This window comes from Enterobacter sp. NFIX58 (genome assembly GCF_900110475.1).
Classification (GTDB): domain Bacteria; phylum Pseudomonadota; class Gammaproteobacteria; order Enterobacterales; family Enterobacteriaceae; genus Enterobacter; species Enterobacter quasiroggenkampii.
Genome location: NZ_FODW01000001.1, coordinates 1,667,081 through 1,724,751 on the forward strand (window position 1 = coordinate 1,667,081; position 57,671 = coordinate 1,724,751).

At 59.1% G+C, this 57,671-nt stretch carries 50 protein-coding genes (2 of these 50 running past the window's edge); 31 read left to right on the forward strand and 19 right to left on the reverse strand.

All coding sequences use genetic code 11. From position 1 onward, the window contains the following. Positions 1 to 801 carry the 5' portion of an ABC transporter permease gene (locus BMW97_RS08215; protein WP_045909610.1) on the reverse strand. 195 nt of this gene lie to the left of the window's left edge, so 801 of the gene's 996 nt are visible here — the first part of the coding sequence; its start codon is at positions 799 to 801; its stop codon lies beyond the left edge, outside the window. Further along, positions 798 to 2,300, reverse strand: coding sequence for a sugar ABC transporter ATP-binding protein (locus BMW97_RS08220; RefSeq protein WP_063621119.1), 1,503 nt, complete (start codon positions 2,298 to 2,300; stop codon positions 798 to 800). Before BMW97_RS08220 ends, BMW97_RS08215 begins: the two co-directional genes overlap by 4 nt. A gap of 159 nt (positions 2,301 to 2,459) precedes the next feature. On the opposite strand from BMW97_RS08220, the gene BMW97_RS08225 reads away from it, so the two are divergent. The 4 genes from BMW97_RS08225 to BMW97_RS08240 all read left to right on the forward strand — a co-directional run bounded on the left by BMW97_RS08225 (position 2,460) and on the right by BMW97_RS08240 (position 5,213). After that, complete coding sequence (locus BMW97_RS08225; RefSeq protein ID WP_045909612.1) at positions 2,460 to 3,548, forward strand: oxidoreductase; 1,089 nt, start codon at positions 2,460 to 2,462, stop codon at positions 3,546 to 3,548. 57 nt (positions 3,549 to 3,605) lie between these two features. Then, complete coding sequence (locus BMW97_RS08230) at positions 3,606 to 4,349, forward strand: SDR family NAD(P)-dependent oxidoreductase (RefSeq protein WP_045909613.1); 744 nt, start codon at positions 3,606 to 3,608, stop codon at positions 4,347 to 4,349. Positions 4,350 to 4,531: 182 nt separating this feature from the next. Next, a complete protein-coding gene (locus BMW97_RS08235; protein WP_045909614.1) occupies positions 4,532 to 4,837 on the forward strand; it encodes a type II toxin-antitoxin system RelE family toxin in 306 nt (101 codons plus the stop codon). After that, positions 4,809 to 5,213 (forward strand): helix-turn-helix domain-containing protein, encoded by a 405-nt coding sequence (locus BMW97_RS08240; RefSeq protein WP_045909615.1) that lies wholly within the window; start codon positions 4,809 to 4,811, stop codon positions 5,211 to 5,213. Before BMW97_RS08235 ends, BMW97_RS08240 begins: the two co-directional genes overlap by 29 nt. Here BMW97_RS08240 and BMW97_RS08245 read toward each other — a convergent pair. The 7 genes from BMW97_RS08245 to entC all read right to left on the reverse strand — a co-directional run bounded on the left by BMW97_RS08245 (position 5,210) and on the right by entC (position 12,549). Then, positions 5,210 to 5,407: a YbdD/YjiX family protein gene (locus BMW97_RS08245; RefSeq protein ID WP_006809671.1), complete on the reverse strand. Its 198-nt coding sequence runs from the start codon at positions 5,405 to 5,407 to the stop codon at positions 5,210 to 5,212. The genes BMW97_RS08240 and BMW97_RS08245 overlap by 4 nt on opposite strands. 60 nt (positions 5,408 to 5,467) lie before the next feature. Then, positions 5,468 to 7,573 carry a pyruvate/proton symporter CstA gene (gene cstA / locus BMW97_RS08250; protein ID WP_045909616.1) on the reverse strand — a complete coding sequence of 702 codons (2,106 nt, stop codon included), beginning with the start codon at positions 7,571 to 7,573 and terminating at the stop codon, positions 5,468 to 5,470. Positions 7,574 to 7,722: 149 nt separating this feature from the next. After that, entirely contained in the window at positions 7,723 to 8,136 is a 414-nt protein-coding gene (entH, locus tag BMW97_RS08255) for a proofreading thioesterase EntH (RefSeq protein WP_045909617.1), read from the reverse strand. Then, positions 8,137 to 8,889: a 2,3-dihydro-2,3-dihydroxybenzoate dehydrogenase EntA gene (gene entA / locus BMW97_RS08260; RefSeq protein ID WP_090392637.1), complete on the reverse strand. Its 753-nt coding sequence runs from the start codon at positions 8,887 to 8,889 to the stop codon at positions 8,137 to 8,139. It lies immediately after the preceding gene. After that, positions 8,889 to 9,743, reverse strand: a complete 855-nt coding sequence (locus tag BMW97_RS08265; RefSeq protein ID WP_045909619.1) for an isochorismatase — start codon at positions 9,741 to 9,743, stop codon at positions 8,889 to 8,891. The genes entA and BMW97_RS08265 overlap by 1 nt, the downstream gene beginning before the upstream one ends. A gap of 10 nt (positions 9,744 to 9,753) precedes the next feature. Then, the gene (gene entE / locus BMW97_RS08270) at positions 9,754 to 11,364 is read right to left on the reverse strand and encodes a (2,3-dihydroxybenzoyl)adenylate synthase EntE (protein ID WP_045909620.1); all 1,611 of its coding nucleotides are present in this window, start codon (positions 11,362 to 11,364) and stop codon (positions 9,754 to 9,756) included. A gap of 9 nt (positions 11,365 to 11,373) precedes the next feature. After that, positions 11,374 to 12,549 carry an isochorismate synthase EntC gene (gene entC / locus BMW97_RS08275; RefSeq protein ID WP_045909621.1) on the reverse strand — a complete coding sequence of 392 codons (1,176 nt, stop codon included), beginning with the start codon at positions 12,547 to 12,549 and terminating at the stop codon, positions 11,374 to 11,376. A gap of 188 nt (positions 12,550 to 12,737) precedes the next feature. On the opposite strand from entC, the gene fepB reads away from it, so the two are divergent. Then, positions 12,738 to 13,697: a Fe2+-enterobactin ABC transporter substrate-binding protein gene (gene fepB / locus BMW97_RS08280; RefSeq protein ID WP_045909622.1), complete on the forward strand. Its 960-nt coding sequence runs from the start codon at positions 12,738 to 12,740 to the stop codon at positions 13,695 to 13,697. 83 nt (positions 13,698 to 13,780) lie between these two features. Here the strand turns inward: fepB and entS are convergent, their stop codons facing one another. Further along, complete coding sequence (entS, locus tag BMW97_RS08285) at positions 13,781 to 15,016, reverse strand: enterobactin transporter EntS (RefSeq protein WP_045909623.1); 1,236 nt, start codon at positions 15,014 to 15,016, stop codon at positions 13,781 to 13,783. Positions 15,017 to 15,124: 108 nt separating this feature from the next. Between entS and fepD the strand changes: the two genes are divergently transcribed. Genes fepD through fepC form a run of 3 tightly spaced genes read left to right on the forward strand, consistent with a single transcriptional unit; the run spans position 15,125 to position 17,909 of the window. Next, positions 15,125 to 16,129: a Fe(3+)-siderophore ABC transporter permease gene (fepD, locus tag BMW97_RS08290; RefSeq protein ID WP_045909624.1), complete on the forward strand. Its 1,005-nt coding sequence runs from the start codon at positions 15,125 to 15,127 to the stop codon at positions 16,127 to 16,129. After that, entirely contained in the window at positions 16,126 to 17,118 is a 993-nt protein-coding gene (gene fepG / locus BMW97_RS08295) for an iron-enterobactin ABC transporter permease (protein ID WP_045909625.1), read from the forward strand. The genes fepD and fepG overlap by 4 nt, the downstream gene beginning before the upstream one ends. Further along, positions 17,115 to 17,909, forward strand: a complete 795-nt coding sequence (fepC, locus tag BMW97_RS08300) for an iron-enterobactin ABC transporter ATP-binding protein (protein ID WP_045909626.1) — start codon at positions 17,115 to 17,117, stop codon at positions 17,907 to 17,909. The genes fepG and fepC overlap by 4 nt, the downstream gene beginning before the upstream one ends. Before the next feature lie 87 nt (positions 17,910 to 17,996). Here the strand turns inward: fepC and entF are convergent, their stop codons facing one another. The 3 genes from entF to fes are packed head-to-tail and all read right to left on the reverse strand — an operon-like array spanning position 17,997 to position 23,273. Next, positions 17,997 to 21,854, reverse strand: coding sequence for an enterobactin non-ribosomal peptide synthetase EntF (entF, locus tag BMW97_RS08305; protein ID WP_045909627.1), 3,858 nt, complete (start codon positions 21,852 to 21,854; stop codon positions 17,997 to 17,999). Then, the gene (locus BMW97_RS08310) at positions 21,851 to 22,063 is read right to left on the reverse strand and encodes an MbtH family protein (protein WP_045909628.1); all 213 of its coding nucleotides are present in this window, start codon (positions 22,061 to 22,063) and stop codon (positions 21,851 to 21,853) included. Before BMW97_RS08310 ends, entF begins: the two co-directional genes overlap by 4 nt. Before the next feature lie 10 nt (positions 22,064 to 22,073). Continuing rightward, positions 22,074 to 23,273, reverse strand: coding sequence for an enterochelin esterase (gene fes, locus BMW97_RS08315; RefSeq protein ID WP_090392639.1), 1,200 nt, complete (start codon positions 23,271 to 23,273; stop codon positions 22,074 to 22,076). Between the two features lie 144 nt (positions 23,274 to 23,417). Here fes and BMW97_RS08320 point away from each other — a divergent pair, with 144 nt between their 5' ends. The 7 genes from BMW97_RS08320 (at position 23,418) to BMW97_RS08350 (ending at position 33,068) form a co-directional block, all read left to right on the forward strand. After that, entirely contained in the window at positions 23,418 to 25,667 is a 2,250-nt protein-coding gene (locus tag BMW97_RS08320) for a TonB-dependent siderophore receptor (RefSeq protein WP_090392641.1), read from the forward strand. Between the two features lie 162 nt (positions 25,668 to 25,829). Continuing rightward, positions 25,830 to 26,483, forward strand: a complete 654-nt coding sequence (entD, locus tag BMW97_RS08325; protein ID WP_045909631.1) for an enterobactin synthase subunit EntD — start codon at positions 25,830 to 25,832, stop codon at positions 26,481 to 26,483. 349 nt (positions 26,484 to 26,832) lie between these two features. Further along, complete coding sequence (locus tag BMW97_RS08330; RefSeq protein ID WP_045909632.1) at positions 26,833 to 27,051, forward strand: hypothetical protein; 219 nt, start codon at positions 26,833 to 26,835, stop codon at positions 27,049 to 27,051. A 140-nt stretch (positions 27,052 to 27,191) separates the two neighbouring features. Further along, a complete protein-coding gene (locus BMW97_RS08335; protein ID WP_052714374.1) occupies positions 27,192 to 27,434 on the forward strand; it encodes a hypothetical protein in 243 nt (80 codons plus the stop codon). Between the two features lie 132 nt (positions 27,435 to 27,566). Further along, entirely contained in the window at positions 27,567 to 28,841 is a 1,275-nt protein-coding gene (locus tag BMW97_RS08340; RefSeq protein WP_045909633.1) for an HlyD family secretion protein, read from the forward strand. Beyond that, the gene (locus BMW97_RS08345; RefSeq protein ID WP_045909634.1) at positions 28,834 to 30,966 is read left to right on the forward strand and encodes a peptidase domain-containing ABC transporter; all 2,133 of its coding nucleotides are present in this window, start codon (positions 28,834 to 28,836) and stop codon (positions 30,964 to 30,966) included. Before BMW97_RS08340 ends, BMW97_RS08345 begins: the two co-directional genes overlap by 8 nt. Then, positions 30,963 to 33,068: a prolyl oligopeptidase family serine peptidase gene (locus BMW97_RS08350; RefSeq protein WP_082087752.1), complete on the forward strand. Its 2,106-nt coding sequence runs from the start codon at positions 30,963 to 30,965 to the stop codon at positions 33,066 to 33,068. The genes BMW97_RS08345 and BMW97_RS08350 overlap by 4 nt, the downstream gene beginning before the upstream one ends. 46 nt (positions 33,069 to 33,114) lie before the next feature. Here BMW97_RS08350 and betT read toward each other — a convergent pair whose 3' ends face one another. Continuing rightward, positions 33,115 to 35,148 (reverse strand): choline BCCT transporter BetT, encoded by a 2,034-nt coding sequence (gene betT / locus BMW97_RS08355; RefSeq protein ID WP_024906970.1) that lies wholly within the window; start codon positions 35,146 to 35,148, stop codon positions 33,115 to 33,117. 128 nt (positions 35,149 to 35,276) lie between these two features. On the opposite strand from betT, the gene betI reads away from it, so the two are divergent. From betI to BMW97_RS08400, 8 genes are all read left to right on the forward strand, one after another. After that, positions 35,277 to 35,864: a transcriptional regulator BetI gene (betI, locus tag BMW97_RS08365; protein WP_023343550.1), complete on the forward strand. Its 588-nt coding sequence runs from the start codon at positions 35,277 to 35,279 to the stop codon at positions 35,862 to 35,864. Between the two features lie 13 nt (positions 35,865 to 35,877). Next, on the forward strand, positions 35,878 to 37,350 hold the full coding sequence (gene betB / locus BMW97_RS08370; RefSeq protein ID WP_045909636.1) for a betaine-aldehyde dehydrogenase: 1,473 nt from the start codon (positions 35,878 to 35,880) through the stop codon (positions 37,348 to 37,350). 13 nt (positions 37,351 to 37,363) lie between these two features. Continuing rightward, positions 37,364 to 39,028, forward strand: a complete 1,665-nt coding sequence (betA, locus tag BMW97_RS08375; protein ID WP_090392642.1) for a choline dehydrogenase — start codon at positions 37,364 to 37,366, stop codon at positions 39,026 to 39,028. Between the two features lie 589 nt (positions 39,029 to 39,617). Further along, on the forward strand, positions 39,618 to 40,181 hold the full coding sequence (locus BMW97_RS08380) for a fasciclin domain-containing protein (RefSeq protein ID WP_024906966.1): 564 nt from the start codon (positions 39,618 to 39,620) through the stop codon (positions 40,179 to 40,181). A gap of 43 nt (positions 40,182 to 40,224) precedes the next feature. Further along, entirely contained in the window at positions 40,225 to 40,779 is a 555-nt protein-coding gene (locus tag BMW97_RS08385) for an RNA polymerase sigma factor (RefSeq protein WP_045909638.1), read from the forward strand. Continuing rightward, entirely contained in the window at positions 40,776 to 41,423 is a 648-nt protein-coding gene (locus tag BMW97_RS08390) for an anti-sigma factor (protein WP_045909639.1), read from the forward strand. Before BMW97_RS08385 ends, BMW97_RS08390 begins: the two co-directional genes overlap by 4 nt. A 273-nt stretch (positions 41,424 to 41,696) precedes the next feature. After that, entirely contained in the window at positions 41,697 to 42,437 is a 741-nt protein-coding gene (locus BMW97_RS08395; protein ID WP_045909640.1) for an SDR family oxidoreductase, read from the forward strand. A 33-nt stretch (positions 42,438 to 42,470) separates the two neighbouring features. Next, positions 42,471 to 44,165: a thiamine pyrophosphate-binding protein gene (locus BMW97_RS08400; RefSeq protein WP_045909641.1), complete on the forward strand. Its 1,695-nt coding sequence runs from the start codon at positions 42,471 to 42,473 to the stop codon at positions 44,163 to 44,165. Positions 44,166 to 44,198: 33 nt separating this feature from the next. Here the strand turns inward: BMW97_RS08400 and BMW97_RS08405 are convergent, their stop codons facing one another. Continuing rightward, positions 44,199 to 44,897, reverse strand: a complete 699-nt coding sequence (locus BMW97_RS08405; RefSeq protein ID WP_045909642.1) for a GNAT family N-acetyltransferase — start codon at positions 44,895 to 44,897, stop codon at positions 44,199 to 44,201. A 201-nt stretch (positions 44,898 to 45,098) separates the two neighbouring features. On the opposite strand from BMW97_RS08405, the gene BMW97_RS08410 reads away from it, so the two are divergent. The 5 genes from BMW97_RS08410 (at position 45,099) to BMW97_RS08430 (ending at position 50,131) form a co-directional block, all read left to right on the forward strand. Further along, positions 45,099 to 46,667 carry an ABC transporter substrate-binding protein gene (locus tag BMW97_RS08410; protein WP_045909643.1) on the forward strand — a complete coding sequence of 523 codons (1,569 nt, stop codon included), beginning with the start codon at positions 45,099 to 45,101 and terminating at the stop codon, positions 46,665 to 46,667. A 97-nt stretch (positions 46,668 to 46,764) separates the two neighbouring features. After that, entirely contained in the window at positions 46,765 to 47,778 is a 1,014-nt protein-coding gene (locus BMW97_RS08415) for an ABC transporter permease (RefSeq protein WP_045909644.1), read from the forward strand. After that, positions 47,778 to 48,611: an ABC transporter permease gene (locus BMW97_RS08420; RefSeq protein ID WP_045909645.1), complete on the forward strand. Its 834-nt coding sequence runs from the start codon at positions 47,778 to 47,780 to the stop codon at positions 48,609 to 48,611. Before BMW97_RS08415 ends, BMW97_RS08420 begins: the two co-directional genes overlap by 1 nt. Further along, positions 48,604 to 49,440 carry an ABC transporter ATP-binding protein gene (locus BMW97_RS08425; RefSeq protein WP_045909646.1) on the forward strand — a complete coding sequence of 279 codons (837 nt, stop codon included), beginning with the start codon at positions 48,604 to 48,606 and terminating at the stop codon, positions 49,438 to 49,440. Before BMW97_RS08420 ends, BMW97_RS08425 begins: the two co-directional genes overlap by 8 nt. Continuing rightward, the gene (locus BMW97_RS08430; RefSeq protein WP_045909647.1) at positions 49,427 to 50,131 is read left to right on the forward strand and encodes an ABC transporter ATP-binding protein; all 705 of its coding nucleotides are present in this window, start codon (positions 49,427 to 49,429) and stop codon (positions 50,129 to 50,131) included. Before BMW97_RS08425 ends, BMW97_RS08430 begins: the two co-directional genes overlap by 14 nt. Positions 50,132 to 50,209: 78 nt before the next feature. Here BMW97_RS08430 and BMW97_RS08435 read toward each other — a convergent pair whose 3' ends face one another. The 4 genes from BMW97_RS08435 to budA form a co-directional block, all read right to left on the reverse strand. After that, complete coding sequence (locus BMW97_RS08435) at positions 50,210 to 50,683, reverse strand: cold-shock protein (RefSeq protein WP_045909648.1); 474 nt, start codon at positions 50,681 to 50,683, stop codon at positions 50,210 to 50,212. A gap of 138 nt (positions 50,684 to 50,821) precedes the next feature. Beyond that, positions 50,822 to 51,592 (reverse strand): (S)-acetoin forming diacetyl reductase, encoded by a 771-nt coding sequence (locus BMW97_RS08440; protein ID WP_045909649.1) that lies wholly within the window; start codon positions 51,590 to 51,592, stop codon positions 50,822 to 50,824. Positions 51,593 to 51,612: 20 nt separating this feature from the next. Then, positions 51,613 to 53,292: an acetolactate synthase AlsS gene (gene alsS, locus BMW97_RS08445; RefSeq protein WP_024906953.1), complete on the reverse strand. Its 1,680-nt coding sequence runs from the start codon at positions 53,290 to 53,292 to the stop codon at positions 51,613 to 51,615. Positions 53,293 to 53,305: 13 nt separating this feature from the next. Beyond that, positions 53,306 to 54,085 carry an acetolactate decarboxylase gene (gene budA, locus BMW97_RS08450; protein ID WP_086374961.1) on the reverse strand — a complete coding sequence of 260 codons (780 nt, stop codon included), beginning with the start codon at positions 54,083 to 54,085 and terminating at the stop codon, positions 53,306 to 53,308. Between the two features lie 105 nt (positions 54,086 to 54,190). Between budA and BMW97_RS08455 the strand changes: the two genes are divergently transcribed. From BMW97_RS08455 to BMW97_RS08465, 3 genes are all read left to right on the forward strand, one after another. Then, positions 54,191 to 55,072, forward strand: coding sequence for a LysR family transcriptional regulator (locus BMW97_RS08455; RefSeq protein ID WP_045909651.1), 882 nt, complete (start codon positions 54,191 to 54,193; stop codon positions 55,070 to 55,072). 332 nt (positions 55,073 to 55,404) lie between these two features. Beyond that, a complete protein-coding gene (locus BMW97_RS08460; protein ID WP_045909652.1) occupies positions 55,405 to 56,262 on the forward strand; it encodes a MurR/RpiR family transcriptional regulator in 858 nt (285 codons plus the stop codon). Between the two features lie 127 nt (positions 56,263 to 56,389). Further along, positions 56,390 to 57,671, forward strand: the 5' portion of a protein-coding gene (locus BMW97_RS08465) for an aspartate aminotransferase family protein (protein WP_090392643.1). It continues 47 nt past the right edge of the window; 1,282 of the gene's 1,329 nt are visible here — the first part of the coding sequence; the start codon lies at positions 56,390 to 56,392; its stop codon lies off the right edge, out of view.

Consider the following 57,671-nt stretch of genomic DNA (forward strand, 5'->3'; position numbering starts at 1 on the left):
CACCGCATCCATCAGGTAACCGCCGCCCGCGTTTACCTGCGACGAGCCAATGCGCGAGGCTAGCAAAATCCCGCCTAGGCCCGCCAGCAGGGAGGCAATCACGTAGGCCGCCACCTTGTAGCGGGTGGTGCGAATCCCTGAGAGGCGCGCCGCTTCCGGGTTACCGCCAATGGCGTACATCCGACGACCGTGAGTGGTGAGCGACAGCCCCAGCTGCGCCAGAACTGTCACCACCAGCATGATGATCACAATCGTCGGCACCTGCCCCAGCAGGCTGAACGTCGCCGGAATGGTACCTTCCGCCATGTCACCGCTCGGCAGCACCATGTTCTCGGTAATCGACCCGCCGTAGCTGTAGGTCATCGCCACGCCCTGGATCACAAACAGGCTGGCCAGCGTCGCGAGCATGTCCGGAATGCGCAGGATGACGATCAGAAAGGCGTTAAACAGACCCACCAGCGTGCAGAGCGCGAGGGTGATCAGAATCGACTCGGTGGTGCCGAAGCCGTGCCAGACGAAAAGGGAAATCACCAGCGCGTTCGCCAGCGACGCGGTCGATCCTACGGAGAGATCGAACCCGCCGATGGTCAGCGATATCGACACGCCGATGGCTATCACCGTCACGATGGCAATCGAACGCAGAATATTGATGATGTTGTTTGGATCGAGGAAGCTGTCCGACGCCAGGCCAAAGACGGCCACCAGCGCGACGACGGTTAACAGCATGCCCCACTTGTAGAGAAAATCGAAAATCTGCTGACGGCCAGACGCCGTCGCGTTTACTGAAAGGGCCTTGCTCACGACGCCGTTCCTCCGGTTGAATAATAAAGTAGTGTCTCTTCACGGGCCTCGGCCCCGGCGATTTCCGCCACGATGCGCCCGTCCCACAGCACGCAGATGCGGTCGCACAGCCCGACCAGCTCGGCAAACTCGCCGGAGGCGTAAATCACCCCTTTGCCCTCACGCGCCAGGCCGTCGATCAACTGGAACAGATCGGTTTTGGCCTTCACGTCCACGCCTTTGGTCGGCTCGTCGAAGATCAGCACACTCGCGTCATTGCGCAGCCACTTGCCGATGGCGACCTTCTGCTGGTTGCCGCCGGACAAACGTCGCAAAACCTGTCCGGGACCGCGGGCGCGCACGCCGACGCGGGCGATCACCTCCTCCGCCCAGCGCCACGCCTGACGATGGCCGAACAGGCTCCAGCGCGAGAAGCTGTTATCGGCGCACACGGCAAGGTTCATGCTCACCGGCTCGTCGATAAAAATGCCCTCTTTACGCCGCTCTTCCGGCACCAGCGCCAGGCCGCGCAGCACCGAGTCCGCCGGATCGCGCGGCTGCCAGGGCTGTTGATTCAACTCACCGCGCGACACGCGGCTTTTGCTGGCGCCAAACAGCGCCTTACAGAGTTCGGTTTTGCCCGCGCCCGCCAGCCCGGCAATACCGAGAATTTCGCCCTTACGCAGGTGCAAGGAGATATCTTTCAGCAGCGCGTCGTCGTGCAGCCCTTCTACCCGCAGCAACGTTTCGTCGCCGTGCGGCGGCCGCGCGGGCGGGTAGATATCGCTCAGCACGTGGCCGAGCATCTTCTCGACGATCGCTTCGCCGCTGAGATTGGCCATCGGGCCGGACTCGATCAGCTTGCCGTCGCGCAGCACCGTCAGGGTGTCGCAGATGGCCTTCAGCTCGTGAATGCGGTGGGAGATAAACACCACGCCGATGCCCTGCTGCTTTAACCGTCTCACCACCGCAAACAGGCGCTCGCTCTCGTGCGCGTCCAGCGGCGCGGTGGGCTCATCAAGAATGAGAAAACGGCAGTGGTGTGACAGGGCGCGCGCCAGCAAAATCTGCTGCTTTTCGGCAAGCGTGCAGCTGTCGATGGAACGGCGGACGTCCAGCGTAACGTCAAGCTGCGCCAGCGCCTGTCTCGCCTGCTGGCGGACGGCGCGCCAGCGGAAGCGATGCCCCGGCTGCGCCAGCTGGTCGAGCATGATGTTCTCGGCGATGCTTAACCCCGGGATCAGCGCCACGTCCACTTCCTGCTGCACGAGGTGGATCCCCAGCCGTTTGGCATCGAGCGGCTCGCGGATGCTTACCGGCTGGTTATTAATGGAGATTTCGCCTTCATAGTGGTCGTGCGTCCCGCACAGCACCGCCATCAGCGTCGATTTCCCCGCGCCGTTGGCGCCGGTCAGCGCATGTACCGATCCGCCGGTTAAGGTGAAGTTCACGCGCGACAGCGCCTGAAAGCCGGAAAAGGCCAGGCTGATACCGCGCATCTCAAGGCGACTGGAAACCATCCGCGTAAATCCTTCATAACTCTTCTGATTTATCGAATTTTTCACAGCTCCGGTTGACTGACAACGACGGAAAAGGCATAAGTTAAAGCGAAATATTATTAGCCATCCGGATGTCCAGACATAACATCGGGTTAGCGCTTGCTAAAAAAGGACAACACCATGAGCAACACCGATATCCGCGTCGTGCCTGGCCCGGCGAACTACTTCTCCCATCCCGGAAGCCTTGCGCATCTGAATGACTTCTTTACCCCGGAACAGCTTTCCCGCGCGGTGTGGATCTACGGCGAGCGCGCTATCGACGGCGCACGCCCGTTCCTGCCGGAGAGCTTTCACGCGCCGGGGGCGAAACACCTGCTGTTTAAAGGCCACTGCAGCGAGCGCGACGTCATCCATCTGGTGAACGAATCCGGCAGTGACGCCAGCGTGGTGATTGGCGTCGGCGGCGGCGCGGTGCTGGATACCGTCAAGGCCGTGGCGCGTCGTCTGGGCGTGCCGTTCGTGGGTATCCCCACCATTGCCGCTACCTGCGCGGCATGGACCCCGCTCTCCGTCTGGTACAACGATGCCGGGCAGGCGCTGCATTTTGAGATCTTCGATGACGCCAACTTCCTGGTGCTGGTAGAGCCACAGATCATTCTTAACGCACCCGCGGAATACCTGCTGGCGGGTATCGGCGATACGCTGGCGAAGTGGTACGAAGCGGTAGTGCTTGCTCCGCAGCCTGAAAACCTGCCGCTGACCGTGCGGCTGGGCATCAACGGCGCGCTGGCAATCCGCGACGGGCTGCTGGAGCACAGTGAGGAAGCGCTGGCCGACCAGCAGCGCGGCGAACAGACGCAGGCGTTCCGGGACGTGGTGGACGCGATTATCGCCGGCGGCGGGATGGTTGGCGGTCTGGGCGAGCGCTATACCCGCGTGGCGGCGGCGCATGCGGTACACAACGGTTTAACCGTGCTGCCGCAGACGGAAAAATACCTCCACGGCACCAAGGTGGCCTACGGCATTCTGGTGCAGAGCGCCCTGCTCGGCCAGGACGACGTGCTGGCGCAGCTGGTGGCGGCGTACCGGCGCTTTAACCTGCCGACCACGCTTCGCGCGCTGGAGGTCGATATTCACAACCGAGACGAGCTGGATAAAGTGATTGCCCACACTCTGCGTCCGGTGGAGTCAATTCATTATCTGCCGGTGACGTTAACGCCTGAGGTTCTGCACGCGGCGTTTGAGAAGGTGGAATACTTCAGCCGTTAATCTCCCTGACCGTCTATACCTAATGATGATTCTTACCACTCTCGTAACGAGGTCATCATGCAGATCGATTTAACAGGTAAAAAGGCGCTGGTTACCGGTGCCAGCCGCGGGTTGGGTCGGGCTATTGCACTGTCGCTGGCGCGCGCCGGTGCGGATGTGATTATTACGTATGAAAAATCTGCCGATAAAGCCCAGGCGGTCGCTGAGGAGATTAAGGCGCTGGGACGACACAGCGAAGCTGTGCAGGCCGACAGCGCCAGCGCGCAGGCGATTCAGGATGCCGTTACCCATGCGGCGCGTTCCCTTGGCGGGCTGGATATTCTGGTCAACAACGCGGGTATCGCGCGCGGCGGCCCGCTGGAGTCCATGACCCTGGCGGACATCGACGCGCTCATCAACGTCAACATTCGCGGCGTGGTGATCGCCATTCAGGAAGCACTGGTGCACATGTCCGACGGCGGGCGCATTATCAACATCGGCAGCTGTCTGGCCAACCGCGTGGCGATGCCGGGTATTGCCGTTTACTCGATGACCAAGTCTGCCCTTAACTCCCTCACCCGCGGCCTCGCGCGCGATCTGGGCCCGCGCGGTATTACCGTTAACCTTGTCCACCCCGGCCCCACCAACAGCGATATGAACCCGGAAGACGGCGAACAGGCGGAAGCCCAGCGCCAGATGATCGCAGTTGGTCACTACGGCCAGCCGGAAGACATCGCGGCGGCGGTCACCTTCCTCGCCAGCCCGGCTGCGGGGCAGATCTCCGGCACAGGGCTGGATGTCGACGGCGGGTTGAACGCCTGATCGCATATTTCCTGCAAGCCTCTGTCACCCGGCAGAGGCCTTCTCGAGCCGCCTCGACGGTTTGCGTTTTGCCTCTTACCTGTATTTTTTCTCCGCTCTACAGTACCCATAAGAAATTCGGAATTTATCTAATAGTCTTATTATTTCCTTATAGTTTGTGTGGGCGTACAGTGGAGGTACGGATGAAGATTGTCTGGTCCAATGGTGCAAAGAAGGCGTTTTCAAAGATTGACGAGCGGTATCAGCACCGCATTGAGGTAAAGCTTAATGAGCTGGATGACCGTTCAGCTCCCCGGCCCGATATCAAAAAAATATCGGCGACCGAAAATCATTTCCGGCTACGCGTTGGCGATTACCGCATCATCTATACGCTTCGGGACGATCCCGATAACCATTGTTATGTTTTAGCCGTCAAGCGCAGAACTTCAACGACTTACCTGCATGAGGAGAGTGCCACCTATGGCTGTACAGCTAATCAAGGACGATAACGGGAAAACGCAGTACGCCGTTATTCCCTATCACGAATATTTTCGTATGCTCTTACAGATGTCAGAAATTGACGACGAAACCGATGACGATCTGGAGGATATTGAGGTCGAACACGATAGTCTGGATGACGTGGAATTGCCCGGAGAAGTGTGCAGCATCATGACCTGGCAGAACGTCAGCCTGCAGGCCGCGTGGCGTATCCTGCGCGGGCTATCCCAGCAGGAGGTGGCGGAGAAACTCGGCATCAGCCAGTCCGCCGTGTCACAGCTGGAAGCGCTGGACTCCCGTCCGCAAAAGCGCACCCGTGAAAAGCTGGCAGCGATCTACGGCTGCAAGCAGGAGCAGATCAGCCTCTATTTACCGAAAGAGGGTTAACAGCACTTCGCCCCGCCCTTGCCGCCGTAACGGGCGTCCTGGCGGTCACGGAAAAATTCTTCGTAGGTCATTGGCGTCTGGTCCGGATGATTGACGCGCATATGCTCGACGTAGTTGTCGTAGTCCGGCACGCCAATCATCATTTTGGCGGCCTGGCCCAGGTACTTACCGGCTTTGGAAAGGGTGTCGAACATAGTTTTGATCTCACAGGGAATGTAGGCCGGGTAAGGCGAAGCCGCCACCCGGCACACAGGTTAATGCGCCCCTTTCGCCTGGGTCACAATCTCTTCCAGGTTTTCAGGCATTGGCTCATACGGCGTCTCTTTCGCCGTTGGCGTGTCGACTTTCAATGCCGCCAGCGCGGTCTTGAGAGAATACAACGCCAGCACCACGACCACCACCATAAAGAAGATGGTCAGCCCGGCGTCCAGACGGTTGTTAAACACCAGCTGCGACAGCTGCGATTCGGTGTACTGTGCCGGGATCTTGCCGCTGTCGATCATCGCCTGGAACTTGTTGGCGATTGCCAGGAAGCCCACCTTGTTATCCGGACTGAAGGCCTTCTGCCAGCCCGCCGTCAGGGTACAGATCAGCAGCCACGCAGTAGGCACCAGCGCCACCCACGCATAGCGCTGGCGCTTCATCTTGAACAGCACCACCGCGCAGAGCATCAGCGCCATGCCCGCCAGCATCTGGTTGGCGATACCGAACAGCGGCCACAGGGTGTTAATCCCGCCCAGCGGATCGACCACGCCCTGATGCAGGAAATAGCCCCACGCCAGCACGCACAGCGCCGTCGCCAGCAGGTTAGCCGGGAGCGAGTCGGTCCGCTTCAGGTTCGGGGAGATGACGCCAAGCAAATCCTGCAGCATAAAGCGCGCCGCACGGGTTCCCGCATCCACCGCCGTCAGGATAAACAGCGCTTCAAACAGAATGGCGAAGTGATACCAGAACGAGACGTCCATCAGCCCGCCCAGCGCGCCGTGGAGAATATACGCCATGCCCACCGCCAGCGTCGGCGCCCCGCCCGCGCGGGAGATAATGGACTGCTCGCCCACTTCGCTGGCGATGCTCGTCAACGTATCAGGGGTAATCGCGAAGCCCCAGCCGCTCACCACCTGCGCGGCAGAGGCCACCACGTCAACGGTACCGGCCGGAGCCAGGACTGCCATCGGGCTGTTCATCGCGAAGTAGACGCCCGGGTCGATAATGCAGGCGGAGACCAGGGCCATGATGGCCACGAAGGACTCCATCAGCATGCCGCCGTAGCCAATCAGGCAGGCCTGATTTTCATTCGCCAGCATCTTTGGCGTCGTCCCGGAGGCGATCAGCGCGTGGAAGCCCGACACCGCACCGCAGGCGATGGTGATAAACAGGAACGGGAACAGGTTGCCGGTCCAGACCGGGCCGGTACCGTCGATAAATTTGGTTAATGCCGGCATGGTCAGGGTCGGGCGCATAATCAGAATGCCGATCGCCAGCCCGACGATAGTGCCGATTTTCAGGAACGTTGAAAGGTAGTCGCGCGGGGCCAGCAGCAGCCACACCGGCAACACCGCCGCCACAAAGCCGTAGCCCACCAGCATCCAGGTCAGCTGTACGCCGGTAAAGTCGAAGAACGGTGCCCAGGTCGGGCTTTCCGCCACCCAGCCGCCGGAGATAATGGCGAACACGAGCAACACCAGACCAATCACCGACACTTCACCAATGCGGCCCGGACGCAGGTAGCGGATGTAGATCCCCATGAACAGCGCCAGCGGAATGGTAAAGGCTACGGTATACGTTCCCCACGGGCTGTGGGTCAACGCTTTCACTACGATCATCGCCAGCACCGCGAGGATGATCACCATGATCATAAAGGTCGCCACCAGCGCAATCACCCCGGCAGTGGCCCCCATCTCCTCTTTCACCAGCTCACCCAGCGAACGTCCGTCGCGGCGGGTGGAGACGAACAGTACCATAAAGTCCTGCACCGCCCCCGCCAGCACCACCCCGGCGAGGATCCAGATCATCCCCGGCAGGTAGCCCATCTGCGCCGCCAGCACCGGGCCCACCAGCGGGCCTGCCCCGGCGATAGCCGCAAAATGGTGACCGAACAGCACTTTCTTGTCGGTCGGCACGTAGTCCAGACCGTCGTTATGGCGGACGGCAGGCGTCATGCGGGTGCTATCGACCGCCAGAACATTTTTAGCGATATAGCGGCCATAAAAACGATAGGCGATCAGGTAAACGCAGACCGAGGCAACGACGATCCAGAGCGCGTTGATCTGCTCCCCCCGGTTGAGGGCGATGTAGCCCAGGGCAAAGGCTCCCACAACGGAGAGCCCTGCCCATGTAAGGTATTTCCCTGAGTTGTTCATAGTTGTTGTCCGTTGTTGTGAAACAGTGAGATGTTACATTTTGTTTCTAGAACAACCGGAAAAATTTAACAACTTTGAAACGCAATAATGCGTGGTCAAACCAGAGATTTACACCACAGTGTTAAGCCGATCACTTTGATCTGCCTGGGCTAGCCCAGCACCATCGTACTCAACCGGCAGGTACAGCACCGCCGCCCCTGCTCGTCGAAAACCCCAATCTCCCAGCTCTGGCTCGAACACCCAAGATGCAGCGGCTGACACACGCCGCGAACCGTGCCGTGGGATACCGCCCGATGATGCGTGGCGTTCAGCTCCGTTCCCACCACGCTCTGCCCGTCGCGGGTCATCAGAAATCCGGCCATTGAGCCGAGCGTTTCCGCCAGCGCCGCCGAGGCCCCGCCGTGGAGCAGGCCAAACGGCTGATGGGTACGCGCATCCACCGGCATCTCCGCTTCCAGCGTGTCGTCCCCGAGGCGGGTATAGACGATGCCCAGGTTCGCCACCAGGGTATTCACGCTGGTCGCGTTCAGTTCCTCAAGCGATAAATGACGTTTCCAGATCATTTACGCCCCCAGCGTGGAGCCGCCGTCCACCACGATATCCTGCAGGGTGATATGGCTGGCGGCATCGGAGGCAAGGAACAACACCGTGCTGGCGATCTCCTGTGGACGGGCAATTTTGCCCAGCGGAATACCGAGCTTAAACTGCTCGCCGAAGCCGCGGATGCGCTGCTGCTCCGCATCGTCGCTTTTCCACAGAGTGCGCTGCATATCGGTGTCCGTTGAGCCCGGCGACACCAGATTGCAGCGCACGCCGCTGCCTGCCAGCTCCAGCCCGACGGTCAGGGCCAGGCTTTTCAGCGCTGCTTTCGATGCGCCATAGGCGCTCATGCCGATGCGCGGCGCGTGCGCCGCGTCGGACGCCACGGTCACAATCGCCCCGCCCTGCTGACGGCGGAACTGCCCCATGGTCTGCTGGAACAGATTGAACGCGCCGCCAACGTTGACCGCAAAGGTGTCCTGCCAGTCCTTGTGCGAGAGCTGGTCCGTCGCCCCCATGCGCAGAATGCCCGCCGCGTTGACCAGCACGTCCAGCCGTTCGAGCGAAGCCAGCACGCGCCCGCACACCTCATGCACCTGCGCGGCATCCGCCACGTCCAGCGTTTCGGTGGCAAACGGATAGTGATCCTGCGGGAAGGCCAAATCGAACCCGGTCACCTGCGCGCCGGCTTCGGCAAATGCCTGTGCGGTCGCGTAGCCAATCCCCTTCCCCGCGCCCGTCACCCAGACGGTTTTACCGGTGAAATCCCATCCCATCACTTCACCTCGCGGGAAAGCAGCGCCCACCAGGCGTCGAGGGTCGGATTTTTCGCCAGCATCACGAAGTCGATATCGCCGTGTACTTTGCGCCAGCGGGCGGCCAGCGCCATCATGCGCACTGAATCCAGGCCGTAGTCGATCAGGTTTTCGTCATCCATCGGCTCGTCGGACTCGTCCAGCAGCGGCAGAATAAGCTCGCGCAGTGCGGCCTTCGAGGCCGGAACGGACGGCAGCAGTTCGTCAGTCATCACTACGCGGCCCGAGCGTCCGGCCACATAGTTCAGCGACATCAGGTGCTCGTCGCGGGTGAAATCCGCCAGCGCGTCGGCAATGAAGAACGGCTTAATGTCGCGCATAAAGGCGTCGGTGGCGGTGGTCATGCAGCCGATGTGGGCGTACACGCCGGTAATCAGCAACTGGTTGCGGCCCGTCTCTTTCAGCATCTGCTCCAGCGGCGAGCGGTGGAACGCGCTGTAGCGCCACTTCACCAGCACCGTGTCCGCTTCGTCCGGCGCCAGCTCGGCGACGATGCGCTGCTGCTCCGGCGAACGGGTCAGGCCCGGGCCCCACATGTCGTTCAGCAGGGCGCGATCGTCATCGCTCTGCTCTTTTGGCTGCGCGGTGTAGTACACCGGGATATTGTGTTCTTTGCACCAGGCGCGCAGTCTGGCGATGTTCGCCACCACCTGCTGCATCATCTCGCTGTTTTCGCCCCAGAAGTTCAGGAAATACTCCTGCATATCGTGGATCAGCAGCGCTGCGCGCTCGGGCTCAAACGCCCAGTTCACCTTGCTGGTCGGCAGCTCTGCGGCGGTCGGCAGCGCGTAAGCGGTTAATTTTGGAATGGCCATACTCTGTTCCTCAGCCCCGGGCGCGTTCAGCAAGCCGCAGGCGCAACTGTTTCTTATCGACTTTGCCGACCGGCGTCAGCGGGAGCGCATCCACGCTCTCCACGCGGTCCGGCAGCTTGAATTCGGCGACGCCCTGCTCGCGCAGGAAGCGACGCACCTCGACCGCGCGCAGGGGCTGTTTCACCACCAGATACGCGCAGCTCTTCTCACCCAGCAGGCTATCCTCCATGCTCACCAGCGCGGCGTGGATCACCGACTCATGGCGCAGCAGCAAGTTCTCGATCTCTTCAGCAGCAATCTTCTCGCCGCCGCGGTTGATCTGATCTTTCTCGCGCCCCTGCACGGTGATGTAGCCCTGATCGTCAATGGCGATCAGATCCCCGGAGCAGTAAAAGCCGTTGGCGTCGAAGGCGCTGGCGTTGTGTTCCGGGCTGTTGAAATAGCCGCGGAAGGTGTACGGGCCGCGCGTCATCAGGCGCCCGACTTCCCCGCGCGGCAGCGGGTTGCCGTGCTCGTCCGCCACCCACACTTCGTCGTCCGGGCACATCGGTCGGCCCTGGGTGTTGATGATGCGTTCCGGCGCGTCGTCGAGCGCGGTGTAGTTCACCAGCCCTTCTGCCATGCCGAACACTTGCTGCAGCTGGCAGCCGATTTCTGCCGGAATGCGCGCCGCGAGCGTGGCGGAGAGGCGTGCGCCACCCACCTGGAGCAGCTTCAGCGACGCAAGCTGGGCGTTGCCCGCGCCGTCGGCAATCGCCTGTAGCCAGAGGCTTACCGCCGGGGGCACCAGCGAAGTGACGTTAATCTTATGCCGTTCAATCAGCGGGAAGCAGAGCGTGGCGCTCGGATCGTTCGCCAGCACCACGCAGCCACCCACGGTAAAGACGCCTAACGATCCCGGCGAGCTCATGGCGTAGTTGTGCGCCGCGGGCAGCGCGTTCAGATACCGGGTATGCGCAGTGATACCGCAGATCTCGTTGCTGCGGCGAATGCTGTAGTCGTAATCGTTGTGCGTCCGCGGGATCAGCTTCGGCGTGCCGGTGCTGCCGCCGGAGAGCTGGAAGAACGCCACTTCGTCGGCGGGCGTCGGGTTAGGGATAAAATTGTCCGCCGGGCGCGCAGTCGCCGCGTCCAGGGCATATTCACCCTTATCGCCGCGCAGGAGCACGACGCGCACCGAGCGATGTTCATCCACAAAGGCATGAAGAAAATCATCGCCCGCAAACAGCACATGGTCGCGATCGGCGATCAGCACGGCGGGGTTGATCTGCGCCGCGTAGGCGTTCAGCTCGCTGCGCTGGTGGCTAAAGAGCGCGTTGACCGGCGCGACGCCAATTTGCAGCAACGCGAAGAAGGTCATGTAGAACTCGGCCACGTTGCCAAGCTGCACCAGCGCCGTCTCGCCACGCTGCAGCCCACGCGCCTGAAGGGCTGAGGCCAGGTTGTTCACGGCCTGATTCAGCGCGCGGTAGGTAATGTGGCGATCGCCATCGATAATCGCCACCGCATCGCTGTCCGCCCGATCCGTCAGGATGTGGGTCAACGGCAGATCCTGCCAGTAGCCTTTTTCACGGTAGCGGCGGGCAAATACCTCAGGCCAGCGGGTAAAGGGAATGGTCATGAGTCTTCCTTAGTGCAAACCAAACACGTTGAGCATGGTAGAGAGCTTCACGCCCGTCTCGCGCCACTCGCCCACCGGGGAGGAGGCAGGCACAATGCCCGCACCGGCAAACAGGCGAACGGTATTTTCACGAAGACGCGCGCAGCGGATGGTTACCACCCACTCGCCGTTGCCTTCGCTGTCGCACCAGCCAACGATGCCGCCAAACAGCTCGCGGTCGAACGGCTCCAGCTCGGCAATCAGCTCTTTCGCCGCCTGATGCGGGAAGCCGCTCAGCGCCGGGGTCGGGTGCAGCAGGCAGGCCAGGGTCAGGGCGTTCTCGTTTTCACGCGCCTCGCCTTCCACCGGCGTCGCCAGATGCCACAGCGTCGGCGTGGTAATCAACTGAGGAGAATCAGGCATGCTGAGATGATGGCTGCGCGGTGTCAGAATGGCCCTCATCGCCTGGGTGACCAGGTCGTGCTCGTGACGGTCCTTTTCGGAGGCCAGCAGCTTATTGCCCGCTTCGCGATCCAGCACGTCGTCCGGCTGACGGCGCGCGGAGCCTGCCAGCGGCAGCGAGCTAAAGTGCGCCCCCTCTTTACGCAGCAGCAGCTCCGGGCTGGCGCCCAGCAGCACGCCGCCGTCTTCCAGCGGCACGTGGAAGTTGAAGCTCGCCGGGTTCTGGGCGATCAGGCGCTCCATCAGGGCGCCGCTGTCCATGCGTTTGTCGGTCGCGATATCAATCAGGCGCGACAGCACCACCTTGTTCACCTGCGGCGTGGCGGTCAGCGACGCGGCGCGAGCAACCATCTCTTCGAAGACGGGCTGCGGCGGGATCTCGGTGCGTTGTGCCACCTTCAGCGCCTGCGCGCCGGAAAAATAGCGTGCGGACTGCTGACGTGCGGGACGGGAAAAGGTTTCCCAGCGTTGCGGAATAAACAGCGACGAGGGCTTGCGGGTGTCGAACGGGATCGCCCCCACCATCACCGGGTGAGCAATACCGCTGGCTTTTGCCGTGCGGAAGGCCTGGGCTAATTTTTGCTGGAAGCGACCCGCCGGATCGTCACCGCCGACGGCGGGTTCACTGAAGCGGGCAAAGCAGCCGGACGTGGTAAAGCTGCGGTAAGGCGACATAAAGAAAAAACGGTCTGATTCCAGCGTGGTTGCGGCGTGCTGAACTTCCTCAGCCAGGGACGTATCCATATCATCCTCCTCAAAATGATAAAAGAAGCAATAATGATTATCATTTATATTTTCGTCGGCTAACCTAATCCCACATCGCTTCGCTGTCAACCGTCGGGCAAATAACTTGTGCGACAAAAGCTTGCATCCCGATGCGGCAACCATGAAAATGAGAAGCATTATCTTCAACGAAAACAGGATCCCGCGCTGTGAAATTCCCTGCCGTTTTCCGTAATCCCCTGCTTTTATTATCACTTTTTGTTTTAGGACTTACCTCAGCCGCTGCCGCCGACTGGCCACGTCAGGTGACTGACAGCCGCGGGGTACATACCCTTGAGCACAAACCGACGCGCATTGTCTCCACCAGCGTGACCTTAACCGGCTCCCTGCTGGCGATTGACGCACCGGTCGTCGCCAGCGGCGCGACCACGCCGAACAACCGCGTGGCGGATGGACAGGGTTTCCTGCGCCAGTGGGGCGATATCGCGAAGCAGCGCAAGGTAGCGCGGCTGTACATTGGCGAGCCGAGCGCCGAAGCGGTAGCCGCGCAAATGCCGGACCTGATTTTGATCAGCGCCACCGGCGGGGATTCCGCACTGGCGCTGTACGATCAGCTCTCAGCTATCGCGCCGACGCTTATCATCAACTACGACGACAAGAGCTGGCAGGCGCTGCTGACTCAGCTGGGCGCGATCACCGGACACGAAAAGCAGGCCGCCGGGCGCATAGCCGCGTTTGATACACAGCTCGCGCAGGTGAAACAGCAAATGACGCTGCCGCCGCAGCCGGTGAACGCCATCGTCTACACCGCCGCCGCGCATTCCGCCAACCTGTGGACCGCCGAATCGGCGCAGGGCAAGCTGCTGCACCAGCTGGGCTTTACGCTGGCGGATCTGCCAGCCGGGTTGCAGACCTCAACAAGCCAGGGCAAGCGCCACGACATTATCCAGCTGGGCGGCGAAAACCTGGCGACGGGACTGAACGGCGAAGGGCTGTTTGTGTTTGCCGGTGACGAGAAAGACGTGGCGGCGATTTACGCTAACCCGCTGCTGGCGCACCTACCGTCGGTGAAAAACAAGCGCGTGTGGGCGTTAGGAACTGAGACGTTCCGCCTGGATTATTACAGCGCGATGTTGGTGTTGCAGCGTTTAGAGGCAATTTTCGGGTAATGCATGCGCCCGGTGGCGCTTCGCTTACCGGGCCTACAGGTGCAAAATGTAGGCCGGGTAAGGCGCAGCCGCCACCCGGCAAATCACACAGGGGCACTCTCCTGCCTGAACCGCCGCAATTCCACCAGCGCCACTAACAAAATCACGCCAACCATCGCTAACACAAACCCGCTGCTGCTCGCCGACGCCACCGGGCTCATTATCGCCCCCAGCCCGCCGAGGATCGCCGCGCCGATGGCATCGCCCGTGACGTTCTGCGCGGTCCACAGGCCGTTGATACGCCCGAGCATCCCTTCCGGCGTCTGAGTCTGGATCAGGGTGTACTGCAAGAGCGAGCTGATGGCGCTCAGCCAGCCAAAGATCACCAGACACATCACCCCGAGCGCCCAGACCGGCATCAGGCTAAAGAAGCCAATGGCGATAAACGAGGCCAGCGTGGCAAGCAGTATAATCAACCCCGGTCGCGCGCTCTGCGCCAGGTTACCGCTGGTCAGCGCCCCGCAGGCCGCACCGAGCGGAATCGCGGCGTACAGCAGGCCAATCTCCGAGGCGCTCATCCGCCACTCTCCCGCTAACGCCGGATACAGCACGCGCACGGCGCTCGCCATGGTCAGCAGGCCGCCAAGCAGCGCAATGCCGCCAATCAGCGGGTTACTGAACAGAAAACGAATAGCGGCCATCAGTGATGTCAGCGGATGCTCGCGCGGCTGCGGCGGAGGTGGCAGCAGCGGCAGGCGCAGCAGCGTCAGCGTGGTGATAAACGTCCCCGCCGCGGCCAGGCCGTAGTTCCACGCCACGTTGCCGGTTGCCAGCAGCAGGCCGCCGACCATCGGCGAAATCACCGAGCCGAGGCGCACGGTGAGCATGGTGATCGCCCCCGCCTGCATCAGATTTTCTCGCCCGACCAGCGCGGGCGTCGCCGCCAGCAGCGCTGTCACGCCTAAGGAGGCAAAGAAACCGTCCCACAGCCCGAGGGCATAAATGGCGATCAGCGACGGTTCTGGCAGCATGGCGTTCAGACACAGCCCGATAAAGCCCACACCGCAGGTGCCGCGCGCCAGCAGGATCAGCTTTTTACGCTCGTAGCGGTCCGCCAGCACGCCGCCGACCATCAGACCGATGAACATCGCCCCGCCGGTTAACGTCACCGATAACCCCACCAGCCAGCTGGAGTGCGTCATAGTCTGGATCTGGACCGGTACGGCCACGCCGAGCAGGCCGAGGGATAAAATGGAGATAAAACGAGCGATAAAGACGGCGCGATACGCCGGGTGCGTTTTGAGCAGGCTGAGGTTGAGCAGCCAGGATTTTTGATTCATGACAAAGCCTTGAGTGTAATTCTACCCATTCCATGGGCGCACATGCTAACATAGCCAAATAAGATAGATAACGATAATCACTATCATTATCAAATCATGGATGTTGCTATGTCGTTTTCCTCTTCTTCGGTGCGCGCCATTGCCGTGCCCGTTTTATTGCTGCTATTGAGCCTGGCGATTGCACTCAGCCTGCTGGTCGGCGCGAAGTCGCTGCCCGCCTCCGTTATCGTTGATGCGCTCTCCGGCACCTGTCAGAGCGCCGATTGCGTCATCGTGCTCGACGCCCGCCTGCCCCGCACCCTTGCCGGACTGCTGGCCGGTGGCGCGCTCGGCCTTGCCGGTGCGTTGATGCAAACCCTTACCCGTAACCCACTGGCGGACCCTGGCATTCTCGGCGTGAACTCCGGTGCCAGCTTTGCCATCGTGCTCGGCGCGGCGCTGTTCGGGTTGACGTCGCCCTCTGAACAGCTGGTGATGGCCTTTTGCGGCGCGCTGGCCGCCTCGCTGGTGGTGGCGTTTACCGGCAGCCAGGGCGGCGGACAGCTGAGCCCGGTACGCCTGACGCTGGCGGGCGTGGCACTTGCCGCGGTGCTGGAAGGCTTGTCCAACGGCATCGCCCTGCTCAACCCGGACGTTTACGACCAGCTGCGCTTCTGGCAGGCCGGCTCGCTGGATATCCGCACCCTTGAAACCCTGAAAGTGGTGGCGATCCCGGTGATGATTGCCACCGCCGTAGCGCTGTCGTTAAGCCGGGCGCTGAACAGCCTGAGCCTCGGCAGCGACACCGCCACCGCCCTCGGCAACCGCGTGGCGCGCACGCAGCTGACGGGCCTGCTGGCCATCACCGTACTGTGCGGCAGCGCGACCGCCGTGGTTGGCCCGATTGCCTTTATTGGCCTGATGATGCCCCATATGGCGCGCTGGCTGGTGGGGGCGGATCACCGCTGGTCCCTGCCCGTCACGCTGCTGGCGACCCCTGCCCTGCTGCTGTTTGCCGACGTGCTGGGCCGCCTGCTGGTTCCCGGCGAGCTGCGCGTCTCGGTGGTCAGCGCCTTTATCGGTGCGCCGGTGCTGATCTTCCTGGTACGACGCAGACGCGGAGGTGGCGCATGATGGCTCCCTCCCGGCGTTTAGTCGCCTGCGTCTCCCTGCTGGTTATCGCCATTCTGCTGCTGGCAACGTGGAGCCTGCGCAGCGGCGCGGTGACGCTTGATTTCACCCAGGTGCTTAACGCCCTGCTCGGCAGCGCGCCGCGCAATATCACCCTGGTTGTCACCGAATGGCGACTGCCGCGCGTGGCGATGGCGATCCTGGTGGGCGCGGCGCTCGGCGTCAGCGGCGCGATCTTCCAGTCGCTGATGCGCAACCCACTCGGCAGCCCGGACGTGATGGGCCTCAATACCGGGGCCTGGAGCGGCGTGCTGGTGGCGATGGTGCTGTTCGGCCAGCACCTGACGGCCATCACCTTTACGGCGATGGCGGGCGGCATTCTGACGTCGCTGGTTATCTGGCTGTTGGCCTGGCGCAACGGCATCGATACCTTCCGGCTGATCATTATCGGTATTGGCATCCGTGCGATGCTGATGGCCTTTAACACCTGGCTGCTGCTGCAGGCCTCGCTGGAAACGGCGCTTTCCGCCGGGCTGTGGTACGCGGGCTCCCTCAACGGCCTGACGTGGGGCAAAACCTGGCCCGCGGCACCACTGATTGTGCTGATGTTTATCGGCGCGCTGCTGCTGGTACGGCGCATGCGGCTGCTGGAGATGGGCGACGACAGCGCCTGCGCGCTGGGCGTGGGCGTTGAACGCTCGCGCCTGATGCTGATGCTGGTCGCCGTACTGCTGACCGCCGCCTCCACCGCCATCGCCGGGCCGATCTCATTTATCGCCCTCGTGGCGCCGCATATCGCGCGACGTCTAAGCGGGACGGCGCGCTGGGGATTAACTCAGGCGGCGCTGTGCGGCGCGCTGCTGCTGCTGGCCGCCGATCTTTGCGCCCAGCGGCTGTTTATGCCTTACCAGCTTCCGGTGGGCGTGGTGACCGTCAGCCTCGGCGGCATTTACCTTATCGTCTTGCTCGTTCAGGAGTCTCGCAAGAAATGACAGATTCAACCACCCGCTTGCGCGGCGAAAATCTCACCCTCGGTTACGGCAAAAAAATTATTGCCCGTGATTTATCCGTCGCCATTCCGGACGGCCACTTCACGGCGATTATCGGCCCGAACGGCTGCGGTAAATCGACTCTGCTGCGCACCCTGAGCCGCCTGATGACGCCGGTGGAGGGCAGTGTCTTCCTCGACGGCGAGCAGATCCAGCGCTTCGCCAGCAAAGAGGTGGCCAGGCGCATCGGGCTGCTGGCGCAAAACGCCACCACGCCGGGGGACATCACGGTGCAGGAGCTGGTCTCGCGCGGACGCTATCCGCACCAGCCGCTGTTTACCCGCTGGCGCAAGGAAGATGACGAGGCGGTGAACCGCGCGATGCGGGCGACGGGCATTACCGATCTCGCTCAGCAAAGCGTGGATACCCTTTCCGGCGGACAGCGTCAGCGCGCGTGGATCGCGATGGTGCTGGCGCAGGAGACCTCCATCATGCTGCTGGACGAGCCGACAACGTGGCTGGATATCAGCCACCAGATTGACCTGCTGGAGCTGCTGAGCGAGCTGAACCGCGCGCAGGGGTATACCCTGGCGGCGGTACTGCACGATTTAAACCAGGCGTGCCGCTATGCCACGCACCTGATTGCCTTGCGAGACGGGGAGATTGTGGCGCAGGGCGCGCCGAAGGAGATTGTTACGCCGGAGCTGATCGCGCGGATCTACGGCCTGCGCTGCATGATAATCGACGATCCGGTGGCGGGAACGCCGCTGGTGGTGCCGTTAGGTCGACGGTAATTGCCGGGTGGCGGCTACGCCTTACCCGGCCTACGGGAGCCGAGTGTAGGCCGGGTAAGGCGTAGCCGCCACCCGGCGCTTTTGACGTTACCCCAAAATATTCTTCAACACCGGCCCTATCTTCTCAAACGCCTGCGGTGAAATGATATCCACGTGGGCGCAATCCTGGCTGTACACCTCAAGCTCCGACACCCACGGCGCCCAGGCCGCCTGCGGATCCATGGTTCGCGTGCGCTCGGCGACAAACAGCGTCGCTTTGCCGTCAAAGCGCGCGCTGTGCGCCGTGGTGAGCAGCCGCACCGCGTCGGCGTAGTTGCCTTCAATCGCGTTAAACAGCTCGCTGGAGCCCTGCCCCTGCTGAGCGGCGATAAACGCCTGACGTTCCCGCTCGATCTCTGCCAGCACCGCCGGGTCGAGGCCGTTAGCCTCTTTTTCCGCCCAGTTCTGGGTTTCCGGCGGCCAGGTATCCAGCAGGCCGAGGAACGAAACCGCTTCACCCTGCTCGCGCAGGCGGGCCGCAATCCCCTGCGCCAGCGTGCCGCCGAGGGAATAACCGAACAGGTAATACGGCCCCTGCGGCTGCTGCTTACGTAACGTAGACAGGTGGCGCTCAATCACCCCATCCAGATCCGCACACTGCTGCATCGGCCCGTCCGGGCGCGGCGACTGAATGCCGACGATTGACCAGCGCGGGCTGAGGTAGCGCGCCAGCACGCTAAACTGCCAGGCAAAGCCGGACGCCGGATGGAAGCAGAACAGCGTCGGGCCGTCGCCCTCACGCAGCGGCAGAAGCGTTTCATACCCCAGACGCTGCGCCTGCTCGTCGCTCATCTGCGAGTCCAGCAGGGCGCTAAGCTTGCTGACCGTCGAGGCGACCATAATCTGCCCCGGCGTGACCTTGCGGTTGAACGCACGGCTAAGCTGTGCCGCCAGACGCATAGCCAGCAGCGAGTGGCCGCCGAGGGCAAAGAAATCCGCCTCAATGTCGTTGATCTCGCAGCCCAGCAGCGCGGCAAACGCCTGCGCGACGGCGATTTCGGTTTCTCTTTCCGGGGCCCGTCCGGACGTTTTACCGGTCAGTTCCGGCAGCGGCAGCGCCTTGCGATCCAGCTTGCCGTTGGCGCTCAGCGGCAGCGCGCTGATTTGCAGCAGCACCACCGGCACCATATGCGGCGGCAGCTGGGTTTTGAGCGATTCCAGCAGCGCGTCGCGGTCCAGCGGTAAGCCGGTTTCAGAAACCACGTACCCAACCAGCTGGCGGGCATCGCCGCCCGTTGCCGCCGCCTGGTTGAAGACGCAGGCGTGCGCCACGGCCTGGGCCACGTCAGGCAGCGAGAGCATCGCCCGGTCGATTTCACCCAGCTCGATGCGCTGGCCGCGAATTTTAAGCTGGTCGTCGCTGCGGCCCAGATATTCCACCGCGCCGTTATCCAGCCAGCGGGCAACGTCTCCGGTGCGGTACATCCGCTCGCCCGGCGCAAACGGGTCGGCGATAAAGCGGCTGGCGGTGAGATCCGGACGGCCAAGATACCCCTGCGCCAGCTGGATGCCGGTGAGGTAGAGATCGCCCGCCACGCCGAACGGTACCGGGCGCATCATCGCATCCAGAATGCGCAGCCCCGTATTCCACACCGGGAAGCCGATCGGCACGCTGTTGCCTTCCACCGCCGCCAGCTCAGGCCCAAACGCCGGATACCAGCTGACGTCCACCGCCGCTTCCGTCGGGCCATAAAGATTGTGCAGCGGCACGCGGGTCAGCTCTTCCCACTCGCGGCAAAGCGCCGTCGGCAGCGCTTCGCCGCTGCAGAACACCTGCTTAAGCGTTTTGCAGCAGGCGACGTTTTCCGGCGTCAGCGAGGCAACAAACGCCGCCAGCATCGACGGCACGAAGTGGGTAGTGGTCACGCCATAGTGGGCGAAGAAACTTTGCATCGCCTGCGGATCGCGGTGCGCGTCCGGCTCGGCCATCACCAGCTTCGCCCCGGCGATAAACGGCCACCAGAACTCCCACACCGACACGTCAAAGCTGCACGGCGTTTTCTGCGCCACCACATCGTCCGCGCCCAGCGGATAATGGTCCTGCATCCACTTCAGGCGGTTAACGATGGCGGTATGGCCGACCATGACCCCTTTTGGACGCCCGGTCGAGCCGGAGGTAAAGATGATGTACGCCGTCTGCTCCGGCTTCGCCAGCCGCAGCGGTTCAGCACCCGCGGTCGGTAATAGTGTGTTGTAACTAAACGTCTCAACGGAGAGATCGCTAAAGCGCGGAAGCTGTTCGTCAGTGGTAATGAGCAGGGACGGCTTCGCGTCCTCGAGCATCATCCGCAGGCGATCGTCCGGGTAGCCGGTGTCGAGCGGCAGCCACGCGGCGCCCGCCTCCACAATGCCGTGCAGCGCTAACGTCAGGAATACCGAGCGCGGCAGGGCCACCGCCACGCTGTCGCCCGGCTTCACGCCGCGCGCACGCAGCAGGTTTGCCAGCGCGATGACCTGCTCGCGCATCTGGCGATAACTGAGTTCAACGTGCGCATCCGCCAGCGCCGGGGCGTCCGGCGTTTTGCTCGCCTGTTCCGCCACCAGATCCGCGAGCGTGCTGGACGGCAGCGCCAGTCCGGTATCGTTGATGCGCGCGAGCTTAGCGTATTCCTGCTCTGAAACGGTTTCCACCTCGCTGCAGCGCAGGTCCGGATTGACCGCAAATTGCCTCAGCATCGCGTTCAGGCGCGCGACGTGACGCACCAGCGTCGCCTCGTCGTAGCGCTGTTTGTTGGCGAGGATCTCAATGCTCAACCCGCCCTGCTCGTCCGGGAACAGCGCCAGTTCCAGATCGTTCACCGGGCCGGTCGCCAGCGTGTGGGTGATGGCCTCCACGCCGTCGATATCCAGCTGGTAGTCGAACACTTTCACGTTCAGCACCGGGCCAAACAGCGCTTCATCGCCCGCCGCTTTCCCACTGTCGCGCACGATCTGCTCGGCGTCGTAGCGCTGGTGGCGGCGCATTTTTTTCAGCTGGTTCGCCAGGCGCAGCGCCAGCGAGGGCAGGCTCTCCTGCGGATCGATATTGACCGCCAGCGGCAGGACGTTAAGCACCGGTCCGGTCGCGGTCAGGGCTGCGGACCCCATCCTTCGCATAAAGATAAACCCGGCGGCGTAGTCCAGCCGTCCGGTGAGGCGCCCCAGCCACAGCGCCACCAGCGCAAGCGCCAGGTCGGTGCGCTGTACCTTTTCTACCGCCTGCGCAAGCTGGCTAAAAGCACGACCGTCGGCGGCGATTTTCAGGCGCAGGATATCCGTTGTCGCGGCACGACCCGGCAGCGGCGCGGAGGAGAGCGAGACCGGAGAAGGCAGCTGTTTGCGCTGCTCGGCCCAGAACGCGCCGTCGCGCTGGTACGCCTCGCTGTCGCGATAGCGCTGGTACTCGTCCACCACCTCTGCAAATGGGGTAAACGGGGATTCAGGCGTGGGGTCGCCCTTTTTCCACGCGGCATAAATTGCGGCGATCTGGCGGGTAATGGCCGGGAAGCTGAAGCCATCCACTACCAGATGATGATAGCGCTGATACCAGTACCAGTGGTTGTCACCGACCTGAATCAGCTGGTGAAACGCCAGCGGCTGACCGCTGTCGACGCGCAGGTTCTGGTTAAGATCGGATTCCATCAGCGCCACGGCGGCGGCGTGGGAATCAACGCGAACAACGGACGGTTCCGGCAGAATGAAGGTCTCATCCACCCACTGCCACACCTCACCGTTTTCTTCTGCAAAACGCATGCGCAGGGTATCGGCCTGCAGCATGCCTTCCGCAATGGCTTTAACCAGCAGTGGCGCATCGATATCGCCTTTCAGCTCGGTGTAGTGCGCCACGCTCCAGGCGTTTGGCAGCGTGGACAGCTGTTCCGCCATCCAGATCCCCGGCTGGGCGGCGACGAGAGGAAGACGGTTCATGCTTTCTCCCCCACAAAGTAAGACGGCTCAAGCGTTTGCCAGTGCCCGGCAAGCCACTGCTGGCACGCCTCCTGCGACTGTGCTTCGCACACCACGCGCCACCCTGCCGGCAGCTCGCACTGCTGCGGCCACAGGCTGTACTGCCCCTGGTCGTTTTGCAAAATGGCGAACTGTCCCTGCGGATTATCGAAAGGATTGCTGAATTCCATACAGACTCCGTTAGTGAATAAGCGGCTGCCAGAGGGTCATCAGCCCCTGCGTCAGCCCACCGCGCCAGCAAAGCGCATCGTGTCCGCCGTCAACCTGACGCCAGATAACCGGTTGGTGTATGTGCAGTTCGGCGTAAATCGCCTGATTCGCGCGGAAGATGAGCGGCTCGTTGCGCCCGGCTTCAAGAATGATGCGTAGCCCGCGAGGAGATATTTCACCGGCTTTAAGTTGTTCGATTAACAGCCCGTCCTGCTGGCCGCCGCGGTGTGGCCACCAGTAAGAGCCGGACTGGCTAAGCACGCAGCCAAAACGCTGCGGCCAGTGGAGGCCAGCATAAAGCGACGCGAGACCGCCAAAGCTCTGGCCAGCCACCACCGTACGGTCGGCGCGGTCGCTAAACGGCACGCGTTTTTTAACAAGGGGGAGAAGTTCTTCCTGCACCGCCAGCCAGAAATCGGGATTGCACGGCAGCTCGCGGTTCCGATGCTCCATGTCGATAACATCGATTAAGACGTAGACCGCAGGCGGTAATTTGCGCTCGGCGGTGAGCGACGCCAGTGCAGGCCAGACCGGCATGCTTTCGGCCCAGAACTGCCCGTCGAGCAGCACCGCCAGCGGACGTTCCGGGTCGTCGCCCCCGGTAGTGAAAATCCAGACGCGACGGCGATTTTTCAGGCGCGCGCTTTCCCACTCAATACAAATCGGAGGTTGATACGGCGTATCGGGATGATTCCAGCCCGGCTGAACCGGCGCGCCCGGCATCTCCAGCGCGGAGACGGCATGGCCGCGCCCGCCGCGCCAGCTTTGCGGATTCAGCGGGTCGGAAACCGCGTGCGGCAGCAGCTTGCGCCACCCTTCGCGCAGCGCCATGCGCTCCGGCTGCTCGCCTTCAAACACGACGCTGGCAAAATCGTTTTCATTCACGGAAGGGATAAAACAGTAACTCCCGCGCCACTCGGGGCTGAACTCGCCCTGCCACTGCCAGACGTCGGTATCGGGAATGCGTTCGAGAGACTGCGGGCGGGCATTTTGGTGGTGATCGGTCACGCCGGTGACGTAGAGCCAGACGCGTTTGATCGGTGACGTTCTTTGCGTTCCTGCCGGGTCACGCCACCAGAACGTGACGCGATAGTTTCCCTTTTCCGGCGTCCATTCAGGCCCGTTTTTCGACTGCCACCACGCTTCACTTCCCGTTGTTAACGCCGTCACCCTTATAACCTCATGTTTAACAGTCTTTTTTGTTTCAGAGCAAATTTTATTGATAATATTATTGATAACTATTTGCATTTGCAATAGCGTAGTGCCCGCGCTGTGGGAAGCGCTCATAAAACAACCGCAAAAGCAGGACGTACAATGAATAAGAAGATTCACTCTCTGGCCTTGCTGGTCAATTTAGGGATTTACGGCGTCGCGCTGCCCGCTCTGGCAGACGACAACACCGCCTCTGCGCAGCACGAAGACACGATGGTGATCACCGCCGCCGAGCAGAATCTGCAGGCGCCGGGGGTATCGACCATCACCGCCGATGAGATCCGTAAAAACCCGCCCGCGCGGGACGTGGCTGAAATCATCCGCACCATGCCGGGCGTTAACCTGACCGGTAACTCCACCAGCGGCCAGCGCGGGAATAACCGTCAGATTGATATCCGCGGCATGGGGCCAGAAAACACCCTGATCCTGATCGACGGCAAGCCGGTGACCAGCCGAAACTCCATCCGTCTGGGCTGGCGCGGCGAGCGCGATACCCGCGGCGATACCGGCTGGGTACCGCCGGAGATGATCGAGCGCATCGAAGTGATCCGCGGTCCGGCCGCCGCGCGCTACGGCAACGGCGCGGCAGGCGGCGTGGTGAACATCATCACCAAAAAATTCGACGACCAGTGGCACGGCTCCTGGAATACCTACCTGAATGCGCCTGAGCACAAGGATGAAGGTTCCACCAAACGCACCAACTTCAGCCTGAGCGGCCCGCTGGGCGGTGACTTCAGCTTCCGCATGTTCGGTAACCTGGACAAAACCCAGGCCGACGCGTGGGACATCAACCAGGGTCACCAGTCTGACCGAACCGGTGCCTACGCCGACACGCTGCCCGCGGGCCGTGAAGGGGTGGAAAATAAAGACATCAACGGCGTGGTGCGCTGGGACTTTGCGCCGATGCAGTCTCTGGAATTTGAGGCGGGCTACAGCCGCCAGAACAACCTCTACGCCGGTGATACCCAGAACACCAACAACGACAACAGCTCCAGCGGTCTGGTGAAAAAGAACTACGGCAAAGAGACCAACCGTATCTATCGCCAGAACTTCGCGGTGACCTGGAACGGCGGCTGGGATAACGGCATTACCACCAGCAACTGGGCGCAGTACGAGCACACCCGCAACTCCCGTCTGGGCGAAGGGCTGGCAGGCGGTCTGGAAGGCCTGTTCAACAGTAATAAATTCACCGACACCGATCTGGCCGACGTGATGCTGCACAGTGAAATCAACCTGCCGATTGATTTCCACGTTAACCAGAACCTGACGCTCGGCACCGAGTGGAACCAGCAGCGCATGAAGGACTCGACCTCCTTCACCCAAACTCAGCAGGGCGGCACCATTCCGGGCATGAGCAACGACCGCAGCCCGTACACGTCGGCAGAGATTTTCTCTCTGTTCGCCGAAAACAACATGGAGCTGACCGACAGCACCATGCTGACCCCTGCCCTGCGCTTCGACCATCACACCATCGTCGGCAACAACTGGAGCCCGTCACTTAACCTGTCGCAGGGTCTGGGGGATGACTTCACGCTGAAGATGGGGATCGCCCGCGCCTATAAGGCGCCGAGCCTGTACCAGACCAACCCGAACTACCTGCTCTACAGCAAAGGCCAGGGCTGCTACGCCAGCTCCGACGGCGTGGGCTGCTACATGATGGGTAACGACGACCTGAAGGCCGAAACCAGCATCAACAAAGAGATTGGCCTGGAGTGGAAACACGACGGCTGGCTGGCGGGCGTCACCTGGTTCCGCAACGACTACCGCGACAAGATTGAAGCGGGCTACGCGCCGATTGGTCACACCTCTTCCGGTAAAGTGCAGACGGATATCTACCAGTGGGAAAACGTGCCGAAGGCGGTGGTGGAAGGTCTGGAAGGCTCCCTGAACGTGCCGGTCAGCGACACGATTAACTGGACCAACAACATCACCTACATGCTGCAGAGCAAGAACAAGGAGACCGGCGACCGTCTGTCGATCATTCCGGAGTACACGCTGAACTCCACTCTGAGCTGGCAGGTGCATCAGGACGTGTCGCTCCAGTCGACCTTTACCTGGTACGGCAAGCAGCAGCCGAAGAAGTACAACTACAAAGGTCAGCCTGTCACCGGGTCTGAGAAAGACGAAGTCAGCCCGTACAGCATCGTTGGTCTGAGCGCAACCTGGGACATGACCAAAAACGTCAGCCTGACCGGCGGCGTGGATAACGTCTTCGACAAGCGCCAGTGGCGCGCGGGTAATGCCCAGACCACGGGCAACGCCACCACCGGTGCGTATATGTACGGCGCGGGGGCTTATACCTATAATGAGCCAGGCCGCACGTGGTATATGAGCGTGAATACGCGTTTCTGATAAAGGCAACAACGCCTCCCTCTCCCTATGGGAGAGGGCTGGGGTGAGGACGAGGTGAAAGCAAAACGGCAACCCCGTTGCCGTTTTTAGTGTTTGCTCCCTCTCCCCGTGGGAGAGGGCCGGGGTGAGGGCATCAGGCCGCACAATTCTGAAGGAAAAACCATGCACACAACCCACACCACGTTCATTCTCGCCGGCCACACCGTTCACCACGTCACCTTCGACCCAACCACCTTCACCGACGCCGATCTCCTCTGGCTCCCCCACCACGCCGAGCTTGCAAACGCCGGGCGCAAACGCAAAGCCGAGCATCTGGCAGGCCGCATCGCCGCCGCGCATGCCTTACCTGACCACACCGTGCCCGGCATCGGCCCCAGCGGTGAACCGCTCTGGCCGGAAGGCGTTTCAGGAAGCATCACCCACAGCGGCACGCAGGCGATGGCGGTTGCCGTCCGTCATCCAGATGCGCTTGTGGGTATTGATTGCGAAGCCATTCTTCCTGACCGTGAAGCCCGAGAAATCCAGGACGGCATCATTGATGCACAGGAAGCGATGTGCCTGACGCGCTCGGGCTACCCCTTTGCGCTGGCATTGACGCTTGCATTCAGCGCCAAAGAAAGTTTGTTTAAAGCCCTGTTCCCTACGGCAAGGCGCTACATGGGATTCGACTGTGCACGGGTCACGGCGTTGAATCAGCAAACTATCGCGTTGACGCTCAGCCATCCGGCAGGCCGTTATCAGCAGGGAAAATGCTTTAGCCTCGCCTGGCAACGTATTAATGGAGAGGTATATACCATGATTGTCGTTCAGGAATAATGCTGTCCTGTTTATTGCTCCAGCAATCTAGTTTTAATTAATACCAGATGAATAATAACAAAACCATCCTCCCCTATAGCCACCAATCAAATAAACGTACACCCACCGAGAAAAAATGTTAAGCCCCTCCCTACCATTTATAATAGCCACCAAAATTTTCCTTGAGCATTTAAAAGTATGCGAGCAGGTTTTTTTCATAACAGAACTCAGCCATAAAACCTCGAGCCAGATCAAAAATACCAAGATAAAAAAATCAATAAACACAAAATAAATCATTTCAATTTTATAATTTTAGGAACATTATGCTTTCGCTGTTTTACATTAACTCAATATCACTAAGGAAAGTATAATGCGTGAATTAAACCAAAATGAAATGAGCAGTGTCGCTGGTGGAATTGGTGCTGGTAACGGGAACGGTAATCACAGTGGTAACGGCAATGGTAACAGTGGCGGTAACGGTGGTACCTGTAACGGCGGCAATGGTGGTAATGGTGGCCGTGGGGGTAATGGCGGCAACGGCGGTAATGGCGGAAACTGTGGTGGTGGTAATAATGGCGGACGCCGTTAATCACCCTTAACAGCGAATACGACGGCTCACGATAGATTTTTATTGTGGGCCATTGTGAAGGATGTACTTATTTCATCAGGAGATGAAAATGCGAAAATTACTGAATTCTGAGATGCAGCTTATTTCCGGAGGATCACAATGTGACGGCGGTAATGGCGGCAATGGGGGCGCCGGTGGGAACGGAGGTCGTGGAGGAAACGGTGGCACGTGTGGGTCAGGCAATGGCGGCAACGGCGGCAATGGTGGACGTGGAGGTAACGGAGGAGATGGCGGTAACGGTGGCCCAGGCGGGAAAGGGGGCAAAGGCGGAAAAGGAGGTCCCGGAGGACATGACGGACGCAATGGAAAAGATGGCTGAATCTTTACCGGGTCAACATTACTGACTGAGAGCTAATGGCCAGGACAGTCAGTGAACGTTTTGGAACAGGTGGAATAACCAGGCGCCATTCAGCTAAAAATGATCGCCTGGAATCAGGCTAAATCTAAAGACTTGCTTTACAAAAGGAATAGCATGCGTGTATCGCCAACAAGCGGTTGAATACAAAAAAATGCGATGGCAGGGAAAGGCCTTATTACTACCTGGTATTCCAATTTGGCTTGTTGCCGGATTATCTGCTTTTTTTATTGTTGCCTTTATCGTTTTCATTTTGACATTCAGCTATACAAGAAGGATCACAGTGATGGGTGAGATATCCACGTATCCCCGCTCATCAAATGTGTATGCCAGTGTCCAGGGCGTTGTAGTTAAACAGTTTGTCACTGAAGGTCAACTGCTCAAAACAGGCGATGCTATCTACATGATAGATGTTAGTAAAAGCACGCGTAGCGGTGTTGTGAGTGATAACCAGCGAATGGATGTCGATAACCAACTTACACGTATTGCTCAAATCACGGATCTTCTTCAGGAGAATAAAAGAAACACTCTGGAAATGCTAAAAAAACAAAAAGAGCAATACAGTGCGGCCCTCAAACGATCCTCAGACATTATCGCACAAGCCCAGGAAGGCATTCGCGTCATGAAAACGAACATGGAAAACTATCGGCATTATCAAGCGCGCGGACTTATCACGCAGGATCAGTTGATAAACCAGATAGCCTTATACTACGAGCGACAAAATAATATGCTTAATTTGTCTGCTCAAAGCGATCAGAACGCGTTGCAGGTGACCACTCTCGAAAGCCAGATTCAAACTCAGGCTGCCGAATTTGATAACCAGATCCACCAGATGGAGCTTCAGCGCTACGAGCTGCAAAAAGAGCGTCTAAATATTGATGCCGGGGGCGCAATTATCATACGGGCAATGTCTGACGGGCGGGTAGACTCCCTGAGCGTTACTGTTGGGCAGATGATCAAACCTGGCGACAGCCTCCTGCAAATTATCCCTCTGACTATCGATCATTTTTCTCTTGTCACATGGGTGCCTAATGATGCCGTCCCCTACCTTTCTCCTGGCGACCGGGTGAACATTCGCTATGAGGCGTTTCCGGCACAAAAATTTGGCATGTTTGGGGGCTCCATTTCGGTTATCTCGCGTTCCCCTGCCTCCCCTCAGGAGATGCAAACCTATCAGGGGGCACTTAAAGCGACCTCACTCGGGGCCGCCCCTTACTACAAAATTATTATCAGGCCTGACAGACAAAACATTGCCTATGCGGGCAAACGTCTGAGTTTAGGCAATGGTATGCAGGCTCAAAGCACCTTATTTCTGGAAAAAAGAAAAATCTACCAGTGGATGCTTTCACCCTTCTACGATATGAAAAATAGCGCCGGGGGTCCGGTAAATGAGTAAACGCTCTCTTAAAACCCTCATCGAACAGCTGGATCTCCAGTTGCGCTCCCGGGTTCCGCTGGTCCACCAGACGGAATCGTCAGAGTGCGGTCTGGCCTGCCTCGCGATGATCTGTAGCCACTATGGCAAACAGAGCAACCTCATCGCCCTGCGTCAACAATTTAACCTGTCGGCACGGGGCACCACACTGGCAGGCATGACGCAAATTGCTGAACAACTTGGACTCGCAACACGCTGTTTATCCCTCGATCTCAATGAACTCAGCGCGCTTAAGACTCCTTGCATCCTGCACTGGGATTTTAACCATTTTGTGGTACTCGTCAGCGTGAAGCAGAATCGAGCCATACTTCACGACCCCGCTCGGGGGAGAAGAAAAGTAGGTATGGAGGAGATGTCGAAATACTTCACCGGCATAGCGCTCGAAGTATGGCCCGGAAGTACATTTGCCGCACAGCCAACAAGCCATCAGTTCAGCCTAAGGTCCCTGGCCGCGAAGGTGCACGGCCTTAAGGGAATGTTAGGCAAAATATTTTTCTATTCGCTCATTATTGAAACCATCAACCTGCTTATACCGATAGGCACTCAACTCGCCCTGGATCATGCTATTCCCGCCGCAGATATGGGCTTGTTAACGGTGATTTGTATCGGCCTGTTTCTCTTTACTTTACTGCGCGTGGCGTTGAGTGCTTTACGTTCATGGTCCTCGCTGATAATGACGACGCTTATCAATGTGCAGTGGCAGTCCGGGCTTTTTACCCATCTCGTGCGGCTGCCTCTAAGCTATTTTGAGCGGCGCAAGCTGGGCGATATTCAGTCGCGCTTTGGATCACTGAACACGCTTCGGGAAACTTTTACCAGTAGCATCATTGGGGCACTTATCGATGGAACCATGATGATGGGTGTCATCGTGATGATGATACTTTATGGCGGCTGGCTGACTGGCGTAGTCATAGGCTTTACTGCGCTGTATGTTCTGACCAGACTAATGACCTACAGTACCTATCGCGAGTTATCGGAAGAAACCCTCATCAGAGATGCCCGCACCCGGTCCTATTTCATGGAAACGTTGTACGGTATCGCGACCGTAAAAATGCAGGGTTTGAGTGAGAGACGCGGCACTCACTGGTTAAATCTGGAAATTGACACGATCAATACAGAGATAAAAATCACCAAAATGGATCTGCTTTTTGGTGGGGTAAACGCTTTTATTATTGCCTGCGAACAAATAACAATGTTATGGCTGGGTTCAAAACTCATCATAGAAAACGCGATGACAATTGGGATGTTCATCGCTTTTGGCGTGTTCAGAGAACAATTTGCCGACAGAATCTGGTCACTGACAAATTTTCTGATGAAGTTGCGCATGATGCATCTTCATAACGAACGCGTATCCGATATTGCGCTTAACGTAAGAGAAATGAAAAAGCCTGACAGAGAAATCATAAATACCATGCAACCTGTTACTCTTGAAACCCATGCGCTGAGCTATCGCTATGACGAGCATTCCGCCGATGTTTTTCGCAATCTCTCATTCAAGGTTTCAGCAGGTGAAAGCGTGGCGATTACAGGACCGTCAGGAGCGGGGAAAACTACGCTTATGAGAGTACTTTGTGGCTTATTTGAACCACTTTCGGGCTCCGTCACAATCGACGGTTATGACATTCAACAGCTGGGTTTAAACAACTATCGTAAAATTATCGGCTGCGTTATGCAGGATGATAAGTTGTTCTCTGGATCAATCAGGGAAAATATTTGTGGCTTTGATGACAAAGGCGATAAGGAGTGGATGGAAGCCTGCGCCCGCGCCAGCTATATCCATGACGTGATTATAAAAATGCCTATGGGATACGAGACCCTAATTGGTGAACTCGGTGAAGGATTATCAGGTGGACAAAAACAGCGACTCTTTATTGCGCGCGCGCTATATCGCAAACCCGGAATATTATTTATGGATGAAGCGACCAGCGCGCTGGATGAAGAGAGTGAGAGCTATGTCAATGCAGCCATCAAAAAGTTAAACATCACACGCATTATCATCGCGCACAGAAAATCAACTATCGCATCCGCTGAACGTGTGATTCAACTAACGCCACTAACAGAACAACATGAGCCCAGCCAGAAATGAAACATTGCCTGATACCGAGAATAAAACCTATCAGCAAGCAGATAATTATTACGATCCTCGCATTTTTCGGCTGTCTCTTTTTCGCTCATGCTAACGAAAATCCCTATGAGGATGGCATGGATCCTTATCATTGGATGGAAACTCACCCCCAACTGACTGCTCGCTGGTTAAATCAACGCTCAAACCAGACGGTTAAGACACTCCACGCCCTTCCATGGAGAAACGCGCTGGCGAAAAGGTTAAGCGAGCTGGAGAATACGGCCCCCACTATTTCTGATATTTATGATGCGGGACAAAATCGTTTTTATCTACGCTCAACGGTCGAACACCCATACCTGCGGCTGTTTGTAAGACAGAAGGGAAAACCGGAACGGGTGCTCATTGATCCGCCTGTTGGCTATGGGATTAATTTTTTTAGCCCTTCACATGATGGTCGCTACGTGGCTTTTGGGCTCTCAAGAAACGGGACTGAAAGCACGAGAATTACCGTTATCAGGGTTGTGGATAATGTCGTATTAGATACGCATATACCCGACGTTCGCTATCCCAGCGTTGTCTGGGCCGCGGATAATCAGTCCTTTTATTATAGTCTCAACACCATCACTCAGGATTCAGGACGACAAACCTGCGGCAAGGTCTACCTCCATCGTATAGGGCACGACAGAGACGTTATGACGTTTGACTGGCGCACGCTCCCTGAACTCGCACAAAAAGCCTGCGAAAACGTTAATCTGTACACCTCTCCTGATTCTGAATATCTGATTGTTAACGTTTCAAAATCCATCAGTGGTTATGGAGGCTACCTTTTTGCCGCTAAAAAAGACGCGGATGACAACAGCACACTCACCTGGAACAAAATTGTTGATACCGATAAAAATGTTTCTGCCTTTGTTTATTCCGGGAAGTGGATTTATCTGGCGAGCTATAACGCCTCCTCAGGCTATGATATTTCACGCATCAATCTGGCGGCTCCTGCCTCCACCAAAGAACCCGTGATGAGCTGGTCGAACGGAGAGTTAACACAATTAAGCCTGAGTAGGGATTCACTTTATGTGGCTTATCATAACGCCGGAAGCAGTAAATTCATGCGTATTCCGTTTGCTGATATCCGTCACCACCAGGCAATTCCGGTCCCTGCAGATGAAGACGTGAGTGCAATATTTGCCAGCAGCGATAGTCAGGACATTCTTTTCACCCGTCAGGGCTGGCTTAATCCCCCCGTCATTTATCATTATCAACCTGCGGATAACATTCTCCAGAAAACAGAGTTAATACCGCCGTTAAGCCAGCCCCTGACAGACTATGTGACGGAAGAAAAATGGGTCACTACAGCAGAGAATGTTCGCGTCCCACTGACTCTCATATACCGTAAAGGCATTGCGCGCGATGGTTCGGTCCCTACCTGGTTGACGGCTTATGGCGCGTACGGCGTGAGTACGTTTCCTTCATTCGATCTGACCCGTCTGCTCTGGCTGGAACAAGGCGGTATTCTCGCTATCGCGCATGTACGCGGAGGCGGTGAAATGGGCCCTGAATGGCACGAAGCAGGAAGAGCGGATAAGAAAGAAAATTCCATTACCGATTTTATCCGTTGCGCGGAATATCTTATCGACAGTCGCTACACCTCACCGTCAAAACTGGCAATCGGGGGTGAAAGCGCGGGGGGAATTATCGTGGGTATGGCGATGACCCGTCGCCCGGAACTGTTTTCCGCAGTGGCCATAGACGCCGGGATGCTGAATACCAGCCGACTGGATAACATTCCGATAGGCGTGATGAACTATGACGAACTGGGATCGCCGCTGACGCCGTCAGGCAGGCTAAACTTATTGAAAATAGATGCTTACCGGCATCTGGTACCTGAAAAACGTTATCCTCCCGTGCTGTTAACCGTGGGCCTGCATGATCAGCGCGTTTCCCCGTGGCAAACAGCAAAATTCGCCGCCCGTTTAGAGGAGATCGGCTCGCCGCGCAGCGTGCTGGTTCTGGCTTACCGTCAGGGAGGACACAGTGCGGCAACCTATGCCGAGGCAGATTCAAAATTAGTCGACACGGTAAGTTTCTTCATCTGGAAAACCGGTCTTCACGTTCAGGACAGGTGAAAGCGGCACCCGTTACGGGTGCCCTGTCATTCATACACGAAATGGTTCAAACATCCGGGAACATCACGCTATTCCCCGGCGCTTCCCTGTGCAGGTGGATAAAGTTCAGGTGCCGTTCATACTGGTCCAGAATATCCGTAATCACCTGCTCCTTGCTGTAGTCCATCAAATCATTCCCCTGACTTCCTTCCAGCAGGAAGGTCTCCAGCCGGTAGTAGGTCGACTTCCCGCTGCGCGCCCGGTAGGTAAAGCCGGGGACCGAGTACTGCTGTGGCCAGATCTGGTAGACAAAATTCTGCTCGTCGCCCATGTGCACCAGCAGGTCCAGGTGCCCCAGGGTCTCGCCCTCCTCCGGCGGCAGGTTTTTCAGCTCCACGTAGGCGCCGCGCAGCTTCAGCTCCTGCGCCACCTCTTCCATTGCCGGGAAGCAGACCGTCTCCATCATCTGTTTGGTGTAGCGCGTGCCCGGGTAGTTCATCAGGCGCGACAGGCGTTTCTTCCAGCTCAGCCTGTCCTGGGCCCCCATCGGACGCGGTGCGGTGTCGCGGCTGGCGCTGACACGGCGGTAATCTTCCACCTTGAGCGATTTATACAGCCCGGCCATCACGAAGAAGATAACGAAGCTGAACGGCAGCCCCATGATCACCGTGGTGTTCTGCAACGCCGAGATGCCGTTGGTCATCAGCATGCCGAGCGTCAGCAGGCCGATGGCGACGGACCAGAAGATACGCAGCCAGTTCGGCGCATCGCTGTTGATGTCTTTGAGCTTCGAGGTGAAGTTGCCCAGTACCAGCGCGCCGGAATCCGCTGAGGTGACGTAAAACAGCAGGCCGGTAATGGTCGCCACGGAGGCGCTAAAGGTGAACGCCGGGTACTGCGCCAGCAGGCTGTAGAAGCCGCGCTCCGGGTGCGCCATCGCTTCCTGTGCAAAGGTTGCGTTGCCGTGGATGATCTCATGGAGCGCGCTGTTGCCGAACACCGACAGCCACAGCAGGGTAAAGGTGAACGGGATAATCAGCGTGCCCATAACAAACTGACGGATGGTGCGGCCACGTGAAATACGCGCCAGGAACAGGCCGACAAACGGCGACCACGCGACCCACCACGCCCAGAAGAAAAGCGTCCAGTTGTTCATCCACTCCACCGGGCGGTCGAAGGCGAAGCTGTTCAGCGTCATGCCCATAAAGCGGTTCACGTAGTCGCCCACGTTCAGCACTAAGGCATTGAGCAGGAATGAGGTGTCGCCCATAAACAGCACGAACAGGATCAGGCCCAGCGCCAGCGCCACGTTCAGCTCGGAGAGCACGCGGATGCCCTTATCGACGCCCGACGTCACCGAAATGGTGGCGATAATGACGGAGAGCGCAATCAGCGCCGCTTTCGCCGCCATCGAATCCGGAATATCAAACAGCACGCTCAGCCCGTAGTTGAGCTGCACCACGCCAATCCCGAGCGTTGTCGCGATGCCGAAGATGGTGCCGATCACCGCCGCAATGTCGACGCTGTGGCCAATCGGGCCGTTGATCTTTTTACCGAAAATTGGGTACAGCGCGGAGCGGATGGTGAGGGGCAAATTATAACGATAGCTAAAGTATCCCAGCGCCATCCCCATCAGGGCGTACATTGACCAGCCGGTCAGGCCGTAGTGGAACAGCGTCCAGACCATCGCCTGGCGCGCGGCCTCCATCGTCTGCCCTGCCCCTTCAGGGGGCTGCATATACTGCGTGACCGGTTCGGCCACGGAGAAGAACATCAGGTCGATGCCGATGCCTGCGGCAAACAGCATCGCGGCCCAGCTCAGCAGGCTGAACTCGGGCTTGGATTGCTCGGGACCGAGCTTAACGGAGCCGAAGCGCGAGCAGGCAATGCAGACCACAAAGACGATATAGAGCGTCGCCGCCAGCAGGTAGTACCAGCCGAAGGTCTTTGACACCCAGTTCAGGGTGCGCCCAATCCACTCGGCAGAAAAATCGCGAAAGAAGATCGTTGTCAGGGAAAACAACAAAATCAGCCCGGCGGACGTATAAAAAACGACCGGGTTGATTTTGTCTTTTTCTCTGTCCTGTGAAAGGTCTGTCATCCAGTATCCTCACTGTTTTTGTAACTATTAAAATCCAAATCCGCAACAATTAAGACACATTTTATATTGAACGTCCAATCAAAAACCGCTTTAATGGTTAACCAACGCTGATGAATGGAGTGGCAAAAATGCCCAAAGTGGGGATGCAGCCGATCCGGCGCAGGCAGCTTATCGACGCCACGCTGGAAGCAATAAATGAAGTGGGAATGCATGACGCGACGATCGCGCAGATCGCCCGTCGGGCAGGCGTTTCCACGGGGATCATCAGTCACTATTTCAAAGACAAAAACGGCCTGCTGGAAGCGACCATGCGCGACATCACCGGCCAGCTGCGCGATGCGGTATTAAGCCGCCTGCACGCCCTGCCGAACGGCAGCGCGGAGCAGCGTCTGCAGGCGATTGTCGGCGGTAACTTTGATGAAACCCAGGTGAGCAGCGCGGCGATGAAGGCCTGGCTGGCCTTCTGGGCAAGCAGCATGCATCAGCCGATGCTCTACCGCCTGCAGCAGGTGAGCAGCCGCCGCCTGCTGTCGAACCTGGTGTACGAGTTCCGCCGCGAGCTTCCGCGCGAGCAGGCCCAGGAGGCGGGATATGGGCTGGCGGCGCTGATCGACGGGCTGTGGCTGCGCGCCGCGCTGAGCGGCAAGCCGCTGGATAAGACCCTGGCGCAGTCACTGACCAGCCACTTTATCAGCCAGCATTTACCGACCGAATAACCGAGGAGAATTTATGTCCCGAATGGCAGAACAGCAGCTTTATATCAATGGTGGTTATACATCGGCCACCAGCGGTCGCACCTTCGAGACCATCAACCCGGCCAACGGTGAAGTCCTGGCGACCGTTCAGGCCGCCGGGCGCAAAGACGTCGATCGCGCCGTAGAAAGCGCAACGCGCGGGCAAAAAGTCTGGGCAGCGATGACCGCCATGGAGCGCTCTCGCATCCTGCGTCGCGCCGTCGACATCCTGCGCGAGCGCAACGACAATCTGGCAAAGCTGGAAACCCTCGACACCGGTAAAGCGTATTCCGAAACCTCAACCGTGGATATCGTCACCGGTGCGGACGTGCTGGAGTACTACGCGGGTCTGATCCCGGCGCTGGAAGGCAGCCAGATCCCCTTGCGCGAGACCTCATTCGTCTATACCCGCCGCGAGCCGCTGGGCGTGGTGGCGGGCATCGGCGCATGGAACTACCCGATCCAGATCGCCCTGTGGAAATCCGCCCCGGCGCTGGCGGCGGGCAACGCAATGATCTTCAAGCCGAGCGAAGTGACACCGCTTACCGCCCTGAAGCTTGCCGAGATCTACACCGAAGCGGGCCTGCCGGACGGCGTGTTTAACGTCCTGCCGGGCGTGGGCGCGGAGACCGGCCAGTACCTGACCGAGCATCCGGGCATCGCCAAAGTCTCCTTTACTGGCGGCGTCGCCAGCGGCAAAAAGGTGATGGCGAACGCCGCGGCCTCCTCCCTGAAAGAGGTGACGATGGAGCTGGGCGGCAAATCGCCGCTGATTATTTTTGACGATGCGGATCTGGATCTCGCTGCGGACATCGCCATGATGGCCAACTTCTTCAGCTCCGGCCAGGTGTGCACCAACGGCACCCGCGTGTTTGTTGCGGCTAAGTTCAAAGCCGCGTTTGAGCAGAAAATCGTTGAGCGCGTGGGCCGCATCCGCGCGGGCGATCTGTTCGATGAAGCGACCAACTTTGGTCCGATGGTCAGCTTCCCGCACCGCGACAGCGTGATGCGCTACATCGCCAAAGGCAAAGAGGAAGGCGCGCGCGTGCTGTGCGGCGGCGACGTGCTGAAGGGCGAAGGCTTCGATAACGGCGCGTGGGTGGCCCCGACCGTGTTCACCGACTGCACCGACGAGATGACCATCGTGCGCGAAGAGATCTTCGGCCCGGTGATGTCCATCCTGACCTATGAGTCCATTGAGGAAGCGATTCGCCGCGCCAACGACACCGACTACGGTCTGGCGGCAGGCATCGTCACGGCCGACCTGAACCGCGCCCACGGCGCCATTCATCAGCTCGAAGCGGGCATCTGCTGGATCAACACCTGGGGTGAATCCGCCGCAGAGATGCCGGTCGGCGGCTACAAGCACTCCGGCATTGGCCGCGAGAACGGCGTCATGACGCTGCAGAGCTATACCCAGGTGAAGTCCATCCAGGTTGAGATGGGTAAATTCCAGTCCTTATTTTAACCGGGAGGTTTATTTGCAATTTGACTACATCATTATCGGGGCCGGCTCTGCCGGCAACGTGCTGGCTACACGACTGACTGAAGATCCGAACACCACCGTCCTGCTGCTTGAAGCAGGCGGACCGGATTACCGCTTTGACTTCCGCACCCAGATGCCCGCCGCGCTGGCGTTCCCGCTGCAGGGCAAGCGCTACAACTGGGCGTACGAAACCGAGCCAGAGCCGTACATGAACAACCGCCGCATGGAGTGCGGGCGCGGCAAAGGGCTGGGCGGCTCGTCGCTGATCAACGGCATGTGCTACATCCGCGGTAACGCGATGGACCTCGACCACTGGGCAAAAGAGCCGGGTCTGGAGCACTGGTGCTACCTCAACTGCCTGCCCTACTACCGCAAGGCAGAGACGCGCGACGTGGGGCCGAACGACTATCACGGCGGCGACGGTCCGGTGAGCGTCACCACTTCGAAACCGGGCGTGAACCCGCTGTTTGAGGCGATGGTGGAGGCGGGCGTGCAGGCGGGCTATCCGCGCACCGACGATCTCAACGGCTATCAGCAGGAAGGCTTCGGCCCGATGGACCGCACGGTCACGCCGCAGGGCCGACGCGCCAGCACCGCGCGCGGCTATCTGGATCAGGCGAAACCGCGCCCAAACCTGACCATCCGCACCCACGCCATGACCGATCGCATCCTCTTTGAGGGCAAGCGCGCGGTGGGCGTCGAGTGGCTGGAGGGTGAAAGCACCATCCCATCCAAAGCGACGGCAAAAAAAGAAGTGCTGCTGAGTGCCGGGGCGATTGCCTCCCCGCAGATCCTCCAGCGCTCCGGCGTGGGCAACGCTGACCTGCTGAAACAGTTCGATATCCCGCTGGTACACGATCTGCCCGGCGTGGGCGAAAACCTGCAGGATCACCTGGAGATGTACCTCCAGTACGAATGCAAAGAGCCGGTCTCCCTCTACCCTGCTCTGCAGTGGTGGAACCAGCCGAAGATTGGCGCCGAGTGGCTGTTTGGCGGCACCGGCGTGGGCGCGAGCAACCACTTCGAAGCGGGCGGGTTTATCCGCAGCCGTGAAGAGTTTGAGTGGCCGAACATTCAGTACCACTTCCTGCCGGTGGCGATTAACTACAACGGCTCGAACGCGGTGAAAGAGCACGGCTTCCAGTGCCACGTCGGCTCCATGCGCTCCCCGAGCCGTGGGCACGTGCGCATCCAGTCGCGCGATCCGCACCAGCATCCGGCGATCCTGTTCAACTATATGTCCCACGAGCAGGACTGGCAGGAGTTTCGCGATGCGATCCGCATTACCCGCGAGATCATGCACCAGCCCGCGCTGGACAAGTACCGCGGCCGTGAAATCAGTCCGGGTATTGACTGCCAGACCGACGAGCAGCTGGACGAGTTCGTGCGCAACCACGCCGAAACCGCCTTCCACCCGTGCGGCACCTGCAAGATGGGTTATGACGAGATGGCGGTGGTCGACGGCGAAGGCCGCGTTCACGGGCTGGAAGGGCTGCGCGTGGTGGATGCGTCGATTATGCCGCAGATCATCACCGGCAACCTGAACGCCACCACCATTATGATCGGCGAAAAGATTGCCGACGTCATTCGCGGACGCGAGCCGCTGGCGAAGAGCACGGCCGCGTATTATGTGGCGAACGGGGCACCGGTGAGGCGCTGAGGATATTTCCCCTCACCCTGCCTCTCCCCATAGGCTGAGGGATCCCCAGTAATTTTAAGCAGCATCAATAACGTTGTTTAAGAACGACTGAAGCCTTTCAGCGATGCCCTGGTCCGGCTGTAAATCGCTGAGGCGTTTCCTGCAGGCCGGGGCGAGGCGCATGGATGCGCCGAGAGGGCGGGCTTTACAGGGACGTTACCTCCGCCCGTCCCCGATAAGCCGGAAGGAATAAGCCGAGGGCACCACGTAGCGGCGATTTACCGCCGGGAGCCCGGGTCGCCAGGGTGGTGGCGACTGAGCCACCCTGGCACGTTCACAGGTTATGGGGTTACGGAGTAGCAAGGAACATAAAGTGAACGGAATGACCACAACAGCTGTATGTTCCCCTCACCCTAACCCTCTCCCCGGAGGGGCGAGGGGACTGTTCCGTGCTGGCATTACTTTGTGGGGCCCCCTCAGCTCCATAGGGGAGAGGGGATTAACCTCCCCCTTCAAAAATTTATTTTTATTTTCCTGCATCCAGTTTCCACCCTCCCCTCGTATATGCATATGTGAGCAACCCCTTTGCTCCCCAATCCGAGGAAAGATGATGAAAAAGCTAACCCGTGTTGCATTCGTAACCAGCGCTTTACTCTTCTGTGCAGGCGCATCAGCCGCCATGACGTCAGGCTCCGTGATGGTGGGCGGAGCGGAAATGTTCCCGAGCAAAAATATTGTTGAAAACGCCATAAACTCGAAAGATCACACCACGCTGGTAGCCGCCGTCAAAGCGGCAGGACTGGTGGATACGCTTCAGAGCAAAGGGCCATTCACCGTGTTTGCGCCGACCAATGCGGCGTTTGCGAAATTGCCTGCCGGCACGGTCGAGAACCTGGTCAAACCCGAAAACAAAGCAACACTCACCAGCATCCTGACCTATCACGTGGTCGCCGGTAATTACGATATGAAAGCGCTGGAGCAGAAAATTAAACAGGGCGGCGGCCACGCGGAGCTGAAGACCGTTAACGGTCAGCCGCTGTGGATCATGAGCAACGGCCCGCACAATATTCAGCTTAAGGACGGTAAAGGCAATGTGGCGAACATTAGCACCTATGACGTTCATCAAAAAAACGGCGTGATCGATGTGATTGATACCGTCCTGATGCCTAAGTAGTTGTCTATACTTCGGAAGTGTGACGTTGCCTTCCGGGAAAAACATGGATAACGCGCTGGCTGAACAGCAACTGAAATTAATGCAGGCGGTCGCAAACGGCGATCGCCGTGCATTTGAACAACTTTATCGACTCACCTCGCCACACCTGTTTGCCGTCGCGCTGCGCATGCTGCGTGACCGCGCATGGGCAGAAGAGATCCTTCACGACTGTTTTATCACCGTCTGGAGTAAAGCCGAAACCTACAACGCTGCTCTGAGCTCCCCGATGACCTGGCTTACGCACATTGTGCGCAACCGCTGTATTGACTGGCTGCGAAGCGGGAAAACCCGCGCTGCCGACCGCGAGACGGCGTATAACGACGCGATTCTGCCTTGCGAGAACGATGAGCAGAATAACTGGCACGACGATGTGCAGGCAGAACGGCTCAGGCAGTGTCTCGAACATTTGAGCAGCGAACAGCGCCAGAGCATTACGCTCGCCTACTATCAGGGAATGTCTCACAGCGACATTGCCGACTGGCTCCAGCAGCCTCTGGGCTCGGTGAAAAGCTGGATACGTCGGGCAATGGACCATCTTCGGGAGTGTGTCGGGCTATGAATGACGCAGAAAAACGCGACGACATGCTGGCAGCAGAGTATGCCCTCGGCACGCTGCGGGGAGGAGTGCGGCTTCAGTTCCAGAAAAGGGTCCTCCATGAACCCGCTCTGGCCGCCCGCGTGGCGTACTGGCAGGAAATGTTCAGCACGCTGGATAGTCATCTTGTGCCCGTCCCGCCACCCGAGACGGTGTGGAAGAGAATCGCCCTCGATCTGCCGCCCAAAAAGCCTTTACGCAAAAGTCGGCCTTATGTCGGCTGGATGGCTGCGGCCTCCCTCGCCGCCCTGTCGGTCGTTGCCTGGTATGCCATCCGTACCCCGGAACTCGCTCCGCTGATGGTACTCAACGATACCCAACAGCACGGACAGTGGGTCGTCAGCGCGGACACCAGCCGTCAGCACCTGAGCATTGCCCCTCTTCGACCAGCGGCCGTCGCGCCGCAACACAGCCTGCAGCTTTGGCTGATCCCAGGCGGGCAGGCGCCGGTATCCATGGGGCTGCTGCATAACGACATCCCCACACGTGTCACTCTCAGGAACACAACGCTCCCTCCTGACGCCACGATAGCCATAAGCCTTGAACCAGAGGGCGGCTCGCCCACTGGACTCCCCACAGGCCCGGTGCTTTACAGTGGCAAATTATAATCCTCAGGCCCTGTTCGCAGGGCCGCTATCGTGACCCGATTTCATTTATATACTATTCTCGGTTACCTATAAGAATTAAATATTAGGCCTGCAATTAATTTAATTATTAAAAAACGACATTGACAGACTCTTCCGTACTCCATTAAGTTTTAAACGAACATCATTTTATTCCCGATACACAATATATCCAAAACCGCGTTAATGAATTTGTCATTATTCATTAACGCTTCTCTGCCTTTTATTTTTTGCATCACTCAATAGCGAGATAAGATCATGAATAATAGTGCAAACAAGGTTGTTGTCATTACCGGTGCCAGCAGCGGTATTGGTCAGGCGATTGCCCTCCATTTAGCGAATAACGCGTTTTCGCTGGTGCTGGTGGCGCGCCGTCTGGACAGAATTAATGCCCTGGTGGATCAGATTATTCAGCAAGGCGGCAAGGCTATTGCCGTCAAGGCCGATGTCACCCGTCAGGAAGAGGTTCAGCATGCCATTGACGCTGCCGTTGCCGCCTACCAGCGCGTGGATGTGCTGATCAACAACGCGGGCTTTATGGCTATCGCCCCGCTTAGCGAGCTGAAAACCGACGAATGGGACAAGATGATTGATACCAATCTGAAAGGGGTACTGTACGGCATCGCTGCCGCTTTTCCGGTGTTCCAGCGTCAGGGCAGCGGGCATTTTATTAACGTTGCCTCCGTCGCGGGCATCAAGGTGCTGGCGCCTGGCGGCGTGGTGTACAGCGCCACGAAATTCGCCGTCCGCGCGCTGAGTGAAGGCTTACGTCAGGAGGCGGGTAAAACCCTCCGCACGACGCTTATTTCGCCCGGCGCCGTCGAGAGCGAACTGCAATTCGGCAGTTCTGATGAAGAGAGCAAAAAATTTCTCCATGAGTTTTATAAGCAGGCTATTCCGGCTGACGCGATTGCCCGCGCGGTTTTATTTGCCATAGAACAGCCTGGCGACGTTGATATTAATGAAATTGTTGTTCGTCCAACGCAGGAAGAATTTTAGCCTGGGTTAAATAATACTGAATGAGGTGTCAGTATGATTAAATCATTAACGTCCTTATCAGATCTCAATATGCGAACGGGTGCCGATATTCTCCTTGAAGTGCTGGAGAGTGAAGGCGTGGAATATATTTTTGGCAACCCCGGAACCACCGAGCTTCCTCTGATTGATGCCCTGCTTCGCCATGAAAATATTCACTATATTCTGGCGCTTCAGGAGAGCACCGTGGTGGCGATTGCTGACGGCTATGCGAAAGCCTCCGGCAAGACCGGTTTTATCAATTTGCATACCGCCAGCGGTCTGGGGCACGGCATGGGGAATCTCATTAATTCGCGGATCATGAAAACCCCGCTGGTTGTCACCGTCGGACAGCAGGATACGCGACACTACGTCCGCGACCCGCTGCTGTATGATGATATTGTTTCCATTGGCTCCCCGGTCATGAAATGGGCGCAGGAGGTCACCAGCGCCGACCAGCTCCCGGTGCTGGTGCGCCGCGCGTTTCACGCTGCCAGCTATCCTCCGGCTGGTCCGGTGCTGCTCTCTCTACCAATGAACGTGATGGAAGAGCTCAGCGACGCCGGGATACAAACGGCCTCGAAAGTGAACTACCACACCGTGGCGGGCTCGCTGGACGAGCTGGCCGAAGAACTGAGCCAGGTTACGCCCGGCAGGATCATGATTGTGGCGGGCGATGAGGTGCACTCCAGCGGCTCGACGCAGGAGATTGTCCAGCTGGCGGAAGCGCTCAGCGCCCACGTCTACGGCTCCTCCTGGCCGCTGAATTTACCTTTTCCCACTCAGCACGCGCTCTGGCGGGGCAATATGCCCACCACCGCCAGCGAAATCGCCAGCATCATCAATGCCTACGATGCCGTATTCATCATCGGCGGCAGAAGCCTGATCACCATTTTGTACAGCGAGGGCGAGGCCATTCCGGCGACCTGCGCGGTGTATCAGCTCTCGGCGGATATGCACGAACTTGGCCGTACGTATGCCACTCGCCTTTCGGTGATGGGGGATATCAAGCTCTCCCTGCACGAACTGTTGCCAAAGCTTAAGCAGCGCCTGATCGCCAGCAGGCTGGTCCACCAGCGGCTGCTGGTTGCGGCCCGCGACGAACGGGAGAAGGAGTGGCAGCAGCAGGAGGAACGTCTGGCCGCCGAGCGGCTACGCCCGGCGATCTCCCCGATGGTCGCAGCATGGGAAGTCATCCGATCCATTCCGGCGGGCACCACCATCGTTGATGAGGCGATAGCGACCGCCAGGCATGTCCGCCGGTTCATCTCTGACCAGCAGCACCAGCGCTACTACTTTATGCGCGGCGGCGGACTGGGCTGGGGGATGCCTGCCTCAGTAGGGCACTCGCTGGGACGCGGACGGGAGCCGGTGGTCTGCCTGATAGGTGACGGAGCCTCCCTGTACTCGCCGCAGGCGCTCTGGACGGCGGCACACGAAAATCTGCCAGTCACCTTTATCGTCATGAATAACAGGGAGTACAACATCCTGAAAAACTTTATGAAGAGCCAGGCTGACTACAGCTCAACGCGGCTGGGGCGTTTTATCGGGATGGACCTGGTGAACCCGCATATCGATTTTCAGTCGCTGGCCACCGCCATGGGCGTCCACTGCTGCCGGGTAACCGAGGCTGCCGATATCGCCGAAGCGGTAACGCGCGGGCTACAGTCAGGAAAAACCAACCTGATAGAAATCGCGATTTCCGCGGATTAGCCTCGCGTTTGCGCTGTACCCTACATAAAAAACTTATAACCGAAACGCCTCAAGACGCTTTATCTGACGCCCGTCGTCGTCAAAATTCTCCGCCGCCAGCCAGGCGCGCAGCTCCGCATCTCTTTGCGGCCATTCGCCGTCAATAATAGAAAGCATATCGCTGTCGCGGTTGCGCCCTTTGCGCACCAGCTTCTGGCGCAGGCGCCCTTCCCAGACAAACCCCAGCCGCTCCGCCGCCCTGCGTGAGGCAACGTTCATCGAATCGCACTTCCACTCCAGCCGCCGGTAGCCGTGCTCAAACGCATTTTTCAGCAGCAGCCACACCGTTTCAGTGCCGATGCGGGAACCTTTCATTTTACGCGACCAGGTCACGTGTCCTATCTCCACCGACCCCAGTAGCCGCTCGTTGGCCATATAGCTCACCAGCCCCACCGCACGTTCGGTACGTAAGTCAATGACGGCAAACGGCACCAGCTCATCATCCATGACCTTCGCCATGATCCAGTGCGCGGTGGCTTCCACGCTCGTGGGCTGCGTGCTGGCAAGCCACGTCCAGTCGCTGTCGTCGCCCAGCGCGTAGGCCTCATAGAGATCGGCCGCGTGGCGATCGGCGTCCAGCGGCTCCAGGCGGCAATACTGGCCGAACAGCGGCGTGCGGGTTAACGCGCGCGCGCCTTTCCAGTCGGGAACGATATCGTTAACGGTTTGACCATGTTGATTGATTTCGGGCACGGCGATGACTCCCTGAAAGGTAAGGCATTTGTTATAGCAGGTTAAAAAGCAGGCGAAAAGCAGCGTGTTTTAATAGCCCGAGCGCATGCGATATTCCCGGAAGGCATAAGTAAAGCTGAATTTCGACTTTGTGGAATGTCACAGTCGCCCTAACGTAGCGGAGCATAAAACAATCACAATATATTCTTCTCAGGGATCGCTATGACAAAAAAACTGTTGCCGTTACTGGTGCTGGCTGCGCTCTCAGGCGCAGCCCACGCCGCTACGCCGCCCAACACGCTGGTGGTTGCCCAGGGGCTTGATGATATCGTGAGCCTCGACCCGGCCGAAGCCAACGAGCTCTCCAGCATCCAGACCGTGCCGAGCCTTTACCAGCGTCTGGTACAGCCGGACCGCGATAATCCGGAAAAAATCACGCCGATTCTGGCAGAAAGCTGGGAAGCGGACGCGGCAGCAAAAACCCTGACCATCAAGCTTAAACCCGATGCGAAATTCGCTTCCGGCAACCCGCTGCGCCCGGAAGACGTGATCTTCTCTTATACCCGCGCCGTGACGCTGAACAAATCCCCGGCCTTTATCCTCAACGTGCTGGGTTGGGAGGCGAGCAACATCGCCAGCCAGCTGAAAAAGGTGGACGATCATACCCTCCAGCTTCACTGGACGGCGGACGTCAGCCCGTCGGTGGCGCTGAATATTCTCTCCACGCCGATTGCCTCTATCGTCGATGAAAAAGAGGTCGCCGCGAACGTGAAGGATAATGACTTCGGTAACGCGTGGCTGAAAATGCACTCGGCGGGCAGCGGCGCCTTCAAAATGCGCGTCTATCAGCCGCATCAGGCCATCGTGCTGGAAGCTAACGACGCCGCGCCCGGCGGCGCGCCGAAGCTCAAAAGCATCATCATTAAAAACGTCCCCGATCCGGCTTCACGCCGCCTGCTGATCCAGCAGGGGGATGCGGACGTGGCGCGCGATCTGGGTGCAGACCAGATTAGCGCCCTGGACGGCAAGCCGGGTGTGAAGGTGCTGAGCATCCCGTCCGCCGAGCAGAATTACCTGGTGTTTAACACCGGCAACAGCGCCAATCCGCTGCTGAATAACCCGGCCTTCTGGGAAGCGTCGCGCTGGCTGGTCGATTATGACGGCATCACGAAGAACCTGCTGAAAGGCCAGTATTTTGTTCATCAGAGCTTCCTGCCGGTCGGCCTGCCGGGCGCGCTGGAAGATAATCCGTTTAAATTTGACCCGGCAAAAGCGAAAGCCATTCTCGCTAAAGCGGGCATTAAGGACGCGCACTTCACGCTGGACGTAGAGAACAAGCCGCCGTTTATCACCATCGCCCAGTCGATGCAGGCGAGCTTCGCTCAGGGTGGCGTGAAGGTGGATCTGCTGCCTGCCGCCGGGAGCCAGGTCTATGCCCGCGTGCGCGCAAAGCAGCATCAGGCGGCGATTCGTCTGTGGATCCCGGACTACTTCGATGCGCACTCTAACGCCAGCGCCTTCGCGTGGAACGACGGGAAGTCCAGCACCGTGGCCGGCCTGAACGGCTGGAAAATTCCGGAGCTGAACAAGGCCACGCTGGCGGCGGTTGCCGAACCGGATCCGGCGAAGCGTCTGGATCTTTACAAGAAAATGCAGGAACAGCTGCAGCAGAGCTCGCCGTACGTGTTCGTCGATCAGGGCAAAACCCAGATCGTGGTGCGCGATAACGTGAAGGGGTATCAGCAGGGGCTGAACGCGGATATGGTCTGGTACGATCGCGTCACGAAGTAGCCCTTGTTGCCGGGTGGCGCTGCGCTGACCCGGCCTGTGTTCTCGGTTTTTGTAGGCCGGGTAAGGCAAAGCCGCACCCGGCATGAAGAGATTTCCCATGCCACATCTTTCCACCCGCGTGCTTCAGGGCCTGCTGACCCTGCTGCTCACGCTCTTCGGGCTGCTGCTCGTCACGTTTGCGCTCTCGGCGTTTTCACCGGTCGATCGCGTGCTGCAGATCGTCGGGGATCACGCCAGCCAGTCGACGTACGATCAGGTTCGCCACCAGCTTGGGCTGGATCGTCCCCTGCCCGTGCAGTTCTGGCACTACCTGCAAAACCTTGCCCACGGTGATTTGGGCACCGCCAGCGCCACCGGGCAGCCGGTGCTGCAGGATCTGCTACACGCCTTCCCCGCCACGCTGGAGCTGGCAACGCTGGCGCTAATTATCGGCACGGTACTCGGCGTGATTGCGGGTGTGCTGTGCGCCCGCTACGCCGGTTCGCCACTGGACTTAGCGATCAGAACGCTCACCCTGCTCGGCAACTCGGTGCCGATTTTCTGGCTTGGCCTGCTGATGCTGGCCCTGTTCTACGCGAAGCTGCAGTGGAGCGCGGGCCCCGGCAGGCTGGACGATATCTGGCAGTTCACCGTCGAGCCACGCACCGGCTTTGCGCTGATAGATACCTGGCTTTATGGCGATCGCGAGGCATTCCGCAATGCCCTCAGCCACCTGGTGCTGCCGGTGTTGTTGCTGGCCTATTACTCGCTGGCGAGCATTACCCGCCTGACCCGCTCCGCCTGCCTCGGCGAAATGAACAAAGAGTACATTCTCCTTGCCCGCGCCAAGGGGGCCGGGGAGATGACCATTCTGCTGCGCCACGTGCTGCCGAACATTCGCAGTACCCTGCTGACGGTGATTGCCCTGGCCTACACCAGCATGCTGGAAGGTGCGGTATTAACAGAGACCGTGTTCTCGTGGCCGGGCATCGGACGCTATCTCACCACCGCCCTGTTCGCCGGAGACACCACCGCGATCATGGGCGGCACGCTGCTGATGGGCGTCTGTTTTGTCCTGATCAATAACCTTACCGACCTGCTTGTGCGGGCAACCGATCCCAGGGTGCGCTGATGCCGTTTTATCTCTTCTTACGTCGCCTGCGCCGCTCCCCTGCCGCCGTTTGCGGACTGATTGCCATCGCGCTGCTGGTGTTTATTGCCCTGTTCGCCCCGTGGCTGGCACCGGTTGATCCGAACTGGCAGGACGCCGCCGCGCGCCTGCAGGCACCGACCGGCCAGCACTGGCTGGGCACCGACGGCTACGGGCGGGATCTGCTCTCGCGCCTGATTTACGGCACGCGTCCGGCGCTCGGGCTGGTTGCCCTGGTGACGGTTATTACCCTGCCCGCCGGGCTGCTGGTGGGCATTTTGTCCGGCTACTACGGCGGCTGGATGGAGCGTATCCTGATGCGCTTCACCGACGTGGTGATGTCAATGCCGCGCCTGATCCTCGCTTTCGCATTTGTCGCGATGCTCGGTCCGGGGCTGGTCAACGGCGCGCTGGCGCTGGCCTTAACCACCTGGCCTGCCTACGCGCGGCAGGCGCGGAGCGAGATCCAGCGTCTGCGCCACAGCGATTATCTGGCCGCCGCCGAGATGATGGGGATCCGCGGCCTGCGCCTGCTGGTCGGCCATATTCTGCCCCTGTGCCTGCCCTCCGCGATTGTGCGGCTGGCGCTGGATCTGGCGGGAATTATTCTGGCCGCCGCCGGTCTCGGCTTCCTCGGCCTTGGCGCACGGCCGCCCATGGCCGAATGGGGGGCGATGATTGCGGACGGCATGCAGGTCATTTTCGACCAGTGGTGGATTGCCGCCATTCCGGGCGGAGCCATCCTTTTTGCCAGCCTGGCGTTTAACCTGTTAGGCGATGGCCTGCGCGACGTACTGGAGCCACAGCATGACTGAACATCACGTCATCGTCGATGCGCTGAATATCGACTACCCCGCCGCACGCGTGGTCAACAACCTGAGCTTTACGCTTGGCAACGAGCGGCTGGCGCTGGTGGGGGAATCCGGCTCCGGCAAGTCCATGTCCGCCCGCGCCCTGATGGGTCTGGTGCGTAAACCCGGTATCGTGAGCGCCAACCGGCTTAACGTACTGGGCAACGATCTGCTGACCCTGAACGCCCGCCGCTGGCAGGCGCTGCGCGGCAACGGCATTGCGATGGTCCTGCAGGATCCGCGTTACGCCCTTAACCCCGTCAAAAGCGTCGCCGCCCAGCTTGATGAGGCGCTCACGCTGCATCAGCGCCTGCCGCGCCCGGAGCGTGCGGCGCGCATTCACGACATCCTCCGCGCCGTCGGGCTGAGCGAGAACGTGCTGTCACGCTACCCCGGTGAGCTTTCCGGGGGCATGGGCCAGCGGGTGATGATTGCGATTGCGCTGATCAACAACCCGCAGGTGCTGATTGCCGACGAACCGACCTCCGCGCTGGACGCGCGCCTGCGCAACCAGATCCTCGAGCTGCTGGTGCAGCAGTGCGAAGAACGCCAGATGGCGATGCTGTTAATCAGCCACGATCTGCCGCTGGTGGCGGAGCACTGCGACCGCGTGCTGGTGATGTATCAGGGCGAAAAGGTGGATGAGATGACAGCGAGCCAGCTCCCGCAGGCGACGCATCCGTACACGCGAACCCTCTGGACCTGTCGACCAGACGCCCATACTTATGGACAGATGCTGCCGACGCTCGACCGTTCACAGCCGTGGAAGGAGGCCAACGATGGCGCTCGTTGAGGTTAACCAGGTGCAGGTCACCTTCGGGGAAAAAACGGCGGTCTCTGCCGCCAGCTTTAGCATTGAGAGAGGCGAAACGTTCAGCCTGATTGGCGAATCCGGCTGCGGCAAATCGACCCTTCTGCGCGTGCTGGCTGGGCTGCAGCGCGAGTGGCGTGGCAGTATTGCACTGCTGGGAGAAACGTTAACGCCAGGGCGACGTTTTGAAGGCGAGCTTCGCCGCAACGTGCAGATGGTGTTTCAGGATCCGTGGGCGTCGCTGCACCCGAACCACACCATTGCGCGCACGCTGTCGGAGCCGTTAAGCATCCACGGCGAGACGCAGATCGCGGAAAAGATGGCCAATGCGCTGCTGCAGGTGGGGCTCTCCGCCGACGCGGGCAGGCGCTATCCGCACCAGCTTTCCGGCGGCCAGCGTCAGCGCGTTGCGATTGCCCGCGCGCTGCTGCTGCGCCCGCAGCTTCTGCTGCTGGATGAACCGACCTCGGCGCTGGATATGTCGGTACAGGCGGAAATCCTGAACCTGCTTAACCGCCTGAAGGCCGAGCATGAGATGACCTATCTGCTGGTCAGTCACGACGCGGATGTGATTGCCCATATGTCCGACCGGGCGGCCTTGATGGCGCACGGGAAGATCCAGAAGGTGTTTGACCGTAAGGCGATGTTACGGGGCGAGCACAGGATGGGTTAAGTGCGTGCGGCGGTGCCCGGTGGCGCGTTGAGGTTTTTTTGTAGGCCGGGTAAGGCATCGCCGCCACCCGGCAAAACGTTACTTCAGCAGCTTCACCGTGGCATCAATGTCGATCTCATCTTCAGTGAAGATCAGCGTCGTATTCTGGAAGGTGGTGATCGCCAGCTTCTTCACCGTGCGCATTTCGCCAGGCTTTTTATCAGATTTCGGCTTGATGCTGTTCATCAGCAGCCCCACCGACAGCACCGCATTTTCTTTGTCGATTTTGGTATCCGCGGGCTCTTCTTCGTTGAACACCACGAAGGATTTGATCGAGGTGAGCTTCACGCGCTCGCCTGCGATATAGAGATGTTTGCTTTCGGGGATCACCTTCACCGCGTAGGCGGAAAGGCCTTTGTTGTTGGTGGTTGGCTCGAAGGTCACCGCGGCATCTTTCTTAATCAGATCGGGGTTCGCGACCTTAATCACATGAAAATAGCGGTTGTCGCCGTTTTCATCTTTGATAAATCCAAAGCCTTTATCTTTAAACCACGTTGTGATTGTACCGTTCATCGCTGTTACCGCCTGTCAGATCGTAATGACTAAAGTTTTGCAGCGCGCAGTGTAATGCACAATGGCGGAGGAGACAAAAAAAAGCCCCTGCACGGGTGCAGGGGAAAACTCATGTCAGAGCTTATTAGTATTGAATTTTTAGTTGAACACCATCCCACCATCGATGAGCAGCGACTGGCCGGTCATGTAGTCGGAATCCGGTCCCGCCAGGTATGAAACGCAGGCAGCGACATCTTCCGGTTCGGACAGGCGGCCAAGCGTGATGCGTTTGGCAAAGGTTTCGGTCCCGTAGCCCAGCGGTTTACCCGCCGCCTCGGAGACCTGACGGTCGATCTCTGCCCACATCGGCGTTTTCACGATGCCCGGGCAGTAGGCGTTAACGGTGATCCCCAGCGGAGCAAGATCCCGCGCGGCGGTCTGGGTTAAGCCGCGTACCGCAAATTTACTGGAACTGTAGACGGCCAGCTCCGGGTTACCGGTGTGACCCGCCTGGGAGCAGGCGTTGATGATTTTTCCCCCGTGCCCCTCTTTGCGGAACGCATCAATCGCGGCCTGGATCCCCCAGATCACCCCTTTCACGTTAATGTTGTAGACCTTGTCGACAATCTCCGGCGTGATGGACTCGATCGGCGTGGACGGCGCGATCCCGGCATTATTGACGATCACGTGGAAACCACCCAGCGCGGTGCGGGCTTTCTCCACAGCCGCAAATACCTGCTTGCGGTCAGAGACGTCCACCTTCACGGCGACGGCGTTACCGCCGTTACGGATAATTTCATCGGCGACGGCTCTGGCCGTCTCCGCGTTATAGTCGGCAATGGCGACGGCAAACCCATCCTTCACCAGGCGAAGCGCAATTGCTTTACCAATCCCCTGGCCTGAGCCTGTTACGAGAGCAACTTTTTGCATTTCTCTGTCCTTATGTTGAGTCACAAAATCTGGCTGAGATGGAGCTGGCCCATCAGCAGCGGGTTATCGCTGTAGTCGACGGGAATGGCCACCACGGCCGGGCCATCCACATCCATTGCCGCACGCAGCGTGGGTTCGAGCGCGTCGGCGCTCTCCACGGCAAAGCCTTTCGCGCCAAAGGCGTCGGCATAGACTTTGAAATCGACCGGGCCGAACTCGACGCCGGAAAGACGCTGGTATTTTTTCTCTTCCTGAATGGCAACCATGTTGTAGCCGTTATCCACCCAGATGATGTGCAGCACGTTAGCGTTGAGGCGCACCGCGGTTTCCAGCTCCATGCTCGACTGCAGGAAGCCGCCGTCACCGGAGACCGACACCACCTTGCGGCTCGGGTTGACCAGCCACGCGCCAATGGCCCACGGCAGCGCGACGCCCATGGTCTGCTGGCCGTTGGAGATCATCACCTGACGCGCCCGGAAGCTGTAGAGATAGCGGGCGATCCAGATGTGGAAGCTGCCCATATCCACGGTGAGCGTCACGTCGTTATTGACGATGTCCTGCATGGCCCGCACGATGCGCAGCGGATGCAGGGCAAACTGATTAAGCGAGGCGCCGCGACGATCGAGCAGATCGCGCTGATGCTGGCGGTCGACCAGAATTTCGGAGGCCCGCTGGCTTAGCTCAAGCTTATGGTCGATACGGTTAGCGAGCTGATTCAGGGTTTCGGCGATGTCCCCCACCAGCTCCAGATCCGGCACGTAGTTACGTTCTTCATAGGCTGGCAGCACATCAATGTGCACCAGCGTGGCGTCGCCGCTGTTCCACATGGACGGCTCGTACTCCACCGGGCTGTAGCCGATGCAGATAATCAGATCCGCCAGATGGAGCAGCCGGTCACCCGCCTGGTTATTGAACAGACCGACGCGTCCGGCGAAGCGGGTGAAGTGCTCCTGGTTCACCGCCCCGGCGGCCTGATAGGTGCTGGTGACCGGAATACGGCTTTTCTCCAGCAGCTTGCGCAGCGCGGCGCTGTTGGCGGGCTGGCTCGCCATCAGCCCCAGCAGGATGACCGGGTTTTTGGCCTTTTCGATAAGCTTCGCCACGTCGTTGATGGCGGATTCCGGTGCCGGCCCCATCAGCGCGGGACCGCTGGCGGGTAAAATCGCCCCCGTGGCGGGCTGATCGACAATATCCTGCGGCAGGCTGACGAAGGCGCCCCCCGGCCTGCCGTGCTCGGCGGCGCGAAACGCGTTGGAAACCACCTCAGCAATCGCGTCCGGCGCACTCACCTCCACGGCGTATTTGGTGACCGGGCTGAACATGGCGACGGTGTCCATGCTCTGGTGCACCAGCTTGGCTTTATCCGCCCGCTTCACTGCCCCGCCCAGCGCCACCACCGGGTCGCCTTCGCTGTTGGCGGTGGCAATGCCGGTGATCAGGTTGGAACAGCCGGGCCCGGAGGTCACCAGCGCCACCCCGGCCTTGCCGGTCAGACGCCCTACCGCCGCCGCCATAAACGCCGCGTTGGCTTCGTGACGCACCGGAATGATCTCGATAGAGGAGTCCAGCAGGGAGTCAAAGACTTTGTCGATTTTCGCCCCGGGGATCCCGAACACCTGCTTCACGCCCTGCGCTTCCAGCTGGCCGACAACCAAATCGGCGCCGTGCGCCCACTGACGTGACTGTTTCTCACTGTTCACGGTAGTTCTCCTGTTAGTTTTCGACGGCACGGATCGCCGCATCCAGATTGCTGGGGTGAAGGTTGGCCTGTAAAAACGCGCTGTCGGCGGGCAGGTCGATCATCAACTTGTGAATTTCACCGAAGGTGAGCACGCCGCTCTCCAGCTGGTAGTCGAGCAGATGCCCCCCGCCCTGACGGTCGTCGGTAATGAAATGTTCGTGGTAGCCCGCCACGTTGATGCCCTGCATATGCTGCGGCGTGCGGAACCCGACCAGCACCCCTTCACGCTGGTTAAAGCGGAACACCGGCTGGTCGTCCAGCACGTCGGTCATCGCGCGGTACGGCGGCTTCTGGCGCGGTACTGTGCGGGTGTGGGCATGGCGGAAGTTGCCGTCAATGCGCAACGCGCAGAACAGGTTATCGGAGGGGATCTGCTGGTCGATCGCGTCGTGGATCTGCTGACGGCTGACCGGCGCATTGAAGGTGATCCGATACTGCGGCTGGAACCAGGTCATGACCGCAAACGGCGTTTTTTGCTCCGGCTTCGCGGCCCGGGCGCTGCCGTCGGCGCGCAGCTGGTACACCTGGCTGCTGAAGGCGATCATTTCGCCGTCCAGCTCGTTGAAGGTGCCCAGACCAAAGTCACCGTGTGCCAGCAGATCGGCGATGGTGGTCTCTCCTTCATACACGCCGCTTAGCAGGGCGCTCATTAGCGATGTCTGATAGATCACGCTGTCAGGATGCTGAGCAGAGAACCCGCGCAGGGTCTCGCACAGACTGGCTTCACAGTCGCAGGCAGATGAATGCACCATCATGCTCGTCCTCTTCAACTTTATTTAGAAAGGTTAAATAAATGTTGACCCGATTCAGCAGAGAGTTCCAATATAGAAACCATGCTGGTTTGAGACGTTTTAGATATGGAACTTCGTTATCTGCGGTATTTTGTCGCGGTAGCACGCGAGCGACACTTCACCAGGGCGGCCGAAGCGCTGGGTATTTCGCAGCCTCCTCTGAGTCAGCAGATCAAACGGCTCGAAGAGGAAGTGGGCACGCCGCTGTTCAGGCGCCTGACGCGGGGCGTGGAGCTGACCGAAGCGGGAGAAGCCTTCTATGAGGACGCCTGCAAGATCCTGGCGCTGAGCGATGCCGCGCTGGAGAAAGCCCGCGGCATCGCGCGCGGGCTGAACGGCAACCTGTCGATTGGCATCACCAGCTCCGACGCTTTTCATCCCAAAATCTTTACCCTGATTCGCCAGTTTCAGGTGCAGAACATGGCGGTGCAGGTTCATCAGGTGGAAGCCAATATGTCGTCGCTGACGACGATGCTGGCGGAGGGTGAACTGGATATCGCCTTCGTGCGCCTGCCGTGCGAGAGCAGCAAGGCGTTCGAGTTAAAAATCCTCGACCGGGAGCCGATGGTGGTGGCGCTGCATCGCGATCATCCGCTGGCGGCGTGCGATTCGCTGGCGTTGGAGCAGCTTCGGGATACGCCGGTGGTGCTGTTCCCGCAGGAGGTCGCGCCGGGCCTGTACGACCGGGTTCACGGCTGCTGCGAGCGGGCCGGGATTGACGTGCAGCACGCGCTGCAGTCGTCGCAGCTTTCCTCCTCCCTGAGCATGGTTTCCGCAGGCGGCGGGTTTGCGCTGGTGCCGAAATCCATGGCGGCTATATCTCCGCCGAATGTCACCTATCACACGCTGAGTTCACCGGAGCTTTATACCGACATCGCGCTCTGCTGGCGCCGTTTTGAACGCTCGCGGACGGTGAAGCGGTTTTTGACGATGCTGAGCGAAGGGTGACGGCCGTGCTGCTGTGCCCGGCGGCGCTGAGCTTGCGCGGGCCTACGTTCGTGTCGCTTTTCTTTTGTATGCCGGGTAAGGCGTAGCCGCCACCCGGCAATGCCAGTCTCCGGCGTTAACTCCAGACATCGTTCTCTGCTATGGCTTAAGAGAACAATTCTGGCGTTCAGGATGGTTTCGCACGTCTGATACCCCTGTTCAGTTCCCCGTTGACTTATTTGCGCTGTGTTTTCATCATCCGTTTCCGGGACAACGCGAGTCCATTCAGTCTGCGAAGATCGAACGTCACTTGACAACAGCAGCGCTAACCTTAAACAGCGGGACTATTTGCTATGAATCCAAGGGAAAATATTGTCAGTACATTCAGTGAGTTGTCTGCGGAATTACAGCGTGCTGCCGAGTTCTCGCTACAGAATACCAATCAACTGGTCGTGCTATCGATGCGTGCCTTCGCCAGTGAAGCCGGTGTAAAACCCGCTACGCTGCTGCGGCTCGCGCAACGATTAGGCTACAACGGCTGGGGTGAACTCAAGGACGCATTCATCGATGAACTCGGGCTGCGCAATGATACATATGTATCCAAAGCCGAGAAGCTGATCGCCAAAGGCACTCAGCCGCAGCTGTATGAAGAGGTGTTTCAGGCGCATCAGGCCAATTTGGCTTTCACACAGCATGAGAACCATCAGGCCATGGAGCAAGCTGTAACGCTGCTGGACGCGGCTGAGAATGTCTATATTTGCGGCTTCCGGGCCAGCTTTCCTATCGCCTGGTCGCTGTTTTATGTCTATCGACTGTTCAATCGGCAGGCGTCGTTAATTGATGGTCTGGCGAGCAATATCGAGGTGTTCACCCGCGAATTAACAGCACAAGATTGCCTGTTACTTACCAGTTTTGCCCCCTATTCCCGTGAGTCGCTCGATGTCCTGCGCGCGGCCCAGCAGGCAGGCGCGACGATCGTTGCCATCACGGATTCTCCCGTCTCGCCATTAGCCCAGGCTGCCGATTGCACGCTGCTGTTCTCTATCGACAGCCCGTCGTTTTTCCCCTCCGTGGTGTCCGGCATGGGGCTGGCCGAGTGTTTACTGGCGATGCTGGTCGCGCGCCATGGTCGAGATGCAGTGAATAAAATCGAAAATGCTGAACGCTACCTTATTAACTCTGGTGCCTATGTGGTGCCCGGGAAACCCTGAAAAATAATTCATTTGCATCCGGCATAAGAAAACCGAATACATTTGAATCAAAATGAAATTGACGTGATACAAATGAATCCTGCATGATGCGCTTCATTAGCACAGCGCATTCAGGAGCAGGACCAGCATGACCCATATCATTCACCGCAGTCTACGCAGCACGCCCGCCGTGGCGGTACGCGCCCAAGGGGCGTACATTTTTGATGCACAGGGAAAACAATATCTGGATGCCTGCGGTGGCGCCGCCGTTTCCTGTTTAGGCCACGCGCATCCTGACGTGCTGGCTGCGATGCATCGCCAGATCGATCAACTGGCCTATGCCCACACCAGTTTTTTTACCAGCGACACCGTTGAGCAGCTTGCTGAACAGCTGACGCGCACGGCGCCTGGCGATCTTAACTATGCCTATTTCGTTTCGGGCGGTTCGGAAGCGGTCGAAACCGCGCTCAAGCTGGCGCGCCAGTATTTTGTTGAGATCGGCCAACCGTCGCGCACCAAGTTTATCGCCCGTAGGCAGAGCTACCATGGCAATACCCTTGGGGCGCTCGCGGTGGGAGGCAACGAATGGCGCCGCCGCCAGTTTGCTCCCTTGCTGATCGACGTGATCCGCGTTTCGGCCTGCAATGAATATCGCGACCGCCGCGCTGACGAAACCCAGCAGCAATACACCACGCGTCTGCTCAACGAGCTGGAGCACGCCATTATTGAGGCCGGTCCCGACACCATTATTGGTTTCTGTGCAGAAACCGTGGTGGGGGCCACCACCGGCGCCACCCCGCCAACCCCGGGCTATCTAAAAGGTGTACGCAACCTGTGTGATAAATACGGCATCCTCTACATCGCGGATGAAGTCATGTGCGGCATGGGACGCACCGGCACATTGCATGCGTTTGAACAGGATGATGTGGTGCCGGATTTGGTGACCATCGCGAAAGGGCTGGGGGGCGGCTATCAGCCGATTGGCGCAGTATTAGCGAGCGAGAAAATTGTCTCAGCGCTCCAGGCCGGTAGCGGTCTGTTTCAGCACGGGCACACCTACATTTGCCACGCGACCGCCGCGTCCGCAGCCCTGGCCGTGCAGCAGGTGATTGCACGTGACAATTTGCTGCAGGCGGTCAGGCAACAGGGGGCTTACCTGCACAGCGCATTGCGTGAAGTGCTGGGGGAATTACCGCACGTTGGTGATACGCGTGGACGCGGCTTGTTTGCGGGCGTTGAGCTGGTACGCGATAAAGAGAGCAAAACCCCCTTTGATCCTGCCCTGAAGCTGCATGCAGCCATCAAAGCAAACTGTATGTCACGTGGGCTGATGGTCTATCCAATGGGTGGAACCATTGACGGCCAGTATGGCGACCATATCCTGATCGCACCACCATTTATCGTCACGCCTGGCCAGCTCGACTTTGTGG

Bases quoted from the DNA above. Each gene is read 5' to 3' on its own strand.
- BMW97_RS08225 (WP_045909612.1), top strand. From the start codon at position 2,460: ATGAGCAACACCGATATCCGCGTCGTGCCTGGCCCGGCGAACTACTTC.
- betI (WP_023343550.1), top strand. From the start codon at position 35,277: ATGCCCAAAGTGGGGATGCAGCCGATCCGGCGCAGGCAGCTTATCGAC.
- BMW97_RS08240 (WP_045909615.1), top strand. From the start codon at position 4,809: ATGGCTGTACAGCTAATCAAGGACGATAACGGGAAAACGCAGTACGCC.
- BMW97_RS08230 (WP_045909613.1), top strand. From the start codon at position 3,606: ATGCAGATCGATTTAACAGGTAAAAAGGCGCTGGTTACCGGTGCCAGC.
- entA (WP_090392637.1), bottom strand. From the start codon at position 8,889: ATGGGATGGGATTTCACCGGTAAAACCGTCTGGGTGACGGGCGCGGGG.
- betB (WP_045909636.1), top strand. From the start codon at position 35,878: ATGTCCCGAATGGCAGAACAGCAGCTTTATATCAATGGTGGTTATACA.
- BMW97_RS08320 (WP_090392641.1), top strand. From the start codon at position 23,418: ATGAATAAGAAGATTCACTCTCTGGCCTTGCTGGTCAATTTAGGGATT.
- BMW97_RS08245 (WP_006809671.1), bottom strand. From the start codon at position 5,407: ATGTTCGACACCCTTTCCAAAGCCGGTAAGTACCTGGGCCAGGCCGCC.
- BMW97_RS08415 (WP_045909644.1), top strand. From the start codon at position 46,765: ATGCCACATCTTTCCACCCGCGTGCTTCAGGGCCTGCTGACCCTGCTG.
- BMW97_RS08390 (WP_045909639.1), top strand. From the start codon at position 40,776: ATGAATGACGCAGAAAAACGCGACGACATGCTGGCAGCAGAGTATGCC.
- BMW97_RS08395 (WP_045909640.1), top strand. From the start codon at position 41,697: ATGAATAATAGTGCAAACAAGGTTGTTGTCATTACCGGTGCCAGCAGC.
- BMW97_RS08310 (WP_045909628.1), bottom strand. From the start codon at position 22,063: ATGGAATTCAGCAATCCTTTCGATAATCCGCAGGGACAGTTCGCCATT.
- entF (WP_045909627.1), bottom strand. From the start codon at position 21,854: ATGAACCGTCTTCCTCTCGTCGCCGCCCAGCCGGGGATCTGGATGGCG.
- BMW97_RS08350 (WP_082087752.1), top strand. From the start codon at position 30,963: ATGAAACATTGCCTGATACCGAGAATAAAACCTATCAGCAAGCAGATA.
- BMW97_RS08435 (WP_045909648.1), bottom strand. From the start codon at position 50,683: ATGAACGGTACAATCACAACGTGGTTTAAAGATAAAGGCTTTGGATTT.
- fepD (WP_045909624.1), top strand. From the start codon at position 15,125: ATGTCGTTTTCCTCTTCTTCGGTGCGCGCCATTGCCGTGCCCGTTTTA.
- fepG (WP_045909625.1), top strand. From the start codon at position 16,126: ATGATGGCTCCCTCCCGGCGTTTAGTCGCCTGCGTCTCCCTGCTGGTT.
- BMW97_RS08400 (WP_045909641.1), top strand. From the start codon at position 42,471: ATGATTAAATCATTAACGTCCTTATCAGATCTCAATATGCGAACGGGT.
- entE (WP_045909620.1), bottom strand. From the start codon at position 11,364: ATGACCATTCCCTTTACCCGCTGGCCTGAGGTATTTGCCCGCCGCTAC.
- cstA (WP_045909616.1), bottom strand. From the start codon at position 7,573: ATGAACAACTCAGGGAAATACCTTACATGGGCAGGGCTCTCCGTTGTG.
- BMW97_RS08345 (WP_045909634.1), top strand. From the start codon at position 28,834: ATGAGTAAACGCTCTCTTAAAACCCTCATCGAACAGCTGGATCTCCAG.
- BMW97_RS08455 (WP_045909651.1), top strand. From the start codon at position 54,191: ATGGAACTTCGTTATCTGCGGTATTTTGTCGCGGTAGCACGCGAGCGA.
- BMW97_RS08385 (WP_045909638.1), top strand. From the start codon at position 40,225: ATGGATAACGCGCTGGCTGAACAGCAACTGAAATTAATGCAGGCGGTC.
- entH (WP_045909617.1), bottom strand. From the start codon at position 8,136: ATGATCTGGAAACGTCATTTATCGCTTGAGGAACTGAACGCGACCAGC.
- entC (WP_045909621.1), bottom strand. From the start codon at position 12,549: ATGGATACGTCCCTGGCTGAGGAAGTTCAGCACGCCGCAACCACGCTG.
- BMW97_RS08330 (WP_045909632.1), top strand. From the start codon at position 26,833: ATGCGTGAATTAAACCAAAATGAAATGAGCAGTGTCGCTGGTGGAATT.
- BMW97_RS08380 (WP_024906966.1), top strand. From the start codon at position 39,618: ATGAAAAAGCTAACCCGTGTTGCATTCGTAACCAGCGCTTTACTCTTC.
- BMW97_RS08425 (WP_045909646.1), top strand. From the start codon at position 48,604: ATGACTGAACATCACGTCATCGTCGATGCGCTGAATATCGACTACCCC.
- BMW97_RS08430 (WP_045909647.1), top strand. From the start codon at position 49,427: ATGGCGCTCGTTGAGGTTAACCAGGTGCAGGTCACCTTCGGGGAAAAA.
- entD (WP_045909631.1), top strand. From the start codon at position 25,830: ATGCACACAACCCACACCACGTTCATTCTCGCCGGCCACACCGTTCAC.
- BMW97_RS08235 (WP_045909614.1), top strand. From the start codon at position 4,532: ATGAAGATTGTCTGGTCCAATGGTGCAAAGAAGGCGTTTTCAAAGATT.
- budA (WP_086374961.1), bottom strand. From the start codon at position 54,085: ATGGTGCATTCATCTGCCTGCGACTGTGAAGCCAGTCTGTGCGAGACC.
- BMW97_RS08220 (WP_063621119.1), bottom strand. From the start codon at position 2,300: ATGGTTTCCAGTCGCCTTGAGATGCGCGGTATCAGCCTGGCCTTTTCC.
- fepC (WP_045909626.1), top strand. From the start codon at position 17,115: ATGACAGATTCAACCACCCGCTTGCGCGGCGAAAATCTCACCCTCGGT.
- BMW97_RS08440 (WP_045909649.1), bottom strand. From the start codon at position 51,592: ATGCAAAAAGTTGCTCTCGTAACAGGCTCAGGCCAGGGGATTGGTAAA.
- BMW97_RS08420 (WP_045909645.1), top strand. From the start codon at position 47,778: ATGCCGTTTTATCTCTTCTTACGTCGCCTGCGCCGCTCCCCTGCCGCC.
- betT (WP_024906970.1), bottom strand. From the start codon at position 35,148: ATGACAGACCTTTCACAGGACAGAGAAAAAGACAAAATCAACCCGGTC.
- BMW97_RS08265 (WP_045909619.1), bottom strand. From the start codon at position 9,743: ATGGCCATTCCAAAATTAACCGCTTACGCGCTGCCGACCGCCGCAGAG.
- BMW97_RS08410 (WP_045909643.1), top strand. From the start codon at position 45,099: ATGACAAAAAAACTGTTGCCGTTACTGGTGCTGGCTGCGCTCTCAGGC.
- entS (WP_045909623.1), bottom strand. From the start codon at position 15,016: ATGAATCAAAAATCCTGGCTGCTCAACCTCAGCCTGCTCAAAACGCAC.
- BMW97_RS08460 (WP_045909652.1), top strand. From the start codon at position 55,405: ATGAATCCAAGGGAAAATATTGTCAGTACATTCAGTGAGTTGTCTGCG.